General features: G+C 36.5%; 84 protein-coding genes. 13 read left to right on the top strand and 71 right to left on the bottom strand.

The window, feature by feature from the left end; genetic code table 11:
• Positions 1-95 precede the first annotated feature (95 nt).
• From NST14_RS30685 to NST14_RS30580, 22 genes are all read right to left on the bottom strand, one after another.
• On the bottom strand, positions 96-242 hold the full coding sequence (locus NST14_RS30685) for a hypothetical protein (protein WP_229143643.1): 147 nt from the start codon (positions 240-242) through the stop codon (positions 96-98).
• Positions 242-865, bottom strand: a complete 624-nt coding sequence (locus NST14_RS30680; RefSeq protein WP_229143645.1) for a hypothetical protein — start codon at positions 863-865, stop codon at positions 242-244. Before NST14_RS30680 ends, NST14_RS30685 begins: the two co-directional genes overlap by 1 nt.
• A 12-nt stretch (positions 866-877) precedes the next feature.
• Positions 878-2,209 (bottom strand): BppU family phage baseplate upper protein, encoded by a 1,332-nt coding sequence (locus NST14_RS30675; protein ID WP_229143647.1) that lies wholly within the window; start codon positions 2,207-2,209, stop codon positions 878-880.
• A gap of 53 nt (positions 2,210-2,262) precedes the next feature.
• A complete protein-coding gene (locus tag NST14_RS30670; protein ID WP_229143649.1) occupies positions 2,263-2,532 on the bottom strand; it encodes an AbrB/MazE/SpoVT family DNA-binding domain-containing protein in 270 nt (89 codons plus the stop codon).
• Positions 2,533-2,541: 9 nt separating this feature from the next.
• Positions 2,542-4,389 carry a phage tail protein gene (locus NST14_RS30665; protein ID WP_341119630.1) on the bottom strand — a complete coding sequence of 616 codons (1,848 nt, stop codon included), beginning with the start codon at positions 4,387-4,389 and terminating at the stop codon, positions 2,542-2,544.
• Positions 4,390-4,400: 11 nt separating this feature from the next.
• Positions 4,401-5,282 carry a phage tail domain-containing protein gene (locus tag NST14_RS30660; RefSeq protein WP_229137309.1) on the bottom strand — a complete coding sequence of 294 codons (882 nt, stop codon included), beginning with the start codon at positions 5,280-5,282 and terminating at the stop codon, positions 4,401-4,403.
• Positions 5,282-8,620, bottom strand: coding sequence for a hypothetical protein (locus tag NST14_RS30655; RefSeq protein ID WP_229143653.1), 3,339 nt, complete (start codon positions 8,618-8,620; stop codon positions 5,282-5,284). The genes NST14_RS30660 and NST14_RS30655 overlap by 1 nt, the downstream gene beginning before the upstream one ends.
• Positions 8,621-8,635: 15 nt before the next feature.
• Entirely contained in the window at positions 8,636-8,914 is a 279-nt protein-coding gene (locus NST14_RS30650) for a hypothetical protein (RefSeq protein ID WP_229143657.1), read from the bottom strand.
• Positions 8,915-8,973: 59 nt separating this feature from the next.
• A complete protein-coding gene (locus NST14_RS30645; RefSeq protein WP_229143659.1) occupies positions 8,974-9,375 on the bottom strand; it encodes a tail assembly chaperone in 402 nt (133 codons plus the stop codon).
• A gap of 67 nt (positions 9,376-9,442) precedes the next feature.
• Entirely contained in the window at positions 9,443-9,910 is a 468-nt protein-coding gene (locus NST14_RS30640; protein ID WP_229143661.1) for a phage major tail protein, TP901-1 family, read from the bottom strand.
• Positions 9,911-9,925: 15 nt separating this feature from the next.
• On the bottom strand, positions 9,926-10,327 hold the full coding sequence (locus NST14_RS30635) for a hypothetical protein (RefSeq protein ID WP_229143662.1): 402 nt from the start codon (positions 10,325-10,327) through the stop codon (positions 9,926-9,928).
• A 2-nt stretch (positions 10,328-10,329) separates the two neighbouring features.
• Entirely contained in the window at positions 10,330-10,821 is a 492-nt protein-coding gene (locus tag NST14_RS30630) for an HK97 gp10 family phage protein (protein ID WP_000168162.1), read from the bottom strand.
• Positions 10,806-11,198, bottom strand: coding sequence for a DUF3599 family protein (locus NST14_RS30625; protein ID WP_229143663.1), 393 nt, complete (start codon positions 11,196-11,198; stop codon positions 10,806-10,808). Before NST14_RS30625 ends, NST14_RS30630 begins: the two co-directional genes overlap by 16 nt.
• Complete coding sequence (gene yqbG, locus NST14_RS30620) at positions 11,198-11,587, bottom strand: protein YqbG (RefSeq protein ID WP_229143664.1); 390 nt, start codon at positions 11,585-11,587, stop codon at positions 11,198-11,200. The genes NST14_RS30625 and yqbG overlap by 1 nt, the downstream gene beginning before the upstream one ends.
• 5 nt (positions 11,588-11,592) lie before the next feature.
• On the bottom strand, positions 11,593-11,760 hold the full coding sequence (locus NST14_RS30615; protein WP_080493267.1) for a YqbF domain-containing protein: 168 nt from the start codon (positions 11,758-11,760) through the stop codon (positions 11,593-11,595).
• 6 nt (positions 11,761-11,766) lie between these two features.
• Positions 11,767-12,696, bottom strand: coding sequence for a phage major capsid protein (locus NST14_RS30610; RefSeq protein WP_229143665.1), 930 nt, complete (start codon positions 12,694-12,696; stop codon positions 11,767-11,769).
• Positions 12,697-12,717: 21 nt separating this feature from the next.
• Positions 12,718-13,935 (bottom strand): XkdF-like putative serine protease domain-containing protein, encoded by a 1,218-nt coding sequence (locus NST14_RS30605; RefSeq protein ID WP_229143666.1) that lies wholly within the window; start codon positions 13,933-13,935, stop codon positions 12,718-12,720.
• Between the two features lie 46 nt (positions 13,936-13,981).
• Complete coding sequence (locus NST14_RS30600) at positions 13,982-14,908, bottom strand: phage minor head protein (RefSeq protein WP_229143673.1); 927 nt, start codon at positions 14,906-14,908, stop codon at positions 13,982-13,984.
• Positions 14,895-16,433 (bottom strand): phage portal protein, encoded by a 1,539-nt coding sequence (locus NST14_RS30595; protein ID WP_229143675.1) that lies wholly within the window; start codon positions 16,431-16,433, stop codon positions 14,895-14,897. Before NST14_RS30595 ends, NST14_RS30600 begins: the two co-directional genes overlap by 14 nt.
• The gene (locus tag NST14_RS30590; protein ID WP_229143677.1) at positions 16,433-17,743 is read right to left on the bottom strand and encodes a PBSX family phage terminase large subunit; all 1,311 of its coding nucleotides are present in this window, start codon (positions 17,741-17,743) and stop codon (positions 16,433-16,435) included. The genes NST14_RS30595 and NST14_RS30590 overlap by 1 nt, the downstream gene beginning before the upstream one ends.
• Positions 17,715-18,515, bottom strand: coding sequence for a phage terminase small subunit (gene terS / locus NST14_RS30585; RefSeq protein ID WP_229143679.1), 801 nt, complete (start codon positions 18,513-18,515; stop codon positions 17,715-17,717). The genes NST14_RS30590 and terS overlap by 29 nt, the downstream gene beginning before the upstream one ends.
• A gap of 84 nt (positions 18,516-18,599) precedes the next feature.
• The gene (locus tag NST14_RS30580; RefSeq protein WP_000773609.1) at positions 18,600-18,815 is read right to left on the bottom strand and encodes a hypothetical protein; all 216 of its coding nucleotides are present in this window, start codon (positions 18,813-18,815) and stop codon (positions 18,600-18,602) included.
• Between the two features lie 214 nt (positions 18,816-19,029).
• Between NST14_RS30580 and NST14_RS30575 the strand changes: the two genes are divergently transcribed.
• Positions 19,030-19,209, top strand: a complete 180-nt coding sequence (locus tag NST14_RS30575; protein WP_229143681.1) for a hypothetical protein — start codon at positions 19,030-19,032, stop codon at positions 19,207-19,209.
• A gap of 54 nt (positions 19,210-19,263) precedes the next feature.
• On the opposite strand, the gene NST14_RS30570 is transcribed toward NST14_RS30575, so the two are convergent.
• From NST14_RS30570 to NST14_RS30525, 10 genes are all read right to left on the bottom strand, one after another.
• Positions 19,264-19,467: a hypothetical protein gene (locus tag NST14_RS30570; RefSeq protein WP_048532789.1), complete on the bottom strand. Its 204-nt coding sequence runs from the start codon at positions 19,465-19,467 to the stop codon at positions 19,264-19,266.
• A gap of 287 nt (positions 19,468-19,754) precedes the next feature.
• Positions 19,755-19,967: a Thoeris anti-defense Tad2 family protein gene (locus tag NST14_RS30565; protein WP_061184910.1), complete on the bottom strand. Its 213-nt coding sequence runs from the start codon at positions 19,965-19,967 to the stop codon at positions 19,755-19,757.
• Complete coding sequence (locus NST14_RS30560; protein ID WP_229143683.1) at positions 19,967-20,248, bottom strand: Gp49 family protein; 282 nt, start codon at positions 20,246-20,248, stop codon at positions 19,967-19,969. The genes NST14_RS30565 and NST14_RS30560 overlap by 1 nt, the downstream gene beginning before the upstream one ends.
• Positions 20,249-20,298: 50 nt before the next feature.
• The gene (locus NST14_RS30555) at positions 20,299-20,442 is read right to left on the bottom strand and encodes a hypothetical protein (protein WP_341119580.1); all 144 of its coding nucleotides are present in this window, start codon (positions 20,440-20,442) and stop codon (positions 20,299-20,301) included.
• Between the two features lie 83 nt (positions 20,443-20,525).
• Complete coding sequence (locus NST14_RS30550) at positions 20,526-20,723, bottom strand: hypothetical protein (protein WP_100635115.1); 198 nt, start codon at positions 20,721-20,723, stop codon at positions 20,526-20,528.
• Positions 20,724-20,737: 14 nt separating this feature from the next.
• Positions 20,738-20,935 (bottom strand): hypothetical protein, encoded by a 198-nt coding sequence (locus tag NST14_RS30545; RefSeq protein WP_100635116.1) that lies wholly within the window; start codon positions 20,933-20,935, stop codon positions 20,738-20,740.
• Positions 20,936-22,056: 1,121 nt separating this feature from the next.
• On the bottom strand, positions 22,057-22,392 hold the full coding sequence (locus NST14_RS30540) for a DUF3307 domain-containing protein (RefSeq protein ID WP_229143685.1): 336 nt from the start codon (positions 22,390-22,392) through the stop codon (positions 22,057-22,059).
• A gap of 15 nt (positions 22,393-22,407) precedes the next feature.
• A complete protein-coding gene (locus NST14_RS30535; RefSeq protein ID WP_229143687.1) occupies positions 22,408-22,791 on the bottom strand; it encodes an ArpU family phage packaging/lysis transcriptional regulator in 384 nt (127 codons plus the stop codon).
• Positions 22,792-22,930: 139 nt separating this feature from the next.
• Positions 22,931-23,560, bottom strand: a complete 630-nt coding sequence (gene recU / locus NST14_RS30530) for a Holliday junction resolvase RecU (protein WP_229143689.1) — start codon at positions 23,558-23,560, stop codon at positions 22,931-22,933.
• A 2-nt stretch (positions 23,561-23,562) separates the two neighbouring features.
• On the bottom strand, positions 23,563-23,739 hold the full coding sequence (locus NST14_RS30525; RefSeq protein ID WP_229143692.1) for a hypothetical protein: 177 nt from the start codon (positions 23,737-23,739) through the stop codon (positions 23,563-23,565).
• 84 nt (positions 23,740-23,823) lie between these two features.
• Between NST14_RS30525 and NST14_RS30520 the strand changes: the two genes are divergently transcribed.
• Positions 23,824-24,012, top strand: coding sequence for a hypothetical protein (locus tag NST14_RS30520; RefSeq protein ID WP_229143700.1), 189 nt, complete (start codon positions 23,824-23,826; stop codon positions 24,010-24,012).
• Positions 24,013-24,053: 41 nt separating this feature from the next.
• Here NST14_RS30520 and NST14_RS30515 read toward each other — a convergent pair whose 3' ends face one another.
• From NST14_RS30515 to NST14_RS30380, 27 genes are all read right to left on the bottom strand, one after another.
• Positions 24,054-24,428, bottom strand: coding sequence for a YopX family protein (locus NST14_RS30515; protein ID WP_000658754.1), 375 nt, complete (start codon positions 24,426-24,428; stop codon positions 24,054-24,056).
• A gap of 245 nt (positions 24,429-24,673) precedes the next feature.
• Positions 24,674-24,898 carry a hypothetical protein gene (locus tag NST14_RS30510; RefSeq protein ID WP_000417046.1) on the bottom strand — a complete coding sequence of 75 codons (225 nt, stop codon included), beginning with the start codon at positions 24,896-24,898 and terminating at the stop codon, positions 24,674-24,676.
• Between the two features lie 34 nt (positions 24,899-24,932).
• A complete protein-coding gene (locus NST14_RS30505) occupies positions 24,933-25,127 on the bottom strand; it encodes a hypothetical protein (RefSeq protein WP_229143777.1) in 195 nt (64 codons plus the stop codon).
• On the bottom strand, positions 25,124-25,426 hold the full coding sequence (locus NST14_RS30500; protein WP_229143778.1) for a hypothetical protein: 303 nt from the start codon (positions 25,424-25,426) through the stop codon (positions 25,124-25,126). The genes NST14_RS30505 and NST14_RS30500 overlap by 4 nt, the downstream gene beginning before the upstream one ends.
• Before the next feature lie 912 nt (positions 25,427-26,338).
• Positions 26,339-26,647 carry a hypothetical protein gene (locus NST14_RS30495; protein WP_001099201.1) on the bottom strand — a complete coding sequence of 103 codons (309 nt, stop codon included), beginning with the start codon at positions 26,645-26,647 and terminating at the stop codon, positions 26,339-26,341.
• 176 nt (positions 26,648-26,823) lie between these two features.
• Positions 26,824-27,423 carry a hypothetical protein gene (locus NST14_RS30490; RefSeq protein ID WP_073340196.1) on the bottom strand — a complete coding sequence of 200 codons (600 nt, stop codon included), beginning with the start codon at positions 27,421-27,423 and terminating at the stop codon, positions 26,824-26,826.
• Positions 27,424-27,457: 34 nt separating this feature from the next.
• Complete coding sequence (locus NST14_RS30485; RefSeq protein ID WP_073340191.1) at positions 27,458-27,754, bottom strand: hypothetical protein; 297 nt, start codon at positions 27,752-27,754, stop codon at positions 27,458-27,460.
• Positions 27,755-27,793: 39 nt separating this feature from the next.
• Complete coding sequence (locus tag NST14_RS30480; protein ID WP_229143582.1) at positions 27,794-28,303, bottom strand: dUTP diphosphatase; 510 nt, start codon at positions 28,301-28,303, stop codon at positions 27,794-27,796.
• A 12-nt stretch (positions 28,304-28,315) separates the two neighbouring features.
• Positions 28,316-28,483, bottom strand: coding sequence for a hypothetical protein (locus tag NST14_RS30475; protein WP_163258469.1), 168 nt, complete (start codon positions 28,481-28,483; stop codon positions 28,316-28,318).
• Positions 28,484-28,493: 10 nt separating this feature from the next.
• Positions 28,494-28,757 carry a glutaredoxin family protein gene (locus NST14_RS30470; protein WP_163262776.1) on the bottom strand — a complete coding sequence of 88 codons (264 nt, stop codon included), beginning with the start codon at positions 28,755-28,757 and terminating at the stop codon, positions 28,494-28,496.
• A gap of 452 nt (positions 28,758-29,209) precedes the next feature.
• Positions 29,210-29,353, bottom strand: a complete 144-nt coding sequence (locus NST14_RS30465) for a Fur-regulated basic protein FbpA (RefSeq protein ID WP_229143584.1) — start codon at positions 29,351-29,353, stop codon at positions 29,210-29,212.
• An 8-nt stretch (positions 29,354-29,361) separates the two neighbouring features.
• On the bottom strand, positions 29,362-30,051 hold the full coding sequence (locus NST14_RS30460) for a hypothetical protein (protein ID WP_267496812.1): 690 nt from the start codon (positions 30,049-30,051) through the stop codon (positions 29,362-29,364).
• On the bottom strand, positions 30,048-30,380 hold the full coding sequence (locus NST14_RS30455; protein WP_000431119.1) for a hypothetical protein: 333 nt from the start codon (positions 30,378-30,380) through the stop codon (positions 30,048-30,050). Before NST14_RS30455 ends, NST14_RS30460 begins: the two co-directional genes overlap by 4 nt.
• Positions 30,381-30,390: 10 nt before the next feature.
• Entirely contained in the window at positions 30,391-30,657 is a 267-nt protein-coding gene (locus NST14_RS30450; protein WP_229143586.1) for a hypothetical protein, read from the bottom strand.
• Entirely contained in the window at positions 30,654-30,899 is a 246-nt protein-coding gene (locus NST14_RS30445; protein WP_372465864.1) for a helix-turn-helix domain containing protein, read from the bottom strand. The genes NST14_RS30450 and NST14_RS30445 overlap by 4 nt, the downstream gene beginning before the upstream one ends.
• Positions 30,900-30,955: 56 nt before the next feature.
• Positions 30,956-32,287 carry a replicative DNA helicase gene (gene dnaB / locus NST14_RS30440; RefSeq protein WP_229143590.1) on the bottom strand — a complete coding sequence of 444 codons (1,332 nt, stop codon included), beginning with the start codon at positions 32,285-32,287 and terminating at the stop codon, positions 30,956-30,958.
• On the bottom strand, positions 32,284-32,640 hold the full coding sequence (locus NST14_RS30435) for a replicative helicase loader/inhibitor (RefSeq protein WP_229143592.1): 357 nt from the start codon (positions 32,638-32,640) through the stop codon (positions 32,284-32,286). Before NST14_RS30435 ends, dnaB begins: the two co-directional genes overlap by 4 nt.
• Entirely contained in the window at positions 32,633-33,424 is a 792-nt protein-coding gene (locus tag NST14_RS30430; RefSeq protein ID WP_229143594.1) for a hypothetical protein, read from the bottom strand. The genes NST14_RS30435 and NST14_RS30430 overlap by 8 nt, the downstream gene beginning before the upstream one ends.
• Complete coding sequence (locus NST14_RS30425; RefSeq protein WP_341119592.1) at positions 33,425-33,607, bottom strand: hypothetical protein; 183 nt, start codon at positions 33,605-33,607, stop codon at positions 33,425-33,427.
• Positions 33,608-33,845: 238 nt separating this feature from the next.
• Positions 33,846-34,520 (bottom strand): ERF family protein, encoded by a 675-nt coding sequence (locus NST14_RS30415; protein ID WP_229143599.1) that lies wholly within the window; start codon positions 34,518-34,520, stop codon positions 33,846-33,848.
• Complete coding sequence (locus tag NST14_RS30410) at positions 34,517-34,999, bottom strand: siphovirus Gp157 family protein (RefSeq protein ID WP_229143601.1); 483 nt, start codon at positions 34,997-34,999, stop codon at positions 34,517-34,519. The genes NST14_RS30415 and NST14_RS30410 overlap by 4 nt, the downstream gene beginning before the upstream one ends.
• Positions 35,000-35,011: 12 nt before the next feature.
• Positions 35,012-35,161: a hypothetical protein gene (locus tag NST14_RS30405; RefSeq protein ID WP_163258454.1), complete on the bottom strand. Its 150-nt coding sequence runs from the start codon at positions 35,159-35,161 to the stop codon at positions 35,012-35,014.
• A gap of 210 nt (positions 35,162-35,371) precedes the next feature.
• A complete protein-coding gene (locus NST14_RS30400) occupies positions 35,372-35,845 on the bottom strand; it encodes a hypothetical protein (RefSeq protein ID WP_229143603.1) in 474 nt (157 codons plus the stop codon).
• A gap of 31 nt (positions 35,846-35,876) precedes the next feature.
• Positions 35,877-36,017, bottom strand: a complete 141-nt coding sequence (locus tag NST14_RS30395; RefSeq protein WP_000182294.1) for a hypothetical protein — start codon at positions 36,015-36,017, stop codon at positions 35,877-35,879.
• A complete protein-coding gene (locus NST14_RS30390) occupies positions 36,007-36,129 on the bottom strand; it encodes a hypothetical protein (RefSeq protein ID WP_254917181.1) in 123 nt (40 codons plus the stop codon). Before NST14_RS30390 ends, NST14_RS30395 begins: the two co-directional genes overlap by 11 nt.
• On the bottom strand, positions 36,130-36,897 hold the full coding sequence (locus tag NST14_RS30385; RefSeq protein ID WP_229143613.1) for a BRO family protein: 768 nt from the start codon (positions 36,895-36,897) through the stop codon (positions 36,130-36,132).
• Positions 36,898-36,961: 64 nt separating this feature from the next.
• A complete protein-coding gene (locus NST14_RS30380; RefSeq protein WP_000774091.1) occupies positions 36,962-37,159 on the bottom strand; it encodes a helix-turn-helix domain-containing protein in 198 nt (65 codons plus the stop codon).
• A 214-nt stretch (positions 37,160-37,373) separates the two neighbouring features.
• Between NST14_RS30380 and NST14_RS30375 the strand changes: the two genes are divergently transcribed.
• Positions 37,374-37,724: a helix-turn-helix domain-containing protein gene (locus NST14_RS30375; protein WP_000384875.1), complete on the top strand. Its 351-nt coding sequence runs from the start codon at positions 37,374-37,376 to the stop codon at positions 37,722-37,724.
• A 5-nt stretch (positions 37,725-37,729) separates the two neighbouring features.
• Here the strand turns inward: NST14_RS30375 and NST14_RS30370 are convergent, their stop codons facing one another.
• The 3 genes from NST14_RS30370 to NST14_RS30360 all read right to left on the bottom strand — a co-directional run bounded on the left by NST14_RS30370 (position 37,730) and on the right by NST14_RS30360 (position 39,344).
• Positions 37,730-37,867 (bottom strand): hypothetical protein, encoded by a 138-nt coding sequence (locus NST14_RS30370; protein WP_000412925.1) that lies wholly within the window; start codon positions 37,865-37,867, stop codon positions 37,730-37,732.
• A gap of 154 nt (positions 37,868-38,021) precedes the next feature.
• A complete protein-coding gene (locus NST14_RS30365; protein WP_229143615.1) occupies positions 38,022-38,180 on the bottom strand; it encodes a hypothetical protein in 159 nt (52 codons plus the stop codon).
• 6 nt (positions 38,181-38,186) lie between these two features.
• On the bottom strand, positions 38,187-39,344 hold the full coding sequence (locus NST14_RS30360) for an AimR family lysis-lysogeny pheromone receptor (RefSeq protein WP_229143617.1): 1,158 nt from the start codon (positions 39,342-39,344) through the stop codon (positions 38,187-38,189).
• A gap of 536 nt (positions 39,345-39,880) precedes the next feature.
• Between NST14_RS30360 and NST14_RS30355 the strand changes: the two genes are divergently transcribed.
• The 4 genes from NST14_RS30355 to NST14_RS30340 all read left to right on the top strand — a co-directional run bounded on the left by NST14_RS30355 (position 39,881) and on the right by NST14_RS30340 (position 42,086).
• Positions 39,881-40,198 carry a helix-turn-helix domain-containing protein gene (locus NST14_RS30355; RefSeq protein WP_100635089.1) on the top strand — a complete coding sequence of 106 codons (318 nt, stop codon included), beginning with the start codon at positions 39,881-39,883 and terminating at the stop codon, positions 40,196-40,198.
• A 311-nt stretch (positions 40,199-40,509) separates the two neighbouring features.
• On the top strand, positions 40,510-40,815 hold the full coding sequence (locus tag NST14_RS30350) for a DUF4429 domain-containing protein (RefSeq protein ID WP_229143619.1): 306 nt from the start codon (positions 40,510-40,512) through the stop codon (positions 40,813-40,815).
• An 18-nt stretch (positions 40,816-40,833) separates the two neighbouring features.
• Positions 40,834-41,310, top strand: coding sequence for a stress protein (locus NST14_RS30345; protein WP_229143621.1), 477 nt, complete (start codon positions 40,834-40,836; stop codon positions 41,308-41,310).
• A 245-nt stretch (positions 41,311-41,555) separates the two neighbouring features.
• On the top strand, positions 41,556-42,086 hold the full coding sequence (locus NST14_RS30340) for a DUF4236 domain-containing protein (RefSeq protein ID WP_229143624.1): 531 nt from the start codon (positions 41,556-41,558) through the stop codon (positions 42,084-42,086).
• Here NST14_RS30340 and NST14_RS30335 read toward each other — a convergent pair.
• Positions 42,081-42,356, bottom strand: a complete 276-nt coding sequence (locus NST14_RS30335) for a hypothetical protein (RefSeq protein WP_086729758.1) — start codon at positions 42,354-42,356, stop codon at positions 42,081-42,083. The two genes, NST14_RS30340 and NST14_RS30335, sit on opposite strands and share 6 nt — an antisense overlap.
• Positions 42,357-43,874: 1,518 nt before the next feature.
• On the opposite strand from NST14_RS30335, the gene prgP reads away from it, so the two are divergent.
• The 3 genes from prgP to NST14_RS30320 all read left to right on the top strand — a co-directional run bounded on the left by prgP (position 43,875) and on the right by NST14_RS30320 (position 45,554).
• Positions 43,875-44,822 carry a ParA superfamily DNA segregation protein PrgP gene (gene prgP, locus NST14_RS30330; RefSeq protein ID WP_086401174.1) on the top strand — a complete coding sequence of 316 codons (948 nt, stop codon included), beginning with the start codon at positions 43,875-43,877 and terminating at the stop codon, positions 44,820-44,822.
• Positions 44,767-45,066, top strand: coding sequence for a hypothetical protein (locus NST14_RS30325; RefSeq protein ID WP_065107705.1), 300 nt, complete (start codon positions 44,767-44,769; stop codon positions 45,064-45,066). Before prgP ends, NST14_RS30325 begins: the two co-directional genes overlap by 56 nt.
• A 155-nt stretch (positions 45,067-45,221) precedes the next feature.
• Positions 45,222-45,554 carry a hypothetical protein gene (locus NST14_RS30320; RefSeq protein WP_226812322.1) on the top strand — a complete coding sequence of 111 codons (333 nt, stop codon included), beginning with the start codon at positions 45,222-45,224 and terminating at the stop codon, positions 45,552-45,554.
• A gap of 80 nt (positions 45,555-45,634) precedes the next feature.
• Here the strand turns inward: NST14_RS30320 and NST14_RS30315 are convergent, their stop codons facing one another.
• The 4 genes from NST14_RS30315 to NST14_RS30300 all read right to left on the bottom strand — a co-directional run bounded on the left by NST14_RS30315 (position 45,635) and on the right by NST14_RS30300 (position 49,008).
• Positions 45,635-46,225 carry a DUF3967 domain-containing protein gene (locus NST14_RS30315; protein WP_229137338.1) on the bottom strand — a complete coding sequence of 197 codons (591 nt, stop codon included), beginning with the start codon at positions 46,223-46,225 and terminating at the stop codon, positions 45,635-45,637.
• Between the two features lie 462 nt (positions 46,226-46,687).
• Positions 46,688-47,176 carry a hypothetical protein gene (locus NST14_RS30310; protein ID WP_033693623.1) on the bottom strand — a complete coding sequence of 163 codons (489 nt, stop codon included), beginning with the start codon at positions 47,174-47,176 and terminating at the stop codon, positions 46,688-46,690.
• Positions 47,177-47,195: 19 nt separating this feature from the next.
• Positions 47,196-47,741 carry a replication-relaxation family protein gene (locus tag NST14_RS30305; protein ID WP_324255453.1) on the bottom strand — a complete coding sequence of 182 codons (546 nt, stop codon included), beginning with the start codon at positions 47,739-47,741 and terminating at the stop codon, positions 47,196-47,198.
• Positions 47,713-49,008 carry an FtsK/SpoIIIE domain-containing protein gene (locus NST14_RS30300; RefSeq protein WP_229143632.1) on the bottom strand — a complete coding sequence of 432 codons (1,296 nt, stop codon included), beginning with the start codon at positions 49,006-49,008 and terminating at the stop codon, positions 47,713-47,715. The genes NST14_RS30305 and NST14_RS30300 overlap by 29 nt, the downstream gene beginning before the upstream one ends.
• A 284-nt stretch (positions 49,009-49,292) precedes the next feature.
• Here NST14_RS30300 and NST14_RS30295 point away from each other — a divergent pair, with 284 nt between their 5' ends.
• The 3 genes from NST14_RS30295 (at position 49,293) to NST14_RS30285 (ending at position 51,249) form a co-directional block, all read left to right on the top strand.
• On the top strand, positions 49,293-49,532 hold the full coding sequence (locus NST14_RS30295) for a helix-turn-helix domain-containing protein (RefSeq protein WP_229143633.1): 240 nt from the start codon (positions 49,293-49,295) through the stop codon (positions 49,530-49,532).
• 113 nt (positions 49,533-49,645) lie between these two features.
• A complete protein-coding gene (locus NST14_RS30290; protein WP_229143634.1) occupies positions 49,646-50,911 on the top strand; it encodes a Y-family DNA polymerase in 1,266 nt (421 codons plus the stop codon).
• On the top strand, positions 50,908-51,249 hold the full coding sequence (locus NST14_RS30285; protein WP_229143636.1) for a YolD-like family protein: 342 nt from the start codon (positions 50,908-50,910) through the stop codon (positions 51,247-51,249). The genes NST14_RS30290 and NST14_RS30285 overlap by 4 nt, the downstream gene beginning before the upstream one ends.
• Before the next feature lie 34 nt (positions 51,250-51,283).
• On the opposite strand, the gene NST14_RS30280 is transcribed toward NST14_RS30285, so the two are convergent.
• From NST14_RS30280 to NST14_RS30265, 4 genes are all read right to left on the bottom strand, one after another.
• A complete protein-coding gene (locus NST14_RS30280; RefSeq protein WP_229143639.1) occupies positions 51,284-52,102 on the bottom strand; it encodes a GH25 family lysozyme in 819 nt (272 codons plus the stop codon).
• Positions 52,103-52,166: 64 nt separating this feature from the next.
• A complete protein-coding gene (locus tag NST14_RS30275; RefSeq protein ID WP_229143641.1) occupies positions 52,167-52,745 on the bottom strand; it encodes an NUMOD4 motif-containing HNH endonuclease in 579 nt (192 codons plus the stop codon).
• Positions 52,746-52,852: 107 nt separating this feature from the next.
• Positions 52,853-53,056, bottom strand: a complete 204-nt coding sequence (locus NST14_RS30270) for a hypothetical protein (RefSeq protein ID WP_078417224.1) — start codon at positions 53,054-53,056, stop codon at positions 52,853-52,855.
• A gap of 1 nt (position 53,057) precedes the next feature.
• Complete coding sequence (locus NST14_RS30265) at positions 53,058-53,291, bottom strand: hemolysin XhlA family protein (RefSeq protein ID WP_001156200.1); 234 nt, start codon at positions 53,289-53,291, stop codon at positions 53,058-53,060.
• Positions 53,292-53,350 lie beyond the last annotated feature (59 nt).

Raw genomic sequence — 53,350 nt, 5'->3', positions numbered from 1 at the left:
TTCCCTTAGAATATAATAGCATTGTGTACTAACGATGTATTACTTGTGTTTTTTTAATATATTTTTACCTGCTTATCAGAAAATAAAAAAGCCCACTATTGTGCGCTATCGGTAATTAAATCAGCTCTTCCATTATCAGTTAGGTATTTATCAATACGCTCCTTGTACACCTTCATTTTGATAATAATAAACGAATACGTAAAGGCTCCATCGATAACACGTTGTGCCATATATTCAGCCATTAGTTACTACCTCCTTCTTGTGTTTCTGGAGTATTAGAAATGATGAGATCATCAATCGCCGATTGCATAAGGACCAAGCGTTTCTTTAACTCTGCTAATTCATCTGGAGTTGGATTTTGTATAATCATTTCATCTATAGCTTGCTGCATTAATCCCTGCTGTTTCTTAATTTTTTCTAATTCCGATGGTTCTTCTGGTTGCGGTTCTTCTGGCTTCGGCTCAACTGTTTTCACCCATTTACCTTCCTTGAATACAGGCTCGTAAGCTAACCACGGGCAAACTTCTAAAGTACAGTTTTCAGGGATGTCAGGCTCATACCCTACAATGACATCCTCCTCGTATGGCACTTTAATAGTTTCATAATCTACACTTGCCATTACACAGTTAGGACATTCGTATTTGCTGACTACTGGTAACTCTTCACCTGTCTTATCGTCAATCTCAGGCTGGTACGTTCCGTCCTCAATGGACTGGTGCAACTCGCATAACTTTTCTTCTGTGACAACCTCTTTCTGTTCTTCTCGGTAAACTGTTTGCTTCTCGTAAATCGGTTTCTCATCGATGGGAATCATCTCAGTGAACTTCCCGTTTTCGTCATAACAATAACCATATTGTCTATCCATGTGATTTCCTCCTTAGTTAACCACAAAAGTCTCTGTAATATAAACGTTCTTACCATTCACACCTAGTCTAACTGTCCCGTCTATGTTAAAAACTACATGGACAGACGTGCCGTCTGTAGCTAGGTAATGCCTGCTTAAAGTTGTAACAGGTCGCATATCAACAGGTAAAGTCGTCACTAAATTCTCCACCGAACCTGTTTTAAGCGCAATAGCCCCTGATATCGTAACTGTGTTCCCTCGTCTATCAGCTACAGGCAGAAAACTTGTATCAAGGTTAATTGCATCAGCTGTCAAGACTAAATCTGCCCGCCCGTCTTTATCTCGCATAGCTACAGGTTTATTTTTATAGGTAAACTTAGTATCACTTACAATTAAAGCTGTAGGTGCATCCCATGGAGCGCTTCCCCATCCCATGTAAGCCTCACCTACAACACCTGAATTGCCCCTTGCGTATCCAATACCTCCGACAGCGGCCTTTGATGTTTCATCAATATAGAGAATCCCTCTGGCACTTGGTGCGTTTGGCATCTCTTGGCGGATCATAGCGCCTGATGTTAATGTGATGTTTCCTGTCATCGTACCACCTGTAGTCTTCAATACGTTCCCATCAGATATAACACTAAATCTCTTGCCTACTGGGTCATATTGCCATACTCTCGCGGCGGATTTATAGTCGTATAAGATCAACTCCCCTGTCGTAGAAGTTTCTAGTCCGTACATCGTCCCCGCGGCATCTCTCCAACGGTAACCTTTGCTCTTAGACCCGACTGAAGTGTCCATGTCGATATTACCCGTCATAGTACCGCCTGACTTTGGTAATGCTCCAGCTGCTAATTCTCCTGCTTTAATAATCGGGGCAAAATCTACTCCTGTAAAAGTCTCTCCTACTTCAATTGCTTTTTGAATTACTGGGAATTCATTTGTAGATTTCATTGCTTCATCAGACATTATCGATTCATCAACAGCAAAAACAAATTTGCATGTTTCAATTACTTTATTATCAGGGAAGGTTAACCTTAATTGCGCAACTACGTTTCCGTAGGCAATAAGTGTTTGTGTGCTTAATACTACATAATACTTACCTTGCATTTGATTTACATTCTGTACATCTTGGAACACTCTCTTGCCATCAGGCTTTAAAAATGCAATTTGTACCTTTGTAGCTGTCGAGAAATCCGTAACTACTTTGTCATGAGTTACATTGATTAATAGCTTGGCAGAGTTTAAATCATTCTGATAAAACCGCATTACCTTTAGTTCTTCTTCTTTTGTGGCGAAATCTTTATGTTGCATTGTGTCAATTGTTATTTCTCTTACCTTTAATAGTTCTGCCAAATGGATCACTCCTTTTGTTCAAAATAAAAAAGCCTGCTTGTGCACGCTTTTGGTTAAATCGTTTATTGTTGTGATACTTGTACTGCTTGTTGCTGCAAGTTAGCTAAACAATCTGAGCATACATTTAACGTGCCTAACTTATGCAAATGAGCATTCTTTTTGCACACGTCACAAAATGTATCTGTTTTACACAAATAAACCTGGTCATGATCTGAGAAAATCTCAATAACATCACCAGGTTTCACGCCGATATCGGCTAATTTATCTAACGGTACTTTTACTGTACCGCCTTCAGAAATCGTTACTGTAACACCTAAATATTGATATGCCATAAATACCTCCTATATTGAAATGTTCATAAATGCCCATCCTTGTGAACCTATGTGAAGATAAGCACCCCATCCTTTACTTCCGTTCATGTATTTGATAGTTCCTAAAGAGTCCGGACCTCCACCAGCAATATTTACTCCTTGTGTACTTATTTGAGTATTGAACGACACTGCCCCACCAGTATTGAATGTTATCTGTTTAAACGAACGAAAATCAATTCCATTTTGCCCTTCGATTGTTGTCTTGTTATCTCCGAATAGAAGGGTATTCCCATCTGAATTAAGGTTAAGTTTACTTGGATAATACGGTTCGCCGAGAGCTGTTTCCCCTTTTACCACCCCTATACTTCCGGTATAATAACTTCCAATGTTTAGTTGTGCGATTACTAATGTCCCATCAGAAAATCTACTAGTATCAACATTCTCATGAAGCAAAATTGTAGGTTGTATTCTACCGTCTTTATTCCAGTAGTAACCAAGGAACATTCGATTTAAATTCGATTCCATTAAGCGTATAAATTGTTTTTCGATATGAACGTAGTTAGATCCACTATCAGTGCGCAGTGTAGAACCCTTAATTTCTCCTGCTAAAATCCGCTCTGCAACAATACCTCTGCCTGTAATTACATTCCTAAACGTTGTGCCTCCATCAGTGCTTACGCCTAATCCGGCACTGTTCAAGACTACAACATAATTCGGATTGTTCTTATCCTTCGCGATTAATCCTTGTGGCGTGATATCTAATTCACTAGTTACTCCTAAAATCATACTTGTAACATTTGCAACTTCTTGTGCCATCGCATTGATAGGAAGTTTTTCTCTTCCCTCTATCAAATCATTAATTGTTTTAGCAGCATGATCTAAATTAGACTGATACCTTTTGGTAATGTCTTGATTCCCAAAGGTCAATTGAACATCCAGTATATTCCCGCGCCAATCACGTAATACGCTTCGATTCACAACACGTACTTCTGCATCCAATCCAATTCTTTCATCAATTAGAAATACCCGATCACCAAGTCCACTCTGAGCAATCGGGTATTTCTGTTTCGTTAAATCATGTATATCGGCAGTTACGCTCATTTTTAAACTTTCATTCACAATCTTTTTTAAACTGTTTTCCATTGTTGCATTTAATTTTATACGACCGTCTTTTAAAGGTGGCGCGTGACGCACTCCGATTCCAGGAATACTTGCAAGCGGTGATGTATACTCACGAATCAATTTAGCACCTTGCCATCCATCCTCTTCAGTGAAATCGCCATAACCTTTAGCGTATGTCCAAAATCCTGACGCATCAACTTCTTGAACTATATTGGAAGCATTCAATCTATGACGGTACATAACGTTTAAATCAGATCCAATTTGAGGTTCAATCGTTACAACCTTCCCCAGAATCCTGAACTCTGCTCCATAACGATTCAATGCATCTTTAAACATTTCAAGTCGGGTAGACCCACCACCAAATCCTTCCCATTGTAATGAGTTGTAACTTCCATTCAATTGATAAACATAGCCGCTGCCACTAAAAATAGTTGCAAAGCAAGCATTCGCAGTAAAGGATTGATTATATTCTTCATATACGCGACCATTGTCGAAGTCATCATAAAATTTCGGTACTGCTTTAATCTCAGCGGTTAATGTTTTCCCTTCACCCTGTTTTTTCAGATAAACAACTTTATATTCTGTTTCATTATCATCGACTAGAGTCCACATTTCTGAGAGTTTATTAAGAAATAGTAAATTCACTTTATTGGGAGATATCTTTGCAGAAAATACACAATTCCCATTTAATTCTTCTTCGATGAGGTAAGTTACCTGTGTAATATACTCCTTATTCTCCAAATCACGTACATACATAATAAGTCACCTCACTTGTAGTAAAATCTAAAATCAAATTCTATCGTTGCTGAGGCGCAATTAAACACTTCAAAAGTATTCCAACCCGGAACTAACTCAATGAAATCTTTTTTGGTATTTCTTAAAAATTCTAATCCGTTTCTTCCAATATTCGGGCCGTTATAAATTACTATATCGGAACTAGAAAGGGCATAATTAATTGTAACAGTACTAAAATTCGTTAGATTTTTCACCATAAAACCTGTAGAACCACCTACAACATCACTAATAACTATCTTTAATTCTTGTTCAAAAGGATGAACTGGTATATTACCAGGATTGTAAATTTTAAATTTCTGACCTGGTACGATATTATGCTTATACTTGTGCGAAACAGGATCAACTATAATGCCCATTCCTGCCCCCCAAAGTCCACTCGACACATCTATACCATCACGTTGGATATCAGATGATTTGCCAATTGATTCAGCAAATGGTAAGTCTGCTGTTTCAAATTCCAATTCACCAAATCCATATTTGAGTTGCTGATCTATATCGAATGTAGAGGAGATATTTACTTTATATCGTTTGCCACTAACAATCAGATTATCTCCATTTTGATACTCTAATCGTCGTAATTCACGAATATAGAAAGGTTCTGTACTTAATATTATTTCAAATAGTTTATCTCGTGTTATCGCTACATCTAATAAATCCTGTGCTTTAAAATAAAAGGGTACGGTTATAGTCCGTACCCCATAAGTAGATCCTGTGTTAATTCTTCCATTTGCTCCTTCTACATCTATATAGGTAGGACGCATTTCAATCGAGCCCACACGGAAGTCCTGCACCTGAACGTTTATGTCAGATAGTTTCATAGTTTGTCCATTCATTCTTGTGATTTGTACGTCCATTAAAAGTACCTCCTTACTGTGTTTTCGACTGCATTTCCTTCATTTACATGAGGTCGTACAATACGTCCTACTGTTTCACCTTCCATAACAACTTGTAAATTCGTTAAATCTTTTCTTAATCCCGCAATGGCAGATGCTACTAAACTGCCGTCATTCTGGTTAGAACTATTAGTAGATTGAGAATTAACCATAGCTTGTTGTCCGAAACTAGAAGATGTTGTACTGGATACAGATGCAGGTGCTGAATAACTCGTTGAAACACCTGGTATAGAACCCGCGAATGCAACATCTCCAAGAGAAATATCATCACTAAGTACATCAAAAGCATCCTTTACAGATGTAGCAACATCTTTCGCTGCCTTCACCGCAGGATTCTCCATATTATTAAGACCCTTGATCATACCCATAATCACATACTCGCCAACACCTCTCATAAGACGAGAAGGACTGTGTATATCAAAGAAACCAGTAATAGTTTTGAAAATAGATTTACCTATATTATAAGCTGCCATCACCGCTTTATAAGCTAACGAACCAAGACCATTGATTAAACCGATAATAATGTTTTTACCTACTTGTGACCAGTCGATCCCTTGGAATGCTTCCCAAATAGATGGAAGTATCTTTCCGTTGATTGCGCGCCATAACTCGCCCATTACAGTAAAAAATCCGTCAATTAAAGCTAGGATTAATTGAGCGCCTAATCTTATAAGAGTGGGTAAATTTTCAATAAGTATCATAGTAATTGCCTTGATAATCTCAATGATAGCTCCTCCAATTTGGGGTAAAACTTTTATAATCCCTTCAATTAAAGCCAATAGAATTTGAATACCTGCTTTAATGATTACTGGAAGATTTTGAATGATTACTTCTGTGAATTTTTTAATTAATATTACGACGGTGTTTATGATCTGCGGTAACATTTTTACAATTCCGTCAATCAATGCGATGATTAATTGAATGCCCATCTCAATAATTTTAGGTAATAATTTTACGAAAGTATCAATTAGCTGAACAATCACCTTAATTGCCACGTCAATAATTTTAGGTAGCATATCCACGATACCTTGAATAAGCATTACTAAGATTTTCATTCCCATTTCAAGTAAAGTTGGTAACAATTGAACTAGCGTATCTAATATAGTTTGAATAATTTGCATTGCAACATCAATTAAAGTAGGGATTAAGGAGATTATGCCATCAATTAACGCAAATAATATTTTACTACCGCTCTCAATAATTGCTGGTAGTAACTGAATAATCCCTGTAATTAATGTTTGGATAAGTTGGATACCTATATTCAACAATGTTGGTAATAAAACTGCTATACCATTTACTAACGTTAGTATAATTGTGGATGCGGCTTGGATAACTTGTGGTAAAGCTTGAACAATCCCTGTAATTAAACTAGTCAGAATCTCAATACCCTTTTGAACAAACTGAGGTAATTGCGTTGTAATAAAGGTAATGACGCTTGTGATTACAAGATTCAATATTTCTTGGAACTTTGTTAATAACGTAGCTCCACCGGCAGCTGCGCCATCAGACATTCGAATGAACATTGTAGTTATAGTCAACAGTAATCCTGGTATTCCGCCAATTAATATCGCGATGATATTCGGAATCAAATTAACAAAAAAGTTAATAATTTGGCTAAAGTCACCTTGAAACGCTGCTTTAATTGCACTAACAAAGCTAACCATTAAATCGCGCATTTGACTTACAGCCTTACCTATAATCAATACCGCATCTTGAAATCCTGATGGTAAATGCGTGATCCAATCATTAAAATAATCTCCATCGAGCGCAGTGTAAAATAAGTACTTTCCTAGCGCTGCGATTATTTCTCCGAATTTCTTCACAACTCCCATTGCTCCAATTAAAGATTCTCTTATTCTAGCTACTGATTCGCCGATTTTCTGTGCTGCATCTTGGAATCCCTTAGGTAAGTGTGTAATCCAATCGTTTAAATAGTCACCGTCTACTGCTGTCCAAAATAAATACTTACTCAAGTCAGCTAAAACTTGTGCAAATCCTTTAATTGCTGCGGTTAATATTCTCAATGCATTTTTAATCATATCTACATGCTTATTGACAAATTGGATTGTGTCGTCGCCAAGACCTATAGCATAAAGAAGTTCTTGTCCCTTCAATGGATTTCCAAATATTAAATTCCAAAATCCTTTTATTGCCTTACCCAGATTATTAACAGCATTTCGAAACGGTTCAATATGTTTATATGCATACATAAAACCTACTACTAACCCAGAAATCGCAGCAGCGACAGCCCAAGCGACAGGACTTACCATCGCCAACCCTAGAACTAATGGTTTTATCAACATCCAAACAGCTGCTATAGCTGCTCTATATCCTAAGAACAGTCCAATCCCTACTGCTAACGGTGACAAAATAAGGGTTAAAGCTGGAACTAACATGAGGGCACCTTGTATAAATTTCGCCATAGTTGGATGCGCTTCGTTGAATTTTATAATCATTTCTGCTAATGCCGTTATGAATTTATAAAGTGGTATCATCATAGCGGCGAAAGCTTCTTTCATCGGTTTAAAAGCCTCTGACAGTTTCTCTATCATTTCATTGTATGCCTTTGCATATTTCGGGTTCATTTCCATATTCGCTTTATGCAACGATCCATACAAAGCAGCACATGCAACAGATGCAGCGATAGCAACCATTTGCATTCTCATAAGACCTTGATTTATCAACATTACCTGATCATTTAGCTGCTTGGCGTTTGCATTAGGACCAAGAAATTCTAGTGCTAATTGAGCAGAACTACTTCTATTCGCCAAACGCTCTATAGCATTTGTAGCCATTAAAGCGCCATGTGACAAGTTATACAATGGATTTCCCATTGTCCTTAAATTATCCCTCAACTTACTAGATGTCGTACTCATATTGTTCATCATACCGATTGTTTGAAGGATTGAAGCTTGCATCATTCTATCGTTTTTCATCATCGCGTCATTAGCAGCTTTTTCAGCTTTACCAACTTCATTTACTTGCGAAATCAAATCTTGAACACTACCTGTGTAAGTTCCCATACTCATAGCAGCATCCAAGTAAGCAAGTTTTGTTCTTTTCAATTCTTCTATATGGGGTTTCATCGCTTCACGTTGTTGACGTTTTAATTCACGAAGACGGCGACTATATTCACTATTAGAGTCCCCCATACTTTCTAAACTTCGTCGATATTCTCGGGAAGATTGACGAGTTAAACTTGTAAACTCGTTCATTTGCCGTTGCATTGCAGCCATTTCACGACGCATCTGATCCGTTTCCGCTCTAAACTGGACTACTAATTCTTCTGTTGTTGCCAAATCTCTACCTCCTTTCTACTTGAAGTTGAGATTTTGAAGAAATTCCATATCATCTTCTGCTTTTTCAGCGCGATCTTCTATTGTTTTTTTCTTTTGTTCATCAGTAACCATTTTTTCCCTATCGAAAAGGTCTTTTGGTTTTAATCTCTTTTTAGGGTTATAGTGATAAGCTGTCCGCATCATAATGGCAAATAAACTATACGATTGCAGTTCATCTAAATATTGTTCATTACGAGCTGTCATCATATTTTGAAATTCACGCGGACTCAACTTCATTACTTCAGCAGGATGCATTCCTAAGTATCTAAATCCATCCTGCTGAATTTTATCTATAGCTTTTCTATCATATTGAATTACTCTTCTGTTGTTAGTCCGTACATCTCGTTCGCCATTTCCTCGTATTCTGGATTCTTGGCTACCATCTGTTTCTTCAATCGTTTCTTCTGTTGTAGCACTTTCGCTTTGTAGAAAAAATTCTCTTCAATTACCTCTCGTAGTGTACTTTCGATGTACTCTTGAGTTAACGCTTCTTCGGTAAATAATCTTTTGATTTCCTGATCAATATCTTTACGAGTGAATCCTTTTTCTGTATGGAATAATCCGAAGTAAATAGAATCCTTGAATAGTTCAACATCACCTTGTAAGCAATGTCCTACAATTTCATTTACGCCACCTTCATATTTCTTATTTAGCTCTACCACTGCTTCAAAACTTAACTTTAATTCATATTCATTCCCTTTAACTTCAAAACGCATATATATCAATCTCCTTTTAATTGGATGTTATTTTTAAATTTAAGAAGAGTAGGCATAAAACCTACTCTTAAGGTGTTGTTACTGTTTCCCCTGCACCTGGAGGTAATTTAGTTAAAGTCTCTTCTGTCGTAGTACCCGACAATTTAACTTCAAGAGAATAAGTCGCAAATTCTCCTGTTGAAGCAGTTTTCTCAAATGACGTAATCATATAAGTTCCTTTTTCTGCTTTTAATGTACGTTTGTTAATTTCATAGATTTCTATATATTCTTTGTTACGTAATTTTTTTAAAGCAGCAGCAGGGAATGGATCTCCTTCTGCCATAATCCCCTCAAATGAACGCGTCTCAGTTACTTTTCCGTAATCATTGACAGTTCTGTCCTTTGAAGCAGCTTCTATTTCGTCTGCTGATACACTATGAGAAGAATCCGTTTGATCAAAAGGCCTAACCAGTAAATCTGTATTAGTTTGATCTTTTATAACAGCAGCAATTAAGAAATCATCACCGCGCATCATTTTATTTTTTAATTCAGCCATCTATATTCACGCTCCTTAATTTACATAAGCTTGTTGGTATTCAAAAATCATTGTTAATTGTGCTGAACCAACCCCACTAGGAGCGGTAGTTACTCTTCGAAAATAAATCGTGTCAATCGATTCACTTCCATCCTCATTTCGAAGATGTACCGTGTAACCGTTGCTCCTGATTTTGTTAGCAACTTTTTCAGCTGCTTGCATCGCCTTATCTGTTGTTGTATTAAAAAACCTTACTGTCATTGTGTACAGTAAGGTAAAATGATCTTTTGAAGTTTTATCATCGTTTATAGATAAAATCGGATAATATACCGATGGAATAACTAGTTCTTCTGGAACTTGATCATGATAAGCAAATGTATTAGTAGGTAAACTGTCGTATACAAAAGCTTTCATGGAACCATGTATTTGCTCATACATAATTATCTCGCTCCATTCTGTACCCATTGCTTAAATTGGCGGTCAAATGAACGTTGGAACATACGCTCATATATCGCTACTGCATTATCCCAATAGGGGCGACCTTCTATAAATTTAGCAGTTAGCATCATTCCAGTAGGCGCATGCGGATCATACTCGAAATTATGACCCTCCCATCTTCCTGGGACGAATCTCCTTACCTGCTGCCATCCATCATTTTGTAATTTTGCATAGCTTAAGTTGCTACCAATCTCTAATGTTAATCCACCATCAGAGGAACGCCATACGTTTCCGTCTCCGCCTTTATCAAACGAATTTAACAGTCGTCTTGTATCTACAACCGCTAATGAAATGATTTGATTTTGTACCTCTTCTAGAAATTGAAACCCACTAGCTTCTAGCCATAAAGCTACATTCTGATCTAATCCATTTGCCATACGGTTCAACTTAGCACTGAACTCACGAAATCCTCTAGTCGTTATTTGGCTAGCCATGGTTCACTCTTCCTCTCCGCAGTGGCTTTTATATGTGAAACCTCACCAGTAAGTGGATGTACTACCGGAAAGGGATTGCGTATATAGTAAACGACATTCGTATTCTTCTTGATTACCTTGTCGTTATGTTTTATATCTGTACCAGGCATAAATAATACTCGTGTATGCTGTTCATTTAATTGATTTGGTGCAGATTGAATTGCAGTTGGTCTAGCAATCGCTACATTCTCAGCAAAATAACAACTTTGTCCTGCTATATCAGGAGTTTCATTGTAAGAATATACAGTCTCTCCTGGTTGTCCATATTTACCTGGTTGCTCTTTCTTCTGCAAATGGTAAATATCACATTCGTGAATAAACATCCCTTGCAAAGACATTAAATTGCCCTCATTTTGAACGTGACTTTATTCTTTCCTTTATGATCCATAAATTTCTGCAGAAGATACAAAACGGAAGGTTTCGTTATACTTGCACTATCCTTTGTATAGGAATAGTCGCCACCACCAATACTTTCAGACTTAATCCCCTTCATAGCGTTTGTATCACTGTTTATTGAAGCATAATACTGTGCTAACTTCTTACACGATAACTTCACTTCTGCTGGAACCTCAGGATATTTCGTCTTATCACTAAAATCTATTTTCGATAAATTATAAATCTCTGTTTCTGCCTCAAGTATGTCCTGCTCCAATAGAGGAACAGGACGATTCTTTACTTCAGGCAATACAGTGTAATCTATTAATTCTTGAGCAGTAATAAGTGGCATACTTATCACTCCTCTCCTTTAGATTTGCTACCTTCTTTTCGAACTTCAAATTGTTCATTACCATTTAGATAGTCATAGGTTTTCTTTGGAACTTTTTCTTCTTGGCCTAATAAAAAAAGACGTTCATGGACGTCATATGTTTTACCAACTATTAATTTAACGTAGTAATTCAAAAGTCATCACTCCTTAACTTTGATAACTTTCGCTACTGCATCTTCCTCTTCAAATTTAGCATCCACTTTAGCAGTTAAAACAATGATGAACTTACGAGCGCGGATATCTTTATCAACTTCAATTCGGATATTTCGGCTCATACCAACTACGATGTTTTTAGGATGAGTTAATAGAATATCAGATACAGTATTTGTTTCATTAGTGTATGGTTGTAACATCGCAATACCATCTACAGGAACACCATACGCTGAAGCTAAACCACCTTGAAGTGAGAAGTCACCAAGGTTTGTTTGTCGTGCTGCAACTTGGTCTTTCCATTCAACTTCTAATCCATGTGAAGTATAGAACTTCCAATCTTTAGGATTGCGAAGGTATTTCGCAGGAACAGCTTTATAAGCTTTCTTAAATACATCTTTAGAGAATGCACCAGCTGCATGATCAATTACATGTGAAGTCGCTTGTTTACGTAAACCATCTAGTAATGTTAAATACGTATCAGCAGAAGATTTGTCACCATTAATAATTAATTCTTCAATATCTAACGCCGCGCGCTCTGCAATCATCTGCATAATCGTATTTTGCAAGTTATTACCTTCAATATTATTTTCTAACGTGTCATAAGTAATATGCACTTCAGCGATTACTTCTTTTGCATTTAATGTAACTGTGCTAGTTGTTGGAGCAGAACGATCAGAATCTTTTAATGGTGTTCCTTCTACGCCTGGACGTAGAATACGAGAACCAAAACCGATTTTTTCAATTTTACGTGTGTCTGAAGCCATTTGAACAAATCGAGAGTCTTTTAAAATCGTAGGGGCGCTTTGCACCATACGTAAAAATGTATCAGCTTGCTCAGGGTTCATTAAACCACCACTAGCTAATGTGGCAAGAGTAACATCCGCTTTTTCAATGATTGTTTTGTTATTAAGTGTCATATATATTTTCCTCCTTCAGGCTTACAGTAAGCCATTCCATACAGATTTTTTAACTTCTGCTTTCTCAACAACATCAGTATCTTGCTGATTACTAATACCCTGAGATTTCTTTAACGCTTCAATTTCTTCACGTAGTGGAGCAGTAGCAGCTTCTACAGCTTTCTCTACCTTGATATCCTCTTCTGTTTTTTCCTCATCAAGATTAAGGTGTTTCTTAACAGAAGCTAATTCTTCCTTGATTGGCCCTACAGCCTTTTCTACTGCTGAAGTTAATGTCTTTTCAAATTGTTCTTGGTTAAACTCCATATTGCTTTCCTCACTTCCTGCGCCTTCCGGTGACGGTGTGACGCGTGTTTTTAGATTTGTTAATGATTCAATAGCTGCATCTATATCAGCCATATTTGTATTACTAATTTTCTTACCTGCTTTTTCTACTTCTTCAGCAAGAGAGATAACAGGTTTGTTTTCCCATGCCTTTACAACTGCTTCTGTTCCCTTCAACTCATTGATAATTTCAACAAATTCAAGTGCAGCTGTTTCAATACGATCTAAGTCGATAGCATCAGCAGTAGGAGCATTCCAAAGAGATTGATAGAAAGTATCTTCTAATGCAGAGAAAGAGGCATTGACGTCACGACGGTGTTTATTCTGATTAAATTTATCTCTAACCTCACCTTTCACAACTTTTTCTCCACTAAAAAAGCCCTTCATCAATTGGAAGAAGGACTTCATTTGTTTCTCTTCAGTTTTCGTTACTTCTTCCTCAATTACTTCTGTTTCAGCAACTCCTGCAAGAGAATAACCTTGGAACTCACCTTTCTTAACAGATTCCCATGTTTCCTCATCTGCTTTCGTAGTAAGAATCCACGTACCTTTCTTTACAGGTTCGCCATTAAGCTCCATATCAGCAGGTGCAATATATGATTCAACAACTTCTCCAACTCCTGCTACAAAATCGTGATTCTTATCGATTTGGCGGTATTTGAGCATAAACTCATGCGCTGCCTTTTCGATTGTCTTAGCATCTGCGAAATCTCCGTGAGCATCAATTGTATCTGGCTCATATACAATTCCGTATACAAGACGTTCTGCTTCATCCTCAGACTTAATAACCTTCACAGGCTTCTCGAAGTTTGGTTGCTCCTCTGATTTCGTTAAAAAGAACTTGCGTTGATTTGCTCCATTTTCTACATAAGAGACGTGAGAAACTTGCAAGTTCTTCAGCTTACGTTTTTTCATTTATTCACCTCCTTTCAAATATGAATCAGCTTAATTTTAGAAGTTTTCATTTCTTACTCAACTCCTTCAAAGTTTCTTCCCTAATCTTCTGCTTCTCTTCTTTAGATAGGCCTAATATATTGTTATCTACTGCAGGAGACATAACGCATTTGCAACGCACTCTCTCTTTAGCAGACAAAGAGCTATCACGAGGAAACATACATTTCTCACCAGAACCAGGTAATTCAAACTCTTCCTCTACCGGCACCGTTGTACCGTCATACGCCACGTGATTATCACGAGGCTGGTTATTCTTCGCACCGCTATGACGCCACTTTTTACCTGTAACCGCAGGGGATTGGCGATATGATTCGAATTGAGAGGCAGAGCATGCAGCGAGTACTTCTGTCTGCGCTGTAGTCTTCGCTCTCTTCCGATCAAATTCCGGAAGTTTCGCAAGTTCTCTTGCTATTTCTTTTATGCCTTTCCCTTTCTCCAATCCATCATTTAAAATACGTTCTACTGCTTTATGAGAATTAATCTTCATAATCTTACCTAATTCATCTGACCAACTATCAATCCACTTTGTAGTACGTTTTGAGAAGATATTAAACTGAATATCCGGGTCAATTGCATCCATGAAAGCTTTTGTCATGTCCTTCATCGTGTAATTAAGAAACTTCCTCGCTGCTTTGCTTAAACTTTTTGCAAATGTATCTGCTCCGAATAGGCTACCAGTAACAAAGTTAATAATATCCTTTATCTTGATACCCTTTTCTACAGCATCCTTTTTCGTATAGTTCTTAATTCCATCTATAAAGTATTTCTTCTGTTTTCGAAGCAGTTTAGCAATTTCCTTTTCGAAATCCTCAACATAACCAGGTAACATGTCCAATACTTCTAGATCATCAGGTAATGAAGCGGTGAAATCGTCAGTATCAGCCTTTTCAATCCACTCATTTAATGAGTCCAGTAACTTATCAATCTTCTGCATCTTGCATCGACTCCAGTAAGTCACGTAAGTCTTTCATTACATTGACTAAGTCCTCGTTTGAATTATTATCAGCTGATTTTTGTAACTTCTCATTTAACCCTTTCTCCCAGCCACTTACCTTACGATGTCTTTCTAAAACTAAAGCGACTGGTTGATCTGCTTCTGGGATATCATAATCCGAGAATTCTTTATTCAACATATTACTAGCGATGTTACGTATATCTTGGAATGTTAAGCCGCCCTTATCAGCCAGTACCTCAATGGTTTTAACCATATCTTCCGTATTACTAATTTCTGACTTACGTAGGTTCACATATACATGTTTTAATCCGTATGGAAGCAACAGGACATTGTTAATAATGAATTCTAAAGCACTTCGCTCCGGTTCAAATACCTGCTCCTCCGTAATCTCACGTACAGATTCAGCAGTCGCTCTGTTAAAATCACGAATATACCCAACATACACGTCAGGTAATCGGAATGCCGATTGTACTTTTTGACGTGACTTCTCATCATACTCAAGGAACAGAGCATCATTTTGCAGAATGTCTGCTAGTGATTTTAATTCAATGTCTACATTAGGTGGTGTATCGCCTACAACACCTTCTTCAGCACTTTCTACTTGTAACAAAAGATATTTATGTTGATTATCCTCACCTTCAACATTCGAGACATAATCAGTTATCGCTGCTTCACTTTCTTCTGATAAAATCCCGTTCTTCAATAAGATAGCCATTGGAATATGACGCCCTTGTTTGAAATAACGAAGATTTAACTCTTCCGCTTTCCTAGCACCGACCATATGAACAACATGTGATACCCATCGCGGAATGCCATAAGGACCATTGCCAATCTTTAGATGCATTACTTCAGTAGCGTTTTTCTCTCCTAAAGACTTTTCGGAAAACTTCCCAGTCTCTTTATTTAAGAAACGCGGATCGCCAAACTCCTTGAAGTAAGTATCTACTGCTCCTACCCGTTGTACATAGCGACGGAATCTTTTCTTTCGTTTGATTTCTTTTCCGTTAACTAAATACGTTACTTCTTGAGGTTCGTCGTCTTTACGTGTTACTCGCATGTACTGCGGCAACATATTTATTAGTTCAGCAGGTTTTCCCTCTAAATTACGAATCACTTCAATATAGCCATTGCCAGTCGTCTCTTTATCATCGATAGCAGTTTCAAGAATCTCTTTGAATGGCTTGTCGAAACTAAATAAAGGTATGATTTCTGTATCAACTAACGTCCACTCTGCCTTCATTTCAGGAGTTTCCTTGTCGTCCTCTTGTTTATACTTCATTTCATGACCAAATCCAGCTATATTTCGCTTGTATGCATCGATACATTGACCAAGAATCGTACTATTTTCTCTGATTTGCTGCAAGTCTTCTATTCTATAAGGCGGTTCGATAATATCATTAATAGCATACTTTTCATCTTCGCTCTCCTGCTGTCGTGACAATACTTGAGTATTTGTTCCTGCCGCCTTAATTACTTTCGCACTAACTTTCCTTTTATTTGTCATTAAGCTGCTTCACCTCTTTTCTTCTTTTTACGTAATCCGTAAATAACGGTATTAACAAAGTATCTTGTTTCGTCCATATGGTGATCATTCTCTTTCAGTGGCTTATCTTCACCACGTTCTACAGATTTCTCATCCCATATATAAGAAGCGAACTCTTTAAATGTTTCATTGCAGCAGTCGTTAAAATAAATAATGCCCGTGTTTAGCGCAACACCGACATTACCAATGCCCTCTTTAACATTATTACGGGCCTTATATACTTTTCGTTTATTTCTAACTAATAAAGCTATAAATGAAGCAGCGGACGGGTCAACTACAGTGCCACGGATCGGCAAATCTCCTACAAACTTCTCAAAGTCCTCGTAGTATTCCTGGTCTGTTTTCTGCTTTTCTGTTTCTCTACCGCTATAACGGTACTCTTTCACCTTGTACCATACTTCTTTACCTTTTTCGATGCATTTACCCCACAAGCCATAAACCATAGCATTCTGCGTGCCATAGTCACAAGAAACAAAGTATTCAACATATTCCCTTTCAATTGTAGGAACTTTATGTTTATCCTCATCAAACATGTCAAATATAAGTCCTGAAGCAGCTGCCCAAAGACCTAATATATATCGTTTGAAGAAGACTCCACTGTACATCTTGTAATAGCGCTGTTTTACTTTTTCAGACAAAGATAAGTTATCATCCATCGTAAAGCGAATGTGTAGTAAGTTCTTTTCTTTCGCCTTATCTAGCCATTCGGTTTTAAACCAATGATACGGCCCACCAGGGTTACAGTTAAACCAAACTTTTGAACCTTCTACAGAACAACGTCCAGTTGCTTGGTTAACAAATGAACGAACCATAAGTACAACTTCGTCAAAGAAACATCCCGCTAAGGTAATACCTTGTATAAGATCCTGCGACGCTTCATCTTTACCACCAAAGATATAAAAGAAGTTCGTCACACCATCTTTAGTAATGGTAAGCATATTTTCACTTCTATGATCCTTAACCTTATAACCACGAGATTTCAACATCTTTTTAAGTGGCGTTATAACGTTACGACGGTGCGAACCAATCGTTTTACCACACATACCGAAGTTCTCGCCTTCGAATGATTCCATTGCCCACATAACGTAGGAAAGAGCCATTGATACAGTTTTACCAGCACGAATGGAACCATCGCAAATAATCCCGTCATAATTTTTAACGGGACTGTTAGGCTTCCACCAGGTTAATACTTTCAGCTGCTTCTTGGAAAATGGCTTAAATTTGAATGGAGCAGGTTTCTTTTTACGCTTCGGAATCGTCGTCATGGTCATCCCACACTTCCTCTACCTTGCCTTCTAGCGCCTCTTTGAAACCATCATCTTCGTATTCTTCACCATCTTCGCCTTTAATACGAGCGGTATCGGCTTTTGTTTTCTCTATGTCAGCTTTCAGTTTATCTAACTCTAATCTTCTCTTATCATCAACACTCGCTAGCCTGTCGAATCTTTCTATTAGTTGTGATAATGTAGTCATTGCCCGCGATTGTGCATTTAAGAAGGTAGCATGTTTATCCCAAGCGAATTGAATTTCCCATTCTTCTTCGAATCCACTTTCAGTAACCTTATTCTTTCGTAGTTCTTTCGTTGTATCTTCTTGATATTTAACAAACATCAATCTTTGCGCTCTAATAATAGCCGTATACTGAATCGTTATGTTTTCCCATAACATATCAATCGGATTCTTCTCCATGATCTCCGCAGCTAAGTCAGCCACATCTTCTGGAAAGTGTTTTCGAAAGAAACCATGCGTCATAGCGTTATGATTACCTTTTGGAGGGCCATGACCAACAGCATTCTTATTACCCCATTTAGGATTCTTGTTACCTGGATTCCCTGCTGCATTCTTATTACCGATGGGTGCACCTGTTTTCTTGGTTTGGGTGCATCCTTTTTCTTGGTTTGGGTGCACCCCTTTTCGATTCCAGCCGTGCCTTTTTCTCCAGGACTTAATTGTATTAATACTGACTTCATATTTCTCAGCCAGTTCCTTATACTTCATGCCTTGCATGTAATCTTCTTGAGCTAACTCGTGTTTTTGTTTCACTTCATATCACCCACCACCTTCTATATTAATAGGAAGTAACTCGTCATAACTCCTCCTCGTGGTAATACCTAACTATTATTTAAGTTATGCCTTTAAAAACTCATCAATTGTTTTATCCAACACACTAATAAGAGCTTCTCGACACTGTTTTGGTGTCATATCATCATTCATCTTATTGTGTAAATCTACAGCCTTTTCTAGTTTCTGTGGATCAATATGTTGTTTAACTAATTCTAATCCGATAACATTGTTGATTAACTGACCAACAACAACTGTTTGTTCTTGTTTATTTAGTTTCATTCGTCTCACGCCTCTCTATGATAATCCCTAATTTATTCTTGAAATTCTCTAAAACTCGATGTATTATATTTTCGGGTCTTGCTCCAGATATCATTATCAGGAGAATCTGCAGGTTTGCAGGTTCTCTTTGTCAAATAAAAACATCCATTATATGAACGCTTCATGTTATTATGATAAAGCTGTATTAATTCAGATTGATATGTAGGTGAGACTAATGGAAAATAAAGAACATGAACAAAAGTACGATTTAAGCAAGATATACACATACACAGAACACCCTGACAAAATCAGCGGCCGCTGTGATAATTGCGGAAATACCGCATTCAAAAGTTCCGTTAAAAATTTCATCTATTTAAGAGAATGCCGTAAATGCGGTATGAAGAAAAGTATCTAGCCCCGTATCGGGCTTTTTTCTTTATAAACTAAAAAAGTAGCGGATTCGCTACTTTTACAGAATGACTTCAAATTCTTCGTATTCTTCTTTTGAAATAGATTGGAAACTAACTATTCTATAATCTTTGGTGCTGCTATATTTAACTCGTTTATACCATATTGATGGATGCTCATTTATAACCATATGTTCCGGAGTCCAACTTATATTTCTTTCAACATCTTCCCACATGTAAGAAACAAAATAGAACTTTTCATCCATAGTTCCCTCTCCTTTTCTTCCAGAATAACACAAAAAGAATCTTATTTTAAAAAATCCATAACGAAAACTAATTTATGCAGGGAAATGTATAGACCTAGCAGTTTTAGTTTACATAATTATAATTATTTGCAGTAGTTATTTCGGGAAATCGTTGATATGACTACGTTTACTAACTTCCGATTTTTATCGAATATTCATTTTTTATACATTGTTGATTTAACAGCATTTCTACCACTCATTTTCCGTTATTTCCTGCATAAACTTCACTTTGTTAACTATCTCTATTTTTATTCAACAACTTCCCAATTCTCAGCAAATAATTCAATCATTGTTTCTTTCCATGGTACTCTTCCAAAACGACTTTCTACATATAAGTAAGGTGCAGTCATTTTGCTATGCTCATCGGGGAATTGCGCACGAATTACAACATCATCACTCCATTGTGGTAATCGCATCCCTTTGCCCTTTTTCACTTCCTCAAAAGCTTGTCCGAAATTCATTAATAACCGCTTCCTTTCTGTTTAAGTTCGTACAATTCACACTGTAATCGATATCCTTCTAGTTCCCATAACTTATCTTCTATTTTCTTTTTAGCAATTTCATATCCAACTTGAGAATCGTAGTTATCTGGATCAACGCAGGCAGAAGTACCCACTACAGTAAACCCATTAGGTAGTTGAGCCGTTACTATACAGCACTTACCAAACACAGCATGTTGTATATGGAACTGCGCTTCTTTTAATACATCATCAATTTGTTCTTTCGTTACTGTATTTCTCATTCATCTTCCTCCTCTATTTTCGTTCGTTGTGTTCGTTTGTTTTGTTAGGATCACTTACCCAACAGATAGTCCACCCATTCAACTTGTTTCTTCAATTCCTCATCAGGCATATTCTCTAATCCTTTAAGAGTGTAATCTTCTCCAAACTCTTTTCCACCATCAATGACGAATTGAATTATTTCTTCTCTAGTCATGTTCTTATTACCCCTTATCTTTCCTTAACAACAAACAAGACGCCCACCAGATCACGGCAGCGCCTACGATAATTGCTATTGATTTAATCATTGTCATCCGCAATTAGATGCTCTAGCCCCTTTACCGCCTTATCATCTAAACGAATCTCCATTAGGCTCAAGATTTTAATTACATCATCCAATGTTTTAATTTTATTTCCGTCAATCTTATGGGGGAATGTTGGTCTAAAATGAATACTTTCTTTATCTTTCTTTTCTACTGTTAATTTATGTTCACTCATTATTATCCTCCTATTTAAATGTCCATTTTATCCAATTCAATCTTATATCCATCCACTTCAGTAATTTCTACGGCATGCACTGACGCTACCCAAACGCCCTCATCATCTAATAGTTGTTCATATTTCTCTACTGCTTTTTCTTCACTTTCTGCAACAACCAATCCTGTAGGATCATAATCAATCGCGTTAGCGTAACACATAAAAAGTTTCACGATTTCACCTCTTATTAGGTATTCCTATTCGTTCTAATATGCGGACAAGGATTTGCACCTCGCAATGCAACTACTTTACTGGTCGATTTTACCGTCATGATTCGGTAAGTTGCAGGAATTTCAGTTAGGTTTCACCCTACACACCGATAACCTTATAGCGTCTACCTATTCCGCCACCGCATAATTGTTTAATGTGTAATTTCTATATAACAAACAAAAAGCCATCACCGAAGTGACAGCTTTCAAGGGGATGGGAGGAAAAGAGAGAAAACAAATGGCAAAAGTTTCTCTTAGATCAAGGCTGATTACTCTCAACCTTCTCCAAGCCACCGCATCAACTAGTATGGCTACACGCCCTGTGTTCGGTGGCTTGGAGAAGACTAAGAATCTTCTCGTTTATACTCCATAGAGTCGGCTCAATGCTTCAGCTACTTAATGTCATTTTCACCCTTGCTGGCCAATTTCGCTTGATAACGTGATTATATCCAGAGGGAATATGTTTATTCCGTCCCCCTGTTTGAACCAACACATAGAACTAAGGGGGAAGTTCAGTTGTATTAGCTCAAACAAAGAGCGGAAGCTCTCTGCACAACGAAAGATGTGAGTAATTCGTTGAAAGTGTAAATCATTTCGTTCAAATTGATGAAGAAGCCTATTTTAATATTTGTTTTCTTTCCATAAACGCGATGTTCATTCAATCATGAACAACCACCCCATTCCATTTCCAGAAACAAATAACAGAGAGTAATAGACTTATATTCACTATCAACCCAGAGGACGCATTCTGGTCTGAATGGTAAATATAATAAAAACAGCATGACGAATGCGAGTTATCTCACACCCGCCACACTGGAATATGTCATTATAATTATTCATTGGTCTTTTCGTCTTAACGCGGGTTCTTACCGCCTTGCCCGCCCTACTATGCGGTATACGTTACCGTGACATTCTCGCATAAGAACGTTTCACTGATAGGTGTACTAATCCTCTTCGATATGCGGTTGTCAAAGGGCTGTCCAAAGCTCGTTAATGAGCTTGTAAGATAATAATAATTTGAATCGCACATCTACTTATCCGCTCCTTTATCGTTAATTTATCCGCATTTTATCCGTGTTTTTTAATTACATATTCTTATAAATTAGGAACACTATGATTTGCAAAATGTGTATCGCTTGATCGATTAACAATCCTGATTTTAATGAATCTAATTTCTTATAGAAGCCTACAGGTTTCGCTTTCATGTAATCTGCTACAGCGTGAACAACAAACATCCAAGCTACATCAATATAAGTAATGTTATAACCTAAGAAATATGCCGCGATTAATACTGTTCCTGTCCATATCCCTGCGTGTGTAGCTAGTACGATATGATTCTTCCCCTTCATATTTGCTAAGAAGTCTCCCTGTAACGGGTAATCCGCTAATAAGTGTGCAAATAACAATACTAAAAATTCCATATATCATTCTCCTTTTTATATAATTCTTAGCGCCGTAGCAATAGCCATAATTGCATTTTTCTTCTGAGCATAAAACCAATTATTCTCTAGAAACATTTGAGCTTTCACATTCTTATCGCTTACCATTCCGTTTTTCAGATATTTACGCTCAATGATCTCCCTTTGTTCTGGATCTAATGCATGCTCCAATGCTCTTTTAATCTGAATGTATTTGTAATCATTGATTTTCTTAGTGTCACGTAATTCTGGAAACAAGGAGATATTTTGATTTGAGCATTCTTCCTGATTCTGCATACGAACCCTTAAAACTCTGTAATTGAATAACTCTTTTGCTACTTCTTTTTGTATTAATTTGTATTCCTCATTCGTGATTTCTGGAAAGAATGCTAATTGCTCCATCTGTAATCCCCCTATTTCTGAATTTATCTTTTTAACATCACGTAAGGTACGTGAAATTTTACTATCTCTTTGTTGAATAAGGGAACATCGCGCATTAACATAGCCCCCACCACACTATTGCGCGTTGTTCCGTTATCCATTAAGCCTTTAATAATTTACGATTTTTGTTAGCCATCTTCTCTTTTGCTGCTTCAATGTTATTCGCTACTTTCTTATAGTCCTGATCAAATTGAATCATTCCATCAAACATAGCTGGTGCTACTGCTTCATCAACGTATTGTAAGTAATCCACTGGCGCTCGTTCTGTCTGTTCTACTAAATACCCATAAATATCAAAGTCCGCTCTTGGTATCGACTTCTTACCTTTTGGTTGTTGAGACATCCTTACGTAAGATTGAATGACTGACAGTGGTATTGCGAATGTTGACTGATCCTTGGTAAATCCAATAAGGAAGAAACAAATTGCCCCCATCTTCTCTGCTTTCTCCAGGTAATCCAATTGGTGCTGCGCAATGTTCTTTAAATCAAACCGATTTATTTCATTTGTAGACTTTGCTTCAAATGCTACAGCTCGCCCTTTATATACGCCATCATAATCCACTGTACTTTTAGATTCGTAATAACCATCCTTCACACGGCCATAAACCATTTTTAACACCTTCACAGGGGTCGGACGCTTGTTTATAAGCGCCACTCCCTCGCGTTGATACATTTCATTTGATAGATTGATAAGCTTTTCAAAAGCCATTCCACGGTTACCTTGTCCCATTTTTATTCCTCCATTTCTTTCTTGCAATCTTCAAGAAAATCAATAACTTCCTGAACATGCTCCCTCGTCGTCATGCTCTCCATCACGTATCCTTCATCGTTATAAACATTAACCTTACTTCCTGTAAACTCCATTCCGCACATTCCGTCTGCACCTAATAGCTTTACATTACCTTCCATTCTTTTAACCTCGCTTTCTATTTCTACTATATTGACAAAGACTGTCTACAAACTTACACTTTCATCAAACAAGGAGGTAATCCCATGAATGAAAAAGAAATGATTATGTTTTTACCAGATGGTAGATACGAATATTTACGTATTAATGTCTATACCCAAGATGGTAAAGAGAAATTTGATTATAAAAATGCTTATAAACGAATACTGACTGCTAAAGAGCAGCAACGTTATTTATTACATAACGAACTTCCTAAACCGATTGCGATTGTGTGAGGGCCCTAAACCCTCACTTATTTCTAAAAGGATTATTTTGTTTAGTTTTTGATCAGTTCAGGATTTTCATAGATATTCCCTACAACCTCTACATCGTCGTAATAATTACCATCTTTATCTTTCACCCCATGCAATCTCCACATCTCTCCATGTTGAAACGCTGGATATAAAATGAAACAAGGCGAACCATCTTGTCTCCAACGAACCTCGAATGTACCGTATGAACCAGTAGACCAAGCTTTTACAATGTCACCCTCATAGATATCAGTGCCGTTTTTATCTTTTAATCCTGTGTATTGAGTTACTTCGTATTCTGGATTATCAATAAATTCACCGATGTGGTAGTCTCTGATAAGGTCTCCTTCGTGAAAATGCTTATATACTTTATCCCATGCACGAAACTTAATTTCTTTCATTTCCCTCTTCCTCCCCTGAATAAAACTCAATATTCCGTCAATACTGTAGATGGAGGAATTTTTATATACCCATTAATTCCTCCCTTTCTTTAAGGGTTGGACAGTTAGTTTTCGCTAACTGTCCTTTATTCATTTGAATAATTAGCACAACTTTGTGCATACTATCTATAAGCTGCTTTCTTAACAGTGTTGGCAGCCCGGAATCTTTTGTCAAAAGGAGCAGTTAGCTTTTGCTAGCTGCTCTTTTATTTCGTATTATTCCAGCCTTGTTCTGTTAATTCCCACCCTTGATTACGCAATTCTAAAGCATCTGACTCTCTTCTTTGTGAAGCTCTTTTAATTGCTCTCTGTAAGCATTGAATTTCTTTTTGTTTGTATTCCAATTGGCGTTCAAACAATTCAATGTTTTTATCTTCATTTGTCACATATCTTTTATAAGCTTCAATTCTTTCTTCAGGCCACTTTTCCATATCCATTCCCCTTTTCAACAAAATGAAATTTTTATTATAAAACCTTGATCATACGTCCATATCTTCTAAGGAAAGTTAATACCGTTTGCATCTCTTCAGCTGTACGACTCACTAAACAATCAACCGCTTCCCCTTCAGGTATTCCGTAAACTTCAACCAATTCCTTAACTGCTGCGATATCCTCTTCACAATAAGCATCTTCAGGTAAGTATGTTTTTTCTTTCATCATTCATCCGCTCCTCTTTCTCGTAATAGTTTCATTTCTTTTATATAGTGATCAAGATTCTCTAAATTTGAAAATTGTTTAAGCAAGTTACCAAAGTAAGGCTCGTCTTTTCCGTATTTGCAATTCCATAATTTTCGCGATTTATCAAATCGAATGATTAGATTTATATTGGATTCTAATACACTACATTTATGATACTTAGCTTCTTCATTGAATCCTTTTGTTTTCATATATTCCTGTTTCATTTCTAATAAAGCTTGAATAATTATATCGATGTTATAGAGATCAATCTCTTTCTTCATATTCACACCCTTTCTAACTAAAATAGCGTTTTTGTTGAAAATGATGCCCTCATTTTTTTGGACACATTTACCAGTGTTTTTACAAAAAAATTCATGATATGGTTATTTAGTTGAGTACGTCATTACTTGACAATTACCCTTAGGAACCCCGCGGACAAACGGGGTTTCTTTTATTTAAATAACGATTTTTTCTTACTCCTCAACCAGCTAAAACTATGTTAAAATTAATCCATAATTTGTAAGGAGGTATATAAAATGCTCTCACTATATACATGTGTATCTTGTGATCAACCTCTCATACAACACGATGAACATTCGTTTATTCATTACTGTATTAATCCAAATTGCGAAGAAGCAAAACTGCACTTATCTCTGTTGGAAGAGATGGGGTTGTGAACCCTATCTCTTTTTCTATTCAAATACCGATTTTGTCTAAATCCATTCACTACTCTCATACTTTGACATACAATAATAGTGCCTTTCTAAATAATGTGAGTTCGTCACTGTCGTTATAATGAGGTATAAGGAGCGCTCTCGATTAGCGCTCTTTTTATTTAAATAAAGATTTTATTTAATTCCCATTCATCTTTTAGATTTCTTTGAATACATTAATATCATAAGAAATTCAATATGGTGCTCTGGTCCAGTTACCTTGAATTTCTTGCAGACCTTGAGAGAAGAATCCGTTTATAGCAAACGGGTTCTTTTATTTTTGGTCATACAATAAGAATTTTGTTTTAATACTCTACGCAATCCTCACACCAATACAAAATTTTGTTTTTATAACTCCAATCATTTATGCCTCGGATCTGGTTTATATTTAATTTCTTGTCACATAAGTAACAAGTTTTAACTTTTGTTTTTCTCCATCTTTGTTTCTTCATCGCCGCTCCTCTTTTCTTATTCGAATAACTATTTTGTTTGGTTTTTTGACTGTTCAAATGCTTTTTTCTCACAATCTACACATGCTACAATGTCGCCACCTTCATCAAATTGATATATAGACTTTTCTTCAATATCCTTATTTAAAAAGCAAATATCACAATTAAATTGCTGTTTCTTATCCACTAATTCGTCATTGATTTTCTTAGTTAGTTTTACCGTTCCAATATCCTCGTAAGGCTGAGCAATATATCCTTTATCATGTAGAGCTTTAACTACTTCTTGCATATCCTTCCAAGCTTCTGTACCTTGACCGAATTTAATAGTAACTGTATTCATTTTTCATTCCCCTTTACGAATATTCTTTTCCACATTACACATACTATCTACAAGTCAACTTCCCATGACTACACTCTTTTAAAACGGAGCTTGTTCCTCCGGACTGTTTTGGATCGCGGCAGGTAACTTAGTCAATTACCTGCCATTTTCTATTCAAACAACGCTTTTGTTTGGTTTTAATCTTCTACTTGCACAATATTTTCAACAAAGAATACTGGTATTAACTCGACGGATTTGAATCTTCCCCTCACAATGGCACATGCATTAGAATCATAATAAGAACAAAGCACAATTTTCAGATCGCTGATAACATCTTCTACTTTCATGTAAGAATCATTATCATCTTTTACACAATCACCTACTTTGAATTCATTCAGTTCACGCCCTGCATTTTCAAACATCCTGCGACGTTTTTCTTTTTCAATCTCTTCAGGTGTAGCTTTTCTTAAGCATTCAAATGGATAGTGTTGATAACAACCAGATGAATAAAAATCAGTGATTGCAAAATCTAATCCGTCTTTCGTATATTTACCTTTTATTTTGAATGTGTGTTTTAAGGAAGTAACCCAGTCTTCCATTTGTAATGGCTCTTCATAATCTACAAATTCATCGTCAAAGAAAGAATTAATTGTTATATTGCAAGGTCCCGCAAGACCTCCGCACATCATCCAAATTTCCCCTTCATTATATTTATAGGCACTGCCATTATTAGAGTTAGGTGTAATCCAGTTTGTTTTCATACGCTCAATCGCTTTAAATCCTGTATATGTCTCCATTCTTCTAAACTCCTTTTCTATTAAAATGACACTCTTATTCAATTTCTCCTCTATATTTCTTTATTGCTTGATCAATTGCTTCAATACCACTATCTGAACTGTCATACCATTCAACTGCCTTCATCACGCCTTTTAATCTTTCTTGCATTACATCTACCCTTATTAACGACTGTTGAATAGTGTATTTCATATTGAGTACTTCTTTCGCTGCATCTTCATAACCTAACTCAATTAAACGACTTGCCATAGCTTCAAGATCTTCTATTTTTCCATACTCAAACAATTCATTCGCGTCTTTAAAACATAAATAGTTAAAACTTCCGCCACTCATATTTTCACTTCTCCTTTTGTACAAAATTCAAATTTTGTCTTAATATCCGCTTGCTAGCCGATCATAGTTAACCTGGTTCTTTTCGAAATACGACTTTCGCATATCTTCAAATGTCATACCAAGTTTTAGTCCTATCTTTATTAATGCATTTAGCGAGTTACAGTAAGGATGAAAATTATTCAAATCTGCTCTGTATATCAAATCGAACAATTCATGATAGCTATTGCTAAAACTTACAACATTAAAATTACCTTCTATATGATGCATTTCTAAAACTGAAATAATATCCTCACTATGTCCGTACTTATTACCCAAACTAGCCATAAAGTGCATGCAATCCGCCCATTCATCGTACTGACGCGCTTTATCATCCTTTTTGTTCTTCTTCCAATACTTGAAGAATCCAATCTCGTTACTTAGCTCACCCAGCTCTGTATATAACGCCTGTGTCACGTCTCCAGTTAAGTTCTGATCTTGTAATCCATGAACCTCAACAACCTGACGATCTAGCTTGTCCTGCGCTTCAAAAATCTTTTGTATGTTTAACATTCCGTTCACTCCTTATAAGTAACTTTTCAATTTCTCTTTCTGTTTCTTCAACACTTCCAAGGAAAGCTTCGTCTTCCGCTTCTCGTTATTCAATCCAACCAAGTGATATTCCATTTTACGAATCTCATCCTCTACTACATCGAGTTCACTTTGCACCTGCACCGCAGTTTCTTTCTTCACGCAATCCCTCCTACAGTCCTAAATGCTCCATGATCTTGCCGATATTCTCATCAAAACCTCTAAAAATATGTTTATCTTCATTGTTTTCAACAAACACTAGCGTTGGTAGTGTGCTAGATTCGATTATTGAAACTAAGTAGTCTCTAGCATCTTCGTTTTCATCAACATTTCTTTCAATGATTTCAATATCAACTGGACAATTCTCTAACATTTCTTTTGCTCTTTTGCATTTCGGACAAGAATTTCCAGTGTATATAACGATCTTAGTTGCCATTCTCTTCAGTCTCCTTCGCTTCCATTAATAGTTGAGTAATTTCGTAAGTACCATGCTCTGTATATTTCATTGTTTTTCCTCCTTAGTTTTCTCTGCTTGTCCCTCTCTTGAAACCATTCTGCATCAATGACACACTGTAAAGTCACCCATGAGTGTTCTAATGAGTACGTTGTATCAGTCTTAGGCTTACGTTTACATCTCTTGAGGTTTTTCTTTAGGGCTCTCAATCTCTTAGGGTTTTCAGCTTGTATTGTCGCTCTCCAACGATACATCCTCATTAGTTTCTTACCCCTTTTCCCCAGCATGTATATTTGATAGGTGTATGCAGGAACTCTATAGGTTCATCCTGTCTCTCTTGGTCGCCTGTGTAGTCATACCACATGTAGGAAAACCATCTAACGTGTATCTGCTTACCTCTAGAGTAAAACCAGTCCATAGCTTGTTCCGTTTGCCTATTCCCCGTTTGCCTCATTCTCCCCATACCTTTCCAACAGCCCCGCCAGTTCCTCGCAACTCCCTTCAAACAAGTCGCGCCCATCCGGTAGCTTGTATATGTGATTATCGATTAATTTGTTGATTAAAACGTCTTGCTCCATGTTGCCTCCTAGCTGATTTGTTTCTTTTTGTATTTCCTTGGTGGTTTTGTTGCAGCTTCGTACGGATCCATCTTCCTTTTAACTCTTTGATAAAATGCTTTACTATTAATTCCGTTTGCTTCCGCTAAAGGAATGTATTCCTCAAACCCCTTTGGCTTTGTCGCTGCTTCGTATGGTGTCATTCCTTCTTTTCGGCGGCGATAGTATGTCGAATCGCTTATACCATTACTTCTAGCTAGTTTCAGCATTTTCACATTCTTTTCTTTCCCTTCATAACTCGTACCAACTGGTGAAGTAATTGCGCGTTCCATCGTCCATCCATGACGTAATCTTTGGTCAAGTAACTTTTCACTTACTCCAATTGAAGCGGCTTGTTTAATTTCCTCTTTAGATGGTTTTTGATAGTTTATTTTGCGATATACAGTCGCTGGTTCTGTCGCCGCCTCTTCTGGTGTCCATTTCCGACGTTTCCCATATAGAATCCTCTTTCTGAATGTTTGGTAATCAATTCCATTCTTCTTTGCTACATCAATGTACTTTCGATACTTCCTTGCAAATTCGCCGCTCAATGGTTCTGTAATTGCCTGTTCAATTGTTTTCTTTCCTTTTTTTATTCGTTGATTTACAGTCTGCCTACTAATACCATTCTGTTCCGCTATTTTATATTGTGATTCCGTTGGTTTCTCCTTGTTATTCATCGTTTTATTCCTCTCCCCCATCTCGAGCGATTTGACATGGCCACCGCTTCTTTCTTAGTCAATCTCGGGACTGTAGCAGCTTCAATTGGTTCCCAAAAAGATTCTTTAATACGTTGGCGAAATAACCGATATCCAATTCCGTTTTCCTCTGCGATTTCTAACTCTTTCTTATACTTTTTCGCAAATGATTCGTTCACTGGCCATGTGATGGCTTTCTCTATGTTCCATCCCCTAGTAATCCGTTGATCTACATTATTTTTGTTAATTCCATTATTCTTAGCTATTTCGTATTGTTCCCAGGTTGGGACTGGAAGATAATTGTTCTCCATCATCTTCCTCCTAATCTAGTTCCATAATTTCTTTAAGGGATCTTTCCGAAATGTATGTGTTAACAATTTGTATCTTCCCGTATTTCTTCCTAGCCATTCCCTCGGCTTCGCTCTTTGTCTCCGCTTCAAACCACCGTAACTTTTGTCTAAGGTCTTTATCGAAGAAATCCACAGCATAAGTAGGGATTCCCTGTGTCTTCGCTAAGAATTGTTCAGCTGTGCTCTTTGCAGTGTAATCAAAACTCCCCACAACATCCTCTAGTGTCAGTTGTTTCATGCCCCTAACCCCATTGGACGGGATTTAATCAAGTTTTTATCTGCCTGATCCATAATAAGAGCGGCAATTTCTAATTGATGTCTTCCCAACTCTTTTGCGATTTCAAGGATTCCTTTGCCTTCCTTCCACATTTCTTGTAATCGGGTAACTTCGCTCTCATCAAACAACAAATCCAAGTCTTCTAAAGCGATATATAAGTTACGACGCGATTTCTTCATATATTTTTTCTCTTGCAAAACCATTGTGTAATTTTCTTTATCTACTTCCGTTTCAAGCTTCGGCATCTGTTTCCCCTCCGTTACGAATCGAATCTTCTTTCCAAGTTAACGAACTTTCCGTACTCCTTAATGAATGCCAATTCCACTACACCGACTGGACCATTCCTTTGCTTCCCTATAATGATTTCGATTGTGTTTTTATTTTCTGTTTCCCTATCGTAATAATCTTCCCGATAAAGGAACGCTATGACGTCTGCATCCTGCTCTATTTGCCCGCTCTCGCGTAAATCGGACATCATAGGGCGTTTGTCTTGGCGTTGTTCTACACCACGGCTCAGCTGAGATAGAGCAACCACACACACATTTAATTGGCGAGCCATTGTTTTCAGCGTCCGGCTAATTTCTGCAATCTCCGCTTGTCTGTTTCCCTTATGTACCGGATTCCCTGTTATAAGTTGTAAGTAGTCGATGATCACCATGATTTGTCTACCTGGGAACTCATCGCATAACTTTTTAACCTTCGACCAAATGAAATTCGTTGTAATCCCTGCATCATCAAAAATTCGAATGTTTTTGTTGTTTAAAGCTCCCATAGCTTGCGTTAACTTTGTCCAATCTTCTGGGTTTAACTCACCTGTTTTCATGCGATTTCCATCAATATTTCCATTAATGCTGACCATTCTTTTTAAAAGTTCCTTTTGTCCCATTTCGAGTGAGAAGATCGCAACGACATCGCCATCCCCGTATTCTCCTGCTGCATTATTTCCTACATTTAAACAGAATGCTGTCTTCCCTACAGATGGACGGGCCGCTACGATTATTAACTCCTGTGGTTTAAATCCTGCCGTCATGCGGTTTAATTCTGTGAACCCTGTGTCCATTCCGGCTAATCCTCTTATTGGATTCTCTAGGTCTCCATACATTTCGACTAAACCGTCTCTAATTCGCCCGTCACTGTTCTTGTCTTCCCTACTTAAATTCAGCAACGCAGCCATTTGAGTTTGAATAGCAAGTTCTGTATCGTTTCCGCTATGAACTGCCTGTTTTAACGCTTCTGTATTCCTTACAACCTCTCGATCTCTCCATTTACTCCACACGATTTTTTCGTAGTATTTAATATTAGAAGTACCTGGTGTAGTTTCTGATAATTGAGCAAGATAACCAATTCCGCCGACATCCTCTATAAGCCCTTTCTCAGCCAATCTAGCGGTCAAAGTTACAAAGTCTACTGGTTCGTTTCCGCTATCGATTTCGAGCATTGTACGGAAGATATGGACGTGCTGTGGACGATACATCTGCTCAGGTTGTAAATTGATATCTTTTATCTTGTCAGGATCTAATAACAGCCCTCCTAGAAGACCTTGCTCCGCTTGAATGCTATATAATCCCTCATAATCTAAAGTGTGATTCACTGTCTTCCCCTCCGTTTAATACCCAATATCATTGCAATTTCTTTTAGATGCTTTTCCCGTTCCTCCGGCGGCGCCACGTCTTTGCTATTTTCATCCCACCGATTGAACATTGTTTTTGTCTCCGCTACAGTTGGCCCTGTGTATTTCACTTCATGATCTTCTTTTAATAAGTCAGCTGGTTTAGGAGGAAATTGATTGTATTTCGCATAGTTAGAAAGGTTCTTTAGCATTTCCTCGTATTCTTGTTCCGATAGAATAGTAGTCCATAAGTCAATTTTCATTTGTGTTACTTCAAATATCGGATATAGCGCACTAATTGCCTTTAATAATTCAAATGTTTGCTTCTTAATCAAGGTCAAAGTCCTCCTCTCTTAACTCTTTCTTACCTTTAATAACTTTAGGCTGATTTTTTGCTTTCTCTTTCTTAATTTTCACTACCAAAGCATCGAACTGTTTTCTTAACTTAGCTGGAGAAAGAATGTTAGTACTCCAGAAGTCATCCTTTTGTGTCCAGTTAATAAGGTATTTAATTTGTTCATCCGTTCTATTGTCTTTTTCTCTCATTAAACGGAAGTCATTAGCCCATTTATCGAAGTTAGGTTCTTTTGCTGATGGATTATTTTGTAACATCAATTCAAATAACAATTTCGCGTTCTCCATGTCGGAAGTTGAAAACTTTTGACAAGAAGTCTTTTTCTTTGTTGTATTCTCTGTAGTATTCTCTGTTAAAGATTGCGACATATTGTTACTATCCATAGTTACATTTTGTGACTTTCCATTGTTACAATTTGTTACTATCCAATCTACCAATTTGTCATAATCCAATTTATAGTGAAGAGTCGGTGCTCCGTTTGCTTTCATTAACTTAGTATCAACAAGCCCCATTTCTTTTAACTTCGCTGTCGAGTAACTAACCTGACGTTTTGTTAAACAGATTTCTTCTTGCCATTCCTTATGTGATTTGTAGAAAAAACCGTCCGTTCTTTTCGATTTATCACTATAAAATACAATTTGGTTTAAAAGTACTGCTGTTGTAAGATCGCCAGTTAATTTGATGAACAGTTTTGGCACAACAACTATGTTTTCTTGACCGCTTATTTGAGAAATAATAGTACGTATCGTGTTGTAATTACTCACTTAATCCACCTTCTTCATCCAACATTCATAACTTGCACGATCTTCCATGCCTGTGAATCGAATTTTGTCCTTCCCTTTAAACTTTCCATCGTTATAAAATGTCTTTTCTGCTCTATAAACTTTCTTGATTGGCGTTACGTAGTCATAACCTCGTCTCTCTAAATCACGAACTGCTTTTAACATTTATTTCATTGATCCACGTCTTACAGGTACTTGAAACATCAATCTTCACACCTTTCGCATTTGGCTATACCGTCATTTACTTCCAAAACCTTATATCCGGGATAACGCTTTGGTATGCGATTGATATACCTGTAAGCGTTCCTCATAATTTCTTGTTCACTATTTGCGTCCTTATAAACCCATGCCGGAAGGACGACGTTAGACATTGTTTGTTGATTTAGCATGGGCTATTACCTCCTTATCCTGCTTGGCTATACTGCGTTTCCCAACCAGATAATACTTGTATTGCTTTAGATGCTGATTGCGAGCTGATTTCGCTTAAACTCGTAAATCCAACTTGATTTTTGAGCGTTTCTTCAACCATTTGTTTTTCCGTTTGTGTTAATGTCGCTACATGCGCTATTTTTGCGTGTATCATTTTCATTTGTTTCTCGGACGCTTTGCCATTACCACTGCTTCCTTGCTGCTTATTTGGAGCTTGTCCATTGTTACTTTTTTGATTAGGTTTGTTACCTTTTCCATAAGTTGCGCTATTGCCATCGTCATCTTCACCTGTATTCAAGCTAAGGAACGCTGCTAGTGAATAGCGTCTTGCGTATGTGATACAACTTCCTACTGCTTGCGGATCGTTCTTTACTGGCTTCATTGTTAATTCATCCGATTCAAGCCATTCACCACTCTCATGTAGGAGAAGTGTTTTTAACGTTACGTTTTGACCGTCTCCGCTTGGTATTTGCATAATACTTAATCCGTGTTTAGAAAGGATTGGTCTAATTTCATCTATAATCGTGTCTAGCGTTGCGTAATTGTTTTTAAAGAAAGGATTATCTGCATCCTTTGCTATTTTGTTAACCTCTGAGTTGAACAAGACTAATGATTTCGCTAATTTAGCAATCGTTTCACTTCTGTTCATCGGATTCTCACGCCTTCACTCTGACGTAATGTAATTCCATCCCATTGCATTCCATCTTTAACTGCTGCAAGTAATAACTTCTTATCAACCTTAGGTGGCTGAGGAATCATGTATTCTGGTGGTACAACTGCATCTTCTGCGATGTCTAAGCTTGCTGGATTCTTTTGAATCCCTACTGTTACGATTGTTCCTTTGATACGTTTAACTTCTAATAAAGTCATTTGCTGATATAGGTAATCTTTTAAACTCTTACAATTGTTTTCCACTGATCTTCTGCGGTCCGCTAAACGCTTTTCTTCTGCCTTGATAGCTTCCGTATCAGCTTCAAGGTTACGAATTAACAACGCGATATTTTGGGCCTTATCCTGAATGTTTTCTTCAATCGCTTGTAATGTATCTGCTAATACAGCTGCATCTGTACCATCCTCAATCATCATTTGTAGTGCTCTATAATTAGAAGTAAGTTCATATAATTTCATTTTCATATCCTCCTAGAACGGCATTTCGCCATATGGTTTATTTGTTAAAACCGTGATTGCATAGTCGAGATCTAACTTCTTCACGATGTCTTGTTCCTTTTCAGACATTTGTTTTAAAGTTTCGATTGCACGTTCTTTTTGCTTGTCTAAAACATCTTTCATTTCCACATTCCTCCTTATTTACTTAGAAGAAACGACTGTGATATAATAGAGTTACAATTTATTGCGTCGTTTCATGAACCAGTCGATTAGGGGTAATCGGCTGGTTTTATTTTGTTTTGATGCTTTCACGCATCGGAATATCCAGGAACCTTTGAATTAGGTGGGGGATACCATTAGATTCCTGAATATTCCGACAAGCGAAAGCTTGTCTTACCCACCGATATTAGGATTGATACATTCCCACTTATAATCATCAAACTCAATCTCTACATTTTTTATAATCTCACCTTTATGAATCTCAACTTCTTGGTTAAATTCCATACCACGTTCGAAAGCGTAAATTTTAATGTCTACATTGTATGTTTTAGATAATATTGCTAGTGGTGCAGGGTCTATTCCCCAAGCTGCTTTAAAACCTTCAAGAACACAAATCTCTGAATTTGTTTCTTCATCAGCGAATTCAAAGCATATGTTATTCTCAATGAAGTTTCTGTGTGTTCCTTTAATATGAAAACCAGTCTTCGTTCTGATCATTAATTCCCATTCATCTTCTTCTACTTCTTTTTCAACTGGGATTTGACCTAACAAACCATCTGGGAGTGGATTTAATGCTTCTAATAAAAACTTTTTAATATCTTCTTTTGTTCCTCTAACTTTAAAAGTACCTTCACACCAATTTGGCATATCTTTCATTCCCCTTTTCAAATTTGATTATCTATTTAGCTAAAGTAATAAACTCCTTATGCATTTCCTCAACCTTATCTGCGCTGTTATGTATCCCTCTAGCTCGTAAATCCTTTATGATCCATGTGAGTTTCTTTTGTTCGTATTCATCACGCTGTTCTTTATTTGTCATCCCGTGACCATCCTGTCTTTTTGTCCCATACATCTATTCGGTGTACTAGGTATACGAATAAGCATATTGCCGCTGCTACGATTGCTAGTGATAATGTGCTTTCTTCCATCATTTAAACCGCCTCCTGTTCCTGTTCTTTCTTCAGTCGGTCTATGATGTAGGCTTGTCCTTTTGGTGTTACATATGTTGTTGTCCATGTGAATGCTTCACCATTCGGCTTCTGTTTAACACCTTGCGCAATTTCGAAATATCCTTTTTCAACTGCTGACTGAGTTGGTTCAGTAGAACGTTTGAACATTAACTCCCATTCTCGAAGTTTTGCGAATAACTGGCGTTGCCCGATTTTGACATTGTGTTTAGCTGCTAACTTAGCAACTTCACTAACTTTTAACGATTCATTCGACTGCATACACGCTTCTGCGAATGTCACTAACGGTTGTTGCTGTACAATTTGTTGTTGTGCTGCTGCAAGCTTCTCTTTCTCTTCTTTTAATTTAGTGAGAAGACCGATCGCAAAGTCTGGGTTAGTTACTGCTTGTTCCAGGACTTGATCTGTCATGTACGCTCCGTGTTTTCTAATAGAAGGAAGCACTTCGCTTGTTACCCACTTTTTAAATGCTTTCGCTTCCTTTTTACGTGACCTCAAGATTGAAGAATACAAACCAGATTCATTGATAACTGTTAATTTTTGTACCCCTTGAACGGTCTGTATATTATGCAGACCCTTTTCATCTTCATCTAATGTTCTTGTCATTGCACTTGCTTCACTAAAACCTAAGATGTCAGATACATCTTTAGCTACAAACCAAACATCTTCACCTTGTTTAACCGTTCGAACTTGTCCGAACTCTTCATTATTGAAAACTTGTAATTGATTCATTTTCTTTCCTCCCTATTCTATTTTCGAGACGTCTCTTTTTGAGACCTATAAGGTAAAAAAAAGACTACTTTGTTAATTCGTCAATAGTAACTTCATACAAACCAGCGAGTAAAGACAATCTATGTAAGTTAGGTTCACGTTTTCCTGTTTCCACTTGAGAATATGAGTTCCTATTCGTGTAACCCATTGTTTTAGCTACTTCAACCTGTGTGAAACCTTTAGAAAGTCTTAGCTCCCTAATCTTTTCAGTGTTTAATTTCATTCGGCATCACCCTTTGTTCATTTCGTTGATTTGAGTATAACATAGGGAGTCTCTTTTTGAGAACCCCTAAATTTTAAAAAAATAAAAGTTTTTAAAAGTGTTGTCATTTTGAGAACATATTTGTTAAATTTAAGATATAGGAAATGTATTTATATAATTATTTTTGGTGTTAGTAAATAAAAATTACTAATCAATATTAAGGGGAATAAAAATAATGGATTACAAATTAATCAGTAGACGTGTTAAAGAGATAAGGACTGACATACTACAACTTAGTCAAAGAGAATTTGCTGAAGCTTTAGGGATGCAAAGTAGATCTGCCGTTTCAATGTGGGAAAATGAGGAAAGTACAAAATGCCCATCTAAAAAGATGAGCTTAGAAATCGCAAAGCTTGCTAATGTATCTGTTTCCTACGTATTAGGAGAAACAGATGAAAAGAATCCTGATGTTGCTGCGAAAGATGAATGGGAAAAACTTATGATGCAAGTTAAAACAAAATCACCTGAGAAGCAAAAAGAACTTTTAGATCTTATTACTAACTTAGTTAAAATATCTGGCGATTGATAGCTTTAGTTGCTACCAATCGCTTTTTTTATTTCTGATAATATGTCGAAAGATACTGAATCCCCTTTTTCAGCGCTGTTTATTACATCCATTAATGCATCCCCTAATTTATCAACTACAGTTGCGTTCTCTAATTTCTCCATCCCTAAATCCTCCAATGTTTTTATATTAATTTGTGAATAAATTCACAACCATTGAACTTTACTGTATTTTTTATTAAAAGTTCAATAACCCTGAAAATGAAGAATGACGCCTTCTGCAAGAGAAGACGTCATTCTTATATATATATTAAATCTTTTAAATTCCTGTTCCTGGATCAGACATTTTTAGAAGTAATGTCTGTGTTTGAGCATCCTTTGCTACTTGTTTAGGTTGCTCGTTTTGGTCTTTAGCAGGATAAACGTATAACGCTCCAGCTAATGCCAAAGTTGTCACTAAAGCTAGTACTTTTTTCATATAGCATCACCCAACTAAATTATAGCATTTTTGGGACATTATGCCTAGGTTTTTCTTCGCTAAATATGAATAAAAAATATCAGAAGATCGCTCGAATAAATCCAAGGCATCACTTAGTATCTGCGGGTCATTCCCCTTCGCTATACCAAGATAAGTTAAACCAAAAGCGCTAAGTTTTCCTTTATCTTTAATTACATCTTCTAGTATACTTATTGCCTTTTCACAATTACCTTTTTGTATTTCTAAATAGGCCTTTTCAACTTCATCCTTAGGGTTGATATTATCCAGATCTATCTTCCAATGAATCTTCAAGAAATCAATCGTATTCAATATCATGTTTTTTCTCTTCATCATTTGATCACCAGGACCATTCGTTATGATACTTGCAGCAGCATTTAAATATCCTAATGATTTATGGTAATCCGTAAAAATATACGACTCTCCCAGCACACCGTACGCTGTTGCTTTAAAAATAGGAAATAACATATCCGAACTTTCATCGTTGATTATTTCATGGCATACACTTCTTAATCTTGGAATCTCATTACACGTTAACAATCCGTAAATAGTAGCTTCTTGTATTTTGAATTTCAAAAATTCCTTAGCGTAGTTATCTTCCAACTCTTCGACCTTCTCATGTAATTCTTCAGAAAGCCGAATCATCGACTTATAGTTTTTCTGATCATATCTAATATGAAGAAGTACAATGCCCTTGAGAATCTCAAATTCAACATTTTTTGATTTAATACCCTCTACTTTTTCTTTATAAACCTTTAATAGTCCATCCCCAGATAAATCGCCTTTGTAACGTAGATATATTAATCTACAAACCTTTTCCCAATCGTGCTTAATTGTTGTTTCGTTTAACAGTTCTGCTACGGTATCTAACTCTCCGTGCGCTAACAAATAATATACAGCTATCTTTTTATTACCCTGTCTCTTCAAGACGCTAGAATATTTACGGCAAAAACTCCTTCTCGCATTAACATCATCAGGATACACTTCTTTTAAAATTATTCCATACTTATTAAAAACGAGTTGATGCTTTCCTTTTAAGAACCTTGATAGTGTAGCACCATCAATGTCTATTCTTTTTACAAGTTGGGTTCTATTGATGTTTTTACTATCCATATCATCAGATATCTTGCTCAACACTTTTTGCATAAAATTGCTCCCCTTTTTCCGGAACAAAAGACACGTTATACCCAATTTGTTACATTTAAGGAAAACGCGTCACTATATCTAAGATGTGTGTTATAATTATGTATGAGACTTATGACAAGTGTTTTCCCTACTCGCATTAGGGAGGACGGTGTAAGGGTGTTGGTAGCACCACTTGCACAGTCATGGGTCTTTTTTACGTCCGTTTATTTTATTATTTTCATAATATCACATTTTTTCCAAAATTCAGTCGTGTGGTTATCAGAAAATTGTTGAGAAAGTTTTAAAATCGCGATATATCAACGTTTCTCAATTGATTAAAAAACAGAATATGCAATTATACATATAACGTATGAAGACCTCACATGCATATTTTACCACAAAACCGAACTTTTGTTCTAATTAATTTTACAGAGACTCAAAATGAGTCATTTAATTGAATTAATGTCACAAAATTAATCGTTTTATCCAAATATATACCATCCACTTCCCTCGTTCGCTTATAATTGTCACAGATAAAAAAGGGCGGTGAATAGTCATTGCTTAATGAACGGCTAGTATATTTTCGCAAGAAAAATAAATTAACTCAAAATGATGTTGCTCACTATTTAAATGTTGTTCGTTCTACATATACCAATTGGGAAGCGGGAAGATCAGAACCTGACATTTCCACTCTAATCAAAATTGCTGATCTATATAACATTAGTTTGGACAACTTAGTTGGCAGAGAATATCGAATTCCACCACAAGTCGAGGTTATTTTAGACCAAATTTCTGATTTAGACACAGAACCACAAAAGAAAGCACTAAACCTCTTAGTGGAATATACATACTTGGCGAAAAAGTATTTTATGTAGGTCTCACACTCCTTATTTTAACGTATAAACACCTTTAAACATCAAGGTAATATGAATCCTCTATTGAAGATTCTAAAACAAAATACGGAGCGTTGCAGCGCTCAATATTTCAAATTAAAGATATTGTATTTGAATCCATAATAAAAGAAATCATTTCCAAAATAAAGAGGTAAAATTTTACATAATTTTACCATATTAACCAATGAGGGCTTCGGCTCTCTTTTTTTATTTTTATTCGACAAAATATGACAATATAGTTGTAACTGAATTTGTTATGATTTTTGTAAATATTATATTTGGGGGATATAGGGATGAAGGAATTTAAGGCTTACAACGGCGTTTTGACTGTCGATAACGAGAAAATTACTATTAAACCTTCAAGGGTATTAGGTATGACTAAAAGAGTTATGGAAATTTACTACGAAGATATTAAGAAGATAGAGTTTGAGAAGCCTAAACTATTAACAAATGGTTATCTTCGTTTCGAATTAATTAGCAAATCAGGTACAAAAAGAACTAAATTGGAAGTAACAAGAGAAGAAAATGCTGTTTTCTTCACGAAGAAACAAATGAAAGATATAGAAGCAGCTAAGAAACTAATTGAAAGTTATTTATAATAAAAGGGGATTTTATTTATGGAAGCTACAGCACAAAAGAAAAAGGTTATAGAATATGTAGGGTGGGGATTAGGAATACTTGTTGGTTCTGTTCTTCTTTTCTTTGCGCTATTATGGTTTATTAACGGTCAATCACCTGCCACGGTGTTTAAAACGGTAACAGTTGACGAAATAATAGCTGAATTTAACAAAGAAGGTTTAGATGCTAAAGAAGCTACAGAATTACCTCAAAAAGAATTTGGGAATATACGTGAGGAAGGCAAAAGATTTCTCGTGCCACATCTAGGTAAAGATCAAGGCGGGCGTATTTATAAATTTAAAAATAAAGAAGATCTTGAAAAAGCGAAGAAATACTATGATGAATTAGGCAACAATGCACCTATACTCTTTTCTCACACATATGCTAAGGGGAAATATCTTTTACAGATGAACGGACAAATGAAAGATGATGAGTTTTATAACTATAAAATTGTTATGGACAACCTAATAAAATAAAAAAAGCACAAGGAAAGGGAATCCCATGTGCAATAATAACTTAGGTAATTACAGTATAACATAAAAACTCCAATATTTGGATGGTAATCCAATGTAAATTATTCAAATTAATGTGGTTCAAGTCGGAGGAAGACGCCTTAGGGTGTCTTTTCTTTATGAAATTTACAAAATACAACAATATAATCTCTAACATTTTGTTATGATATTTTCAATGATGCATTTATAAACAGAAGGGACTTATTACTATGGGATTTAGATTTCGTAAGAGTAAAAAAATAGCTCCTGGTATTAGGTTGAACGCAAGTAAAAAAGGCATAGGAATTAGCATTGGTGTAAAAGGTGCTCGTGTTAGCTTTGGCCCCTCAGGAACACGAGTTACCACTTCAATTCCTGGTACAGGTATTTCTTATCAAAAACAAATAAGTAATAAATCAAGAAACATAGAAGAATTAAATTACCAAAATCCTACATATACTCCTCAAACGGCGGAAGTAGACGCTATAACGATAAGGGATAGTCAAGCTACTATTAATACACGAAAAATAGCTAAACCACTTTACTTAATAATGATAATTGCATTTATTGCTTCAATATCGTTCGTAAAAATTTTATTCGCTATAATATTTGGAGTAGTTGGCTTTATAAGTTATAGATTAAGCTTGACTCCTGTTGGTGTTATTTGCCCTACTTGTAACAGACAACACCTTGCATTCAAACAAAAAGAAATAAAATGTTCTTTTTGTAATAGCACTCTAATAATAAAAAGACACTCATAAAGGTGTCTTTTCTTTTTTCTTATTTTTATTTAGAAGATATTCTAGGTATTTACAGACTATCATCAACAATCCTCCAAAAAAAATTAAAGGAAACATTAAATATACGATTATCATAAAACCCTCTAAATGAAGTTTATCCAATCCGTAACTCATATAAGAAACAAAAATATCTGCACCATAAACAAATAACAATAATAACAATGGTCCTCCTATAAATAAAACAGCCAAGTATACTGCATAACGGTAAACAGCCGTTCTAAAAGCACCCATAAACAATCCCCCCCTCATAAAATTTCACGTACTATATCCGATGTGTAAAACCTAATTCTACAATAAATCCTATTCTACCATCCGTCCCCTTATCCTCTAACCAAGAAAGTAGTAAATCCTTTATTTATTCCTCTATCTTAGTGAGTCATTCCCCCAGGTCTTAAACAATCTCAAGTTTTTCATCTTTTCTTCGTAATTAAGCTTGACTGGAAGTTTTGAAGGTTTTTATCATGTGGGAACGATTAAGGAACACGGCTGGAAGGCAGATTTATCCCCTACTTTGAAAGACTACAAAAAAAGTAATCAATCAAAATAGATGGATAAGCGTCTTGTTTTCGCCATGCGGTCACTTATAAGGTATCCGTATGTATAGACCCTGCTCACTCAGCGATTTTCACCGCATACATCCTTTGACTATGGCTTGTCCTTGTAATATCGTCCCTACACGACAAACTGAATGTACTCCCTAGCACCGTAATGCTAACGATAACCACCCGAACCTTTCAGAGATTAATCCCTGGGCAAGTTCTCGCCCTCCCTCACCAGAAGAACAGGATTCCAATGAGGGGCGCTGTTCTTGTAGGCGCATACTCTGTACCCCCTGCACGACCAACAGCTAGCCACGCACGTAACACGTTCCCCCTATATGTATAGCAGCACGGAATTACGGCTTATCAGTTTTTATTTACGTGGTTTCAGGCAATTCCACGCGAACCAAAACAAAAAGGCATCTCCAATTCCTAAATGGCCTGTAGATCCACAAGACTTCTAGGTTTAGAGATGCCCGTTATATATCTTTTGACTACAAAAAATACAATTCTAGCATTTACTAGTTGAATTTTAGTCAAACAATAGATAAAATGGGTATATCAAAGAAGCCTCGTGAAAAGGCATAGTTGTTTAAGGTTAGTGGTGGTACACTACTTAAACGTTAACACTGTCGGTTAAAACAGTTTTTTCTAGTCAAGTGGTGGTACACTTGCTAGAGTAAGTCATTCCCGCTAATGGTTGGCGCCAATAGCATATGGGAGTGGCTTTTTGTTTTGTGTTCATATTCAATTGTTGTATCAATCTTCGTTTATGTAAAATATCAAATTATGTTTTGTTTTGTAGAATGTTGCTTGTTGTTTATTACGTTACAACAAGCTTTTTTGTTTGTAAATACCTCTATAAGTGGGTTTATGCCATCTTGTTAACTTAAACGAAGGATACAAAGATAAAAAGATACATTTATCCTTAGATACAAAGATACATTGTATACCTTTGTGTATCTTTAGATACAAAGATAAAAAGATAGAAAGATAAAAAGATACATCAATTATCATTGGTATTATAGGATTTTTATTAAAAGTTATGTACACGAAAAATAAGGTTAATCTATTAAACATAAAAAAAGATACATTTATCCTTTTACTTTTTGTACAAGCACGTGTTATTATCAATTCGAAAATAAAAAGATAAAAAGATACATTTATCCTTTGTTACAATTATATTACAAATTTAAAAGGAGCGATTCCTGTGAAAAAAGGATACGTCATAATCAACGCCCAACAAAAAGGTGGAGTTGGAAAAACAACTGATTCGTGTATGGAATCTCTTGTGGCTTCTTTAATCTTTAATAAGAAAGTTTTATTTATTGATACTGACCTTCAAGGGAACGGTACAACATTTTTAGCGAAATCATTTAACATTACTGAAATGCAAAAGACTTTAATGAAGTGTCTTGAAGAAGGAGACTTATCATCAGGGATTGTACATCTGCATGAAAACTTAGACATGATTCCATGCGGATATGACATGAGGAAATATGCTGACTTCTTAATTGAAACATTCAATACAGTTGAAGACAGAACTTTTTACCTTTCTAGATTGCTAGAAAAAATTAAATATAACTACGACTACATATTCATCGATATTCCGCCTTCAACAGATTTAAAAGTGGATAATGCGATGGTAGCAAGCGACTACATTATTGTTGTTCAAGAAACTCAACAATTTTCATACGAAGGAAGCCAACGTTTAATCTTTGAATACATCCAAACATTAGTTGATGACTTTGGTTCACTCGTAAAAATGCAAGTTGCTGGAGTACTTCCTGTATTACTCCAACAAAAGCGTGCTTTACACAAGGAAATCGTTAAAAGTACAATCGCTACTTTTGGTGAAGAAAATGTGTTTACTACGATTATTAACAACCATGCACGTTTAGAATGGTATCCACGAATCGGGTTACAATTTGAAGATCATCATGATAAGAGAATGCTAGCTTTATTCTGCGATATTTTCTGTGAGTTAGAAGAAAGAATTCACCTTTTCGAAACTGAGGGAGATATTGAACCGGGATATAGATATACACAAAAGTATTTCGTAGAAAATAAACTTACTAAGTTAGGGAAGGGGATTGACATAAGTGGCTTTAATCAAAAGGGAAACACCGCAAGAACCGAAGATAACGCAATCTGCTAATACAGAGCGAAATGTTCAGAGTACAAATAACAACACTACACCCCAAAAGAAGGTTTTGACAGCACAAGATAGAAAAAACATAAAAGTAACTCCTGAGTCATTTAGCAAAATTAAAACTATTTGTACGATGAAGAGTATGAAGAATTACGAATTTATTGATGAAATTTTAGAGTTTTACATCGCTAATAATTTAACCGAGCGCGAGCAACGTATACTTAAAAATATAACTTCTAATAACAAGTAGTTATGAGGAAATCCCGTCCTCATAGCTTTTCTTCATGTATCTTTTTATCTTTGTATCTAAAGATACATGTATCTTTTTTGAAAATCGCTATTATTTACAAATACTAAATAGGAGTGGTACCTGTGGAAAATAAGAGTAATTCTTTTGTAGTGACTTTGACGCCTATTACCGAAAGTTCAGATTCAACTATTCAAAGCGATCATACTGACATGGAAAAGGAAAAGCAAGACAGAACTTACTCAGAAGAGGGCAAGCTCTTTGAAAAGCCTAAGAGAAAACTTACTACGAAAGAGTTGCCGAAATCTTTCCGTGTCTCATTAGAAACACATACGGCAATTTCAACACTCGCTACAATTGAAGATATGAAAATTTATGAAGTTATTAATATGTTAATCGAAGAAAAAGTTGCCTCATTACCTGCACCAAAACAAAATCTAGTAAGAAATGCTGTAAAACAAGTACTTGAAGTAAAGAAAAGTCGAGAATAGGTATGAGTTTATAAAATTATTTCTGCAAGAAAATAGGCCCTACTTTGTGTAGGGCTTTACTATTTTAAGGAATTAGATTCTCACCAGAACTTCCACCAAGGCTTTTTCTTCTCTTTCGCAGCAGCAACCTCCTCCCGAAACTCCTGCATCAATCTCTTCGCTTCCTGCATCTCACGCAATGTCTTCATAAGCGTCTCATCCCGCGCTTCCAATCGTTTTTCCACTCGCTCATTATGCGCTTCTACGCTCGCTTTAATTTCCTCATTACTTTGCTTTACCTGCTCACTTAATCGCTTCTCCATCACTAACATACTCTGATTCATTTTTTGCGCCATAACGCTGTACTGTTCCTGTAATTGCTGTTTAATATGGAATGGCACTAAGTCCGTTTCCTCAGATTCCTCTTTAATTAGATCCGGATTAACCTTTTCTATTTGCTGCGCAATCATCTTCGCTGCCTTCTCTAGCGTCATACCGTCATGCTTACTAAGCTCAATTAGCTTCTCAATCACCATAATGTCACTGTCTGTGTACTGGCGTCTGCCACGATTATTCTTCTTCACTGCGAATCCTTCTCGCGACAATACTTCCATGTACTTTCTAAGGGTGCTATCACTTATTCCTAGCCTTTTATACACTTCACTAGCAGAATAAACAATTTCGTCCGTCATAACGTCACAACACCTCCTAGTGACAATATTCCATGATGGTTAGGGAATTCCTGCAAAGAAAAAAGCCCAGTTTAGGGCTTTTAATTCTATATCTCGTATTTGATTCATAACATGTATATTGCCTGTTACCCCTGTAACTCTTCCCAACTTCGACCGTACAATTGGGTGTGCTGTTTAGTTAAGGAAGAGTTACTTCTTCATCAAACATAAAAACATTCTTTTCTGATTTGTGGGGCATAACTCAAGTAATCTCATAATATTTTCAGCGTCATCCACGCTATTTGCATTGATAATATTATTTCTCCACATCCATCGTTTGCTGTCTCGTTTACTGTGATAAACCGCTCCGCTGTTATCATTAATCCATATTTGATTATTACATCCTAAGACATCCGCACGCATCCAATGTTTTTTATTAATTATTTTAATCCTCCCCTTGTATTAAGCGATATGGAGTTGCAATTAAATTGCTTTTGCTATTTCAACAAGTAATCTCATGAACAGCGGAATCATTTGAACAACTATATAGCCAATCCCTGCACGACTTATTAACGAGAAGCCTCGTTCCTGGCTACCAACCATAATGAACAGCCCGCCGCATAACGCTACAACGGATGCAATTGGATAGGAAACTGCTTTAATCAAGAAAATAACCGGCTCAAACGCATTTACAATACGATTGTACAGTTGGCCATCTATATAATTTTTTATCTTCCCATCGTTGGACTGCACATCTTTAAATACTTCATTCACATCTGGATTATTTCCATCAGCAAATACGTGAGGAATATCTATAATGTTGCTGAATATAATAGCACTACCGATTACTATACTTACTCGCACTGCGACAGGTGCGTATTTTTTTGCTTTCTTTTTGAACAAGCTCCACTTTTTCTTTGCCCCGTAGTTACCATCCATAAAATCTTTGATGCTCATTGTCTCTGTTGCCATATGGACCATCTCCCTATTTTTAATGGAAATCAGTAACCGTAAATATGTTGCAATCTAATCCTTCGCAAAGCTTTTGCAGGTTCTTCCTGCGGTATTCCGTCGTGGTGTACCAAATAAATTTAGGTGGTTTTTCAAATACATTGCATTCCATCAATTTGCGATATTTCTGCATCTTGATACGGTTCGCACTCATTTTCTGCTCATGATCCACTTCTACAATGTGATAACGGCCATTATCAGTGAATAGTGCATCTGCAATTATGGAAACGATACCTTTTACATTCATTTTCACTTCCTGCTTCCACGTTTTCGGGCATTCATAAGCAATGTAGATGTCATTCCTCATAATGTAGTGGCGGAATTGATTCGAACGTTTAAGTATTTTCTTACTCCCAATCCGTTCGCGCCCTTCTTTGTTCAAATAGAAAATTTTCTCGCCATCCCTAAAGCTAGACACATATTCTTCAAGCCCCTTCATGACACGAGAAGCATTCCTGTCACCGCCAAGATCATGAAGTACTTGGATTTGCTTTCTACTAAGAAAGCCGAGTTTCTTCAAGCTCAAGAGTATACTTTCCGTTCTCGCTTCCTTCATGGCTAGTTTTTGCATCTTCATGCTCCTTCCTCGCTCTTATGTTGATATGTGGCTTTATGATGTTATCTATTTGCTTATTATCGATATAAACCGTCTGTAAGACCTTCTTTTCGTTTGTTTGGTATATTGCCCTTCCTTTTATATTGGGAAGACTCTCTGCGCCGCCCTCGTCTAGCACAGCACGGCTTCCTGCTTCTGTCTGTAATCTAAAGCAAACACGAGCGCCTATGTTTTGTCGTAACTGCGATGGCAATGCTTCATTTGTTGGGTATTGCGTCGCGTATACCAAGCGGAATCCTGCTGCCCTGCCACGACGACCTATATCAACAATGATGTCCTTGCACTCCTGATATGGTGCTAAGTCGGCCGCTTCATCCACGATTACAAAGTATCGCACTGGATCCCCGGCTTCTTTTATATCTTCGTATCCTTTTTCTAGTAAGTATTCGTTTCTAGCATTCAGTTTATCTTGCAATTCCCTTAGAGTCTCAAGGGCTTCCTCTGGATTCTTCGCAATTGATTCGACTTGATTTAGGAATCGGTATCGGTTGAAAGAGAGACCCCCCTTCAAATCGATAAGATATAGTTTTATATTTTCTGATTGGTTGCGTACCAGAGATGTAATGATAAGCTTTAGTACATTTGATTTCCCCATATCCGTCATGCCGGCAGAGATCATATGTGATAACTGGTCAAAGTCATGTTTTACTAATCCATCCCTCGTATAACCAATAGGTACCTCCCACCCCTTACATTGCTTCATCATGTCTTCCTCAAATTTAACGAAATCAGGCATCCCTCTTTCATAAACTCGTATTTTAAGTAACCCATCGTAAGACAGCTCAATTTCCTTTCTAACGAGTTTTTTCTTGTTTATGATGTTTTGTATTTGTTTTAAGATATCTTTTCGCAAACGAAGAGATTTGAAGTCTGCTAGCTTAAAATCGTAAACTTTGCTCTTATGATTTAATCCATCCTCTAAATGCTGCATCTTTTGTTCGAAATCGGAGAAGCTAAGACCAAGCGGAATCCTATACGCATATTCAGTTCCCCAATCATTTCTTGTCTTACGGAGTAGCTGTATAGTCCTGGTCTCTTTTCCTTCTTTTACTTTTAATCCGCAGTTCGCACAAATCCTTTGAATCTTAGAGGCATCATTTGTTGCTCCTTTTTGATGCATTTTTGATAGAAAGACTACACCACCAACTGCAGCTGAACTTACTAACTCAAATATCAATGCTCAAACACCACCCTTCTTTATGTATTCTGCAAGAATAGTCCCTGAAGATTAGAAGAGATAAAAAACAGCTATGAATCATTGAAAATACTAAACTTTGTAATGTCTGAAACGGTATTCTGTGAGCGAATTCTATTCGGAATAGGGAAAACGAAGTTTTAAAAGGCTATCAATTTGGAACTGAGAATCGTAATTTGTTTGGTATGGTAAAAGGTATTTCGTACTGTTTGGCCTTTATGTCAGTTTTTTTCTCGCGTTTAAAAAAATGACGAAAAGGGCAAGCTATGCTTGAGGTGATAGGGGTGTTTGGATTAGGTAAAAAACGTAGTAAATTTGGTAAATGGCTAGACAAACAAGGGATCACACAAGGGGAATTAGAAAAGGCGGCTAAGTTAAGTAGAGGTACGATTTCAAAAATATGTAATGATAAAGAATACACACCTAAATTTTCCACTATATCCCAAATAATAAGGGGATTAAAGAAGTTGGGAAAAAACATAAAAGAAGATGAGTTTTGGATGTAGCCTTCGCTTGAATGAGTGGGGCTATTTTATTTTTTTTGAAAAAACTTCTTCATAAAAGAACATACATTCGTATATAATAAGAACTAACGTTCTGTTATTTAGGGGGAATAACGGTGTATGACTATTCAATATTGCCAAATCGAATTGTTTTATGTGTAGATCTTCGTTCGTTCTATGCCAGCGTATCGTGCATCAAAATGGGATTAGACCCACTTCATACTAAATTGGCTGTAGTTGGTGATGTGAATAGGAGTGGTTCAATTGTTTTGGCTGCAACTCCACCATTAAAAGCATTAGGCGTTAAGAAAATGGCGAGATTGTATGAAATACCACGACGTAAAGATATCCTTGTGGTAAATCCAATTATGAGCACCTATATAAAATGCTCCAATTTCATCACTAAATTGGCTCTACAATACGTGCCAATTGAGGATTTCCACCAATATTCCATCGATGAGTTCTTTATGGACATTACGGATAGTATTCATTTGTTTGCAAACGATCCATATGAATTCGCATTGAAAATCAAGCGTGAAATATATGCAAAGACAAGAATTGAATGCACGATAGGCATTGGTCCTAATCCTTTAATGAGCAAGGTTGCCTTAGATGTGGAGGCAAAGAAAACGAAAGATTGCATAGCATACTGGAAATACGAAGATGTACCCATAAAATTATGGCCAATACGACCGCTTAGTAAGTTTTGGGGAATTTCAGGGAAAACAGAAGCGAAGTTAAACCGAAAAGGAATACATTCTATCGGAGACTTAGCACAGTATCCACTCAAATATTTAAAACAGAGCTTTGGGGTCATTGGCGAAGAACTACACTTACATAGCAACGGCATTGATTTTAGCCGCATATCAGAAAAATACGTTCCAGCAACAACTTCTATTGGTAAAAGCCAAATACTCATGCGTGATTACACCATAGAAGAATTCCCGATTATTCTACTGGAACATATTGAGGAAGTTTGTTATCGAATGCGAAGACAAAACAAACTAGCTCAAACTATCCATTTTTCTATTGGTTATAGTAAAAATTACGCTGGTGGTTTCAGAAAAACTCACACTATGAACCGACCAACCAATTTAACAATGGATATATATAAGATTTGTACATACTTTTTACATGAGTTTTATACTGGGGAACCCATTAGAACCATCAATGTTTCTTTAACTAACTTAATCAATGAAGGCGAAGAACAAATCTCACTATTCGATAATGTAATACAACGAGAAAAAGAAATGAAACTAACTAAAGTAATGGACGAAATACGCACTAAATTTGGTAAGAACAGCATATTACGAGGAATTTCGTATACAAATAGTGCAACAGCAAGATACAGAAACACATTGTTAGGGGGACATAAAGCATGAACAACGCTAATATGCCAAAAGGAAGAGGAATGGTTAAATGGACTCCATTCGCAGCGATGCCGGAGCAATTCGCAGGTATCCGTGAAATAGTTAAAGAAAAAACGAAGGTAGAACGCCCTACATTAACACAGGATGAACAAGAACGTATTGAGAATATGCTATTATGTTCGCTACTTTCTGAAGAAGAAATATTGATTACATACTATGAATATGGTTTTTTACTTACTAGCTATATGACCGTCATTGATATTGATCCGTTAAATAAATCTATAATTTGTACGGATGCATTTTATAATAATATGACGTTGAAATTTATTGATATTATTGATGCAAAATGAAAAAAAGGCCGCCCGACAGGACGGCTTTCGTTGTTTACTTCTTAATATACTCGTACCACCATTTACCTTCAGGTCTAGTATCCATCCACCAAGTAATCTTGTCTAATTCCTGATTAGGCAATACTTCCGTTTGTAAGTATGCTATTCCAGTTGAAGAATCCGAGATAACCTTTCCTTTGATTCCACGCTCGTTCATAGCGTTTATGACTTCTGGAACCAACGAGACGCCAAACCCACCAGATTTAACATATTGATATCCACCATTGGAAACGGTTTGTTCTGGTCGTTCTTTTTCTGTAAACCAAGATAATGGTTTGCTACCAATTAATTCGTTCAAATCACACTTACCGATACCAGGTACATTTCCTGTTTCAGTGTATTGCCAGATATCGCATGGATAATCTGGTTTATTGCCACCATAACGAGGAATCCATACAAAGTCAGCTTTTACATTTGCCATGCCAAAAGGAGCATACATGTGATGACCGACATATAAACCAACTTTCTTAGCTCCTAAACGGCGTAATTCATCAATAAATGCTTGCGTGCCGGCTCTCATATCATCCATTGTCTTTACTTCCACATCAGCAACCCAGACTGTCGCGCTCTTGTCTCCACGGGTCCAGAAGTCACGAGCTTCTATACGTGCATCGTTTGCAGAAACAAAACGACAGAATGCATAATTACCAAAAGGGATGCCTTGTTGCTTCATAGCTTGTACATATCCTTTATACAATGGATCTACATAATTTGAACCATCTTGTACACGAGCGATGATGAAATCAATGTGTTGTCTTGCTACAGGCCAATTAATATTACCATTCCATTTTGAAATATCTATAATGTGTCCCATTATTTATCGTCTCCTTTTTGAAAACAAAAAAAACAGCCAACGGGAGGCTGTTTTTTATCATTTTTCAATTTGTATTTTCTTCGTCCGAAAGACTAGTCCACTTTTTACCGTTTACAATATTCAATATATTTTGGCGAGAAACACCGTATTTTCTTGCAAGAGCTGTCGCTCCGTATACCCTATCTCGTTTTATAAACACTCTCCTAATATATTTCACATCATCCCATTTTAACTTAGACTGACTGTTCTTTTCCCCACTAATATTTTTTATATTTACCAAACCATTATCAAATGCATGTTGTATATTTTCTGAAACGGTCACCCGTTCCAAATTATTTAATGAATTATCAGTTTTATCACCATTAATATGGTTCACTTGCGGTTTATTCTCTTCATTAGGGATAAAGGCTTCTGCAATTAACCGGTGAACTTCTTTAACTTTCTGTTTTCCATCTTTGTATAAGGTTACGCATTTATATCCTTTCTTACTGTTGACTAATGTTAAAACTCTACCCTTTAATATATAAAAACCTTTGCCATCTTTTCCATTTCTCTTCTTTCTATCCAAACTACGTACATTTCCTAAGTTAGAAATTTGATATAAATCTTCATATCCTAGGATATCTCTCCAAATCTCATCCATTCTCAAACACTCCTTTAACTAATGAAAAAAATGTTGTTATATCCCGATGTTATATATATAAATTATATACTTATATCAATAGTTAGGGAGATTTTATTCTGTGGCATTTATAATTCCTTATCATTCATATCTTCGTGATCAGTCCAAATCCCTAGAGAAATACCGACCGCAAATAGATAGGGCATAAACTCATCAAGAAAGCTTTTTGCTTCCGGAACCCCTGCTTTTACAAATAAAAATCCTATTAAAGATGCAATAGCTATTAACGTCTTCCAGTTGCGGAATCGTTTTTTTATATTCTCTTTTGACATATTACATGCCACCTTTCATGAGTAATCCTAATAAGCCAGCTACAATTGCCCCAATGATGATACGGAGAATCCATGTTGTATTAGCACTAATCTTTTCAAGCTGTTTATTTATATTTACAATGTCCTTTTCGTTGACAGTAGTACGGGTTTCTAAGTTGCGAATATCACGTTGCATATCCTTTTGGTCTGATTTAATCTGGAGGATCTCTTGCTTTAAATCTTGAATTTCTTGCATTGGTTCATCTCCTTTCAAAATAAAAAGAGAAGTACGTTATGTACTCCTCTTAATCTATA

Origin of the sequence: Bacillus sp. FSL W8-0519 (assembly GCF_038005585.1) — a bacterium.
Classification (GTDB): Bacteria; Bacillota; Bacilli; order Bacillales; family Bacillaceae_G; genus Bacillus_A; species Bacillus_A paranthracis.
The sequence above is the reverse complement of the archived record's forward strand: the minus strand, read 5'-3'. Positions and strand labels throughout refer to the sequence as shown.

What these genes read in the sequence shown, in the direction of transcription:
- NST14_RS30605 (WP_229143666.1), bottom strand. Translation starts at nt 13,935, where the DNA reads ATGAAAAAACGTAAGCTGAAGAACTTGCAAGTTTCTCACGTCTCTTAT.
- NST14_RS30375 (WP_000384875.1), top strand. Translation starts at nt 37,374, where the DNA reads ATGGATTACAAATTAATCAGTAGACGTGTTAAAGAGATAAGGACTGAC.
- NST14_RS30565 (WP_061184910.1), bottom strand. Translation starts at nt 19,967, where the DNA reads ATGAATTTCGGACAAGCTTTTGAGGAAGTGAAAAAGGGCAAAGGGATG.
- NST14_RS30560 (WP_229143683.1), bottom strand. Translation starts at nt 20,248, where the DNA reads ATGAGAAATACAGTAACGAAAGAACAAATTGATGATGTATTAAAAGAA.
- NST14_RS30400 (WP_229143603.1), bottom strand. Translation starts at nt 35,845, where the DNA reads ATGCCAAATTGGTGTGAAGGTACTTTTAAAGTTAGAGGAACAAAAGAA.
- NST14_RS30340 (WP_229143624.1), top strand. Translation starts at nt 41,556, where the DNA reads ATGGGATTTAGATTTCGTAAGAGTAAAAAAATAGCTCCTGGTATTAGG.
- NST14_RS30520 (WP_229143700.1), top strand. Translation starts at nt 23,824, where the DNA reads ATGAATGAAAAAGAAATGATTATGTTTTTACCAGATGGTAGATACGAA.
- NST14_RS30550 (WP_100635115.1), bottom strand. Translation starts at nt 20,723, where the DNA reads ATGAGTGAACATAAATTAACAGTAGAAAAGAAAGATAAAGAAAGTATT.
- NST14_RS30670 (WP_229143649.1), bottom strand. Translation starts at nt 2,532, where the DNA reads ATGGCATATCAATATTTAGGTGTTACAGTAACGATTTCTGAAGGCGGT.
- NST14_RS30660 (WP_229137309.1), bottom strand. Translation starts at nt 5,282, where the DNA reads ATGGACGTACAAATCACAAGAATGAATGGACAAACTATGAAACTATCT.
- NST14_RS30370 (WP_000412925.1), bottom strand. Translation starts at nt 37,867, where the DNA reads ATGGAGAAATTAGAGAACGCAACTGTAGTTGATAAATTAGGGGATGCA.
- NST14_RS30540 (WP_229143685.1), bottom strand. Translation starts at nt 22,392, where the DNA reads ATGGAATTTTTAGTATTGTTATTTGCACACTTATTAGCGGATTACCCG.
- NST14_RS30495 (WP_001099201.1), bottom strand. Translation starts at nt 26,647, where the DNA reads ATGAATACAGTTACTATTAAATTCGGTCAAGGTACAGAAGCTTGGAAG.
- NST14_RS30295 (WP_229143633.1), top strand. Translation starts at nt 49,293, where the DNA reads ATGCTTGAGGTGATAGGGGTGTTTGGATTAGGTAAAAAACGTAGTAAA.
- NST14_RS30465 (WP_229143584.1), bottom strand. Translation starts at nt 29,353, where the DNA reads ATGGAGCAAGACGTTTTAATCAACAAATTAATCGATAATCACATATAC.
- NST14_RS30640 (WP_229143661.1), bottom strand. Translation starts at nt 9,910, where the DNA reads ATGGCTGAATTAAAAAATAAAATGATGCGCGGTGATGATTTCTTAATT.
- NST14_RS30680 (WP_229143645.1), bottom strand. Translation starts at nt 865, where the DNA reads ATGGATAGACAATATGGTTATTGTTATGACGAAAACGGGAAGTTCACT.
- NST14_RS30410 (WP_229143601.1), bottom strand. Translation starts at nt 34,999, where the DNA reads ATGAAATTATATGAACTTACTTCTAATTATAGAGCACTACAAATGATG.
- NST14_RS30610 (WP_229143665.1), bottom strand. Translation starts at nt 12,696, where the DNA reads ATGACACTTAATAACAAAACAATCATTGAAAAAGCGGATGTTACTCTT.
- NST14_RS30600 (WP_229143673.1), bottom strand. Translation starts at nt 14,908, where the DNA reads ATGCAGAAGATTGATAAGTTACTGGACTCATTAAATGAGTGGATTGAA.
- NST14_RS30275 (WP_229143641.1), bottom strand. Translation starts at nt 52,745, where the DNA reads ATGGATGAGATTTGGAGAGATATCCTAGGATATGAAGATTTATATCAA.
- NST14_RS30315 (WP_229137338.1), bottom strand. Translation starts at nt 46,225, where the DNA reads ATGACGGACGAAATTGTTTATTCTGCTAGTGAAGTGTATAAAAGGCTA.
- NST14_RS30265 (WP_001156200.1), bottom strand. Translation starts at nt 53,291, where the DNA reads ATGCAAGAAATTCAAGATTTAAAGCAAGAGATCCTCCAGATTAAATCA.
- NST14_RS30385 (WP_229143613.1), bottom strand. Translation starts at nt 36,897, where the DNA reads ATGAATCAATTACAAGTTTTCAATAATGAAGAGTTCGGACAAGTTCGA.
- NST14_RS30580 (WP_000773609.1), bottom strand. Translation starts at nt 18,815, where the DNA reads ATGAAACTAAATAAACAAGAACAAACAGTTGTTGTTGGTCAGTTAATC.
- NST14_RS30280 (WP_229143639.1), bottom strand. Translation starts at nt 52,102, where the DNA reads ATGGGACACATTATAGATATTTCAAAATGGAATGGTAATATTAATTGG.
- recU (WP_229143689.1), bottom strand. Translation starts at nt 23,560, where the DNA reads ATGGGACAAGGTAACCGTGGAATGGCTTTTGAAAAGCTTATCAATCTA.
- NST14_RS30525 (WP_229143692.1), bottom strand. Translation starts at nt 23,739, where the DNA reads ATGGAAGGTAATGTAAAGCTATTAGGTGCAGACGGAATGTGCGGAATG.
- NST14_RS30365 (WP_229143615.1), bottom strand. Translation starts at nt 38,180, where the DNA reads ATGAAAAAAGTACTAGCTTTAGTGACAACTTTGGCATTAGCTGGAGCG.
- yqbG (WP_229143664.1), bottom strand. Translation starts at nt 11,587, where the DNA reads ATGCCACTTATTACTGCTCAAGAATTAATAGATTACACTGTATTGCCT.
- NST14_RS30450 (WP_229143586.1), bottom strand. Translation starts at nt 30,657, where the DNA reads ATGAAACAACTGACACTAGAGGATGTTGTGGGGAGTTTTGATTACACT.
- NST14_RS30345 (WP_229143621.1), top strand. Translation starts at nt 40,834, where the DNA reads ATGGAAGCTACAGCACAAAAGAAAAAGGTTATAGAATATGTAGGGTGG.
- NST14_RS30595 (WP_229143675.1), bottom strand. Translation starts at nt 16,433, where the DNA reads ATGACAAATAAAAGGAAAGTTAGTGCGAAAGTAATTAAGGCGGCAGGA.
- NST14_RS30665 (WP_341119630.1), bottom strand. Translation starts at nt 4,389, where the DNA reads ATGTATGTACGTGATTTGGAGAATAAGGAGTATATTACACAGGTAACT.
- NST14_RS30335 (WP_086729758.1), bottom strand. Translation starts at nt 42,356, where the DNA reads ATGGGTGCTTTTAGAACGGCTGTTTACCGTTATGCAGTATACTTGGCT.
- NST14_RS30555 (WP_341119580.1), bottom strand. Translation starts at nt 20,442, where the DNA reads ATGACTAGAGAAGAAATAATTCAATTCGTCATTGATGGTGGAAAAGAG.
- NST14_RS30380 (WP_000774091.1), bottom strand. Translation starts at nt 37,159, where the DNA reads ATGAAATTAAACACTGAAAAGATTAGGGAGCTAAGACTTTCTAAAGGT.
- NST14_RS30625 (WP_229143663.1), bottom strand. Translation starts at nt 11,198, where the DNA reads ATGTCTTTGCAAGGGATGTTTATTCACGAATGTGATATTTACCATTTG.
- NST14_RS30470 (WP_163262776.1), bottom strand. Translation starts at nt 28,757, where the DNA reads ATGGCAACTAAGATCGTTATATACACTGGAAATTCTTGTCCGAAATGC.
- NST14_RS30395 (WP_000182294.1), bottom strand. Translation starts at nt 36,017, where the DNA reads ATGACAAATAAAGAACAGCGTGATGAATACGAACAAAAGAAACTCACA.
- NST14_RS30480 (WP_229143582.1), bottom strand. Translation starts at nt 28,303, where the DNA reads ATGTTAAACATACAAAAGATTTTTGAAGCGCAGGACAAGCTAGATCGT.
- NST14_RS30390 (WP_254917181.1), bottom strand. Translation starts at nt 36,129, where the DNA reads ATGATGGAAGAAAGCACATTATCACTAGCAATCGTAGCAGCGGCAATA.
- NST14_RS30590 (WP_229143677.1), bottom strand. Translation starts at nt 17,743, where the DNA reads ATGACCATGACGACGATTCCGAAGCGTAAAAAGAAACCTGCTCCATTC.
- NST14_RS30535 (WP_229143687.1), bottom strand. Translation starts at nt 22,791, where the DNA reads ATGGAGCAATTAGCATTCTTTCCAGAAATCACGAATGAGGAATACAAA.
- NST14_RS30505 (WP_229143777.1), bottom strand. Translation starts at nt 25,127, where the DNA reads ATGATGAAAGAAAAAACATACTTACCTGAAGATGCTTATTGTGAAGAG.
- NST14_RS30570 (WP_048532789.1), bottom strand. Translation starts at nt 19,467, where the DNA reads ATGGATGAAAAGTTCTATTTTGTTTCTTACATGTGGGAAGATGTTGAA.
- NST14_RS30455 (WP_000431119.1), bottom strand. Translation starts at nt 30,380, where the DNA reads ATGGAGAACAATTATCTTCCAGTCCCAACCTGGGAACAATACGAAATA.
- NST14_RS30650 (WP_229143657.1), bottom strand. Translation starts at nt 8,914, where the DNA reads ATGCATCCTGCTGAAGTAATGAAGTTGAGTCCGCGTGAATTTCAAAAT.
- NST14_RS30285 (WP_229143636.1), top strand. Translation starts at nt 50,908, where the DNA reads ATGAACAACGCTAATATGCCAAAAGGAAGAGGAATGGTTAAATGGACT.
- NST14_RS30515 (WP_000658754.1), bottom strand. Translation starts at nt 24,428, where the DNA reads ATGAAAGAAATTAAGTTTCGTGCATGGGATAAAGTATATAAGCATTTT.
- NST14_RS30425 (WP_341119592.1), bottom strand. Translation starts at nt 33,607, where the DNA reads ATGTTAAAAGCAGTTCGTGATTTAGAGAGACGAGGTTATGACTACGTA.
- NST14_RS30350 (WP_229143619.1), top strand. Translation starts at nt 40,510, where the DNA reads ATGAAGGAATTTAAGGCTTACAACGGCGTTTTGACTGTCGATAACGAG.
- NST14_RS30485 (WP_073340191.1), bottom strand. Translation starts at nt 27,754, where the DNA reads ATGAGTGGCGGAAGTTTTAACTATTTATGTTTTAAAGACGCGAATGAA.
- NST14_RS30500 (WP_229143778.1), bottom strand. Translation starts at nt 25,426, where the DNA reads ATGAAGAAAGAGATTGATCTCTATAACATCGATATAATTATTCAAGCT.
- NST14_RS30575 (WP_229143681.1), top strand. Translation starts at nt 19,030, where the DNA reads ATGGAAAATAAAGAACATGAACAAAAGTACGATTTAAGCAAGATATAC.
- NST14_RS30310 (WP_033693623.1), bottom strand. Translation starts at nt 47,176, where the DNA reads ATGGCAACAGAGACAATGAGCATCAAAGATTTTATGGATGGTAACTAC.
- NST14_RS30635 (WP_229143662.1), bottom strand. Translation starts at nt 10,327, where the DNA reads ATGTATGAGCAAATACATGGTTCCATGAAAGCTTTTGTATACGACAGT.
- NST14_RS30405 (WP_163258454.1), bottom strand. Translation starts at nt 35,161, where the DNA reads ATGAAAGATGTTTTAGACAAGCAAAAAGAACGTGCAATCGAAACTTTA.
- NST14_RS30415 (WP_229143599.1), bottom strand. Translation starts at nt 34,520, where the DNA reads ATGAACAGAAGTGAAACGATTGCTAAATTAGCGAAATCATTAGTCTTG.
- NST14_RS30490 (WP_073340196.1), bottom strand. Translation starts at nt 27,423, where the DNA reads ATGGAGACATATACAGGATTTAAAGCGATTGAGCGTATGAAAACAAAC.
- NST14_RS30445 (WP_372465864.1), bottom strand. Translation starts at nt 30,899, where the DNA reads ATGGTTTTGCAAGAGAAAAAATATATGAAGAAATCGCGTCGTAACTTA.
- NST14_RS30685 (WP_229143643.1), bottom strand. Translation starts at nt 242, where the DNA reads ATGGCTGAATATATGGCACAACGTGTTATCGATGGAGCCTTTACGTAT.
- NST14_RS30270 (WP_078417224.1), bottom strand. Translation starts at nt 53,056, where the DNA reads ATGTCAAAAGAGAATATAAAAAAACGATTCCGCAACTGGAAGACGTTA.
- NST14_RS30460 (WP_267496812.1), bottom strand. Translation starts at nt 30,051, where the DNA reads ATGAATAACAAGGAGAAACCAACGGAATCACAATATAAAATAGCGGAA.
- NST14_RS30510 (WP_000417046.1), bottom strand. Translation starts at nt 24,898, where the DNA reads ATGGAAAAGTGGCCTGAAGAAAGAATTGAAGCTTATAAAAGATATGTG.
- NST14_RS30360 (WP_229143617.1), bottom strand. Translation starts at nt 39,344, where the DNA reads ATGCAAAAAGTGTTGAGCAAGATATCTGATGATATGGATAGTAAAAAC.
- NST14_RS30645 (WP_229143659.1), bottom strand. Translation starts at nt 9,375, where the DNA reads ATGCGTTTTGAAGTTAAAGGGAATGAATATGAATTAAAGTTAAGTTTT.
- NST14_RS30630 (WP_000168162.1), bottom strand. Translation starts at nt 10,821, where the DNA reads ATGGCTAGCCAAATAACGACTAGAGGATTTCGTGAGTTCAGTGCTAAG.